Raw genomic sequence first — 43,208 nt, 5'->3', positions numbered from 1 at the left:
AGAAACCAAAGTTGAGTTAACCAGCCGTGGCGAGATCGTGATTAACGAGCGCAACGAAACCAATGTCAAAGGTGTATTTGCTGCAGGTGACTGTACCACAGTACCTTACAAGCAGATCATCATCGCGACTGGCGAAGGTGCAAAAGCCTCACTCTCTGCATTTGATTACATTATCCGTAACGGGTAATCACTGTATCCTCCAAAACAATTAAAATTTGGATAAAATAAACATAGGCTTATATCTACCCGAAGATATAAGCCTTTTTTTTAACTCAAGTTTTTTCACCAAACGTTACATTTAATTAACAATTTTCGAGCGTTATTTAAACGACTTTTCGATTATATTCGCTTTATCCCATCTTTTCTTTATGGGTAAAACAATTAGAAGGACAGATGAAAATGAATAAATTACTTATTGCTTTAGGTCTTGCTGCTACTGTTGCTTTAGTTGGTTGTAACAAAGACAAGGCTCCTGAAACAGGTGCAACAACTGGTGAACATGTAGAAGGTGCTGCTAATCAAGCAGGTCAGGATATTTCTAATACCACTTCTGAAGCAGCAAATAACACTGCAACAGCGATGGATAATACTGCTGATAACACTGCAGCAGCCGCGAATACTGCTGCTGACCGTGCCGAAAATGCTGCAGAGGATGCCAAAGATGCTGCAAAAGATGCGACTGCTGCAACTGCCGGTGCTGTAGAAGATGGCGCTGCTCACGTTAAAGAAAGAGCCCAACAATAAGCCTAACTATTGAACTAAAAAAGCTCCTGATCAGGGGGGCTTTTTTATTTTCCCCATCTTGCTTTTACCTGGTTATTTCTTATATGGTTAAAGTACCAATACTTTTAAGAGCATGTGTACATGTCATATTCCCATCATCACGAACAACATTATATTCATAGAACAGGGTGGCTTCGTGCAGCAGTATTGGGTGCAAATGATGGGATTATTTCAGTCACCAGTTTAATCATGGGAATGGCCGCAAGTGGAGCTTCAACTCAAACTTTATTGATTGCGTGTGTAGCAGGTCTGATTTCAGGAGCAAGCTCCATGGCCGCAGGTGAATATATTTCTGTCAAATCACAAGTAGATATTGAAAAAGCAGATTTACATATGGAAGCACGAGAGCTTGAGCGTAATCCGCATCATGAACTGAAAGAATTGACTCAAATTTATATCATGCGGGGTTTAGAACCTGAACTTGCTCATGAAGTTGCATTAAAGCTGACGGAAAATAATGCCTTAGAGGCACATGCCCGTGATGAGATTGGTATTCATGAAAATACTGCTGCCCATCCATTACAAGCAGCTGGTTCTTCTGCCCTTGCCTTTTCACTGGGCGCCCTTTTTCCCATGTTCTCGATTTTAATCAGTCCGGAACAATATGTAGCAACGACTGTCATGATTGTGGGAATTTTATCCCTAGCTGCACTGGGTGCCATGTCTAGTTATTTCGCTGGTACTTCACTACTCAAGGGCAGTTTACGGGTTACTCTATGGGGAATTCTCGCCATGGCTTTTGCCAGTGCAATTGGTTCCTTATTTAATGTTTCTACCTTTTAATGAATTTATTATTATTTTTACCAATATATAAAATCAGTTATTTTCAATTAAATTACTTATAATCTATGGGTTTTAATAATATTTATGGGTGAATAATCGATTAAAATATCATTATTCATTTATTCAAATTTATACTCCCATGTCTGTTATCGCTGCAAAATCCAATCGATCTAATCTGTCGATCTGGGTTGCTCTTTTTCTATTGTTGTTGGGCACCCTCGGTGCCTATCAAGTGGTTGGGCTGAATCAAGCCTTGTTGTTCCTGGTTGGCGGTGCTTTAGGCATGACGCTTTATCATGCTTCATTTGGTTTTACCTCCAGCTGGCGTGTTTTTATTAAAGAACGTCGTGGTCGTGGCTTGCGTGCCCAAATGATCATGCTGGGTCTTGCGGTACTGCTGTTTTTCCCGGCTTTAGGCGCAGGTGAGCTGTTTGGCAATCCTGTCAAAGGTAATGTCAACCCAGTTTCCATATCCGTGATGATTGGTGCTTTTATCTTTGGTATCGGCATGCAACTGGGCGGTGGCTGTGCTTCCGGTACGCTCTACACAGTAGGCGGCGGCAGCGCACGCATGATCATAACACTGATTTTCTTCTGCCTCGGGTCGTTAATTGCAACGACACATGTGGATTGGTGGTTTAACCTGCCTCATCTTGAACCTATTTCCATTGTTTCAAGTCTGGGCGTTATTCCTGCGTTAATCGTCAGTTTTATCTTGTTTGCTGCGATTGCCTTTGCAACCATCCATTTCGAGAAAAAGCGACATGGTTCACTTGAAACTGAACCTCAAGCGCAAACTCAAGGTTTAAAACGTTTCTTACGTGGTCCATGGCCGTTGGTCTGGGGCGGAATTATTTTAACCTTGCTCAACTTTGCAACCTTGGCTTTGGCCGGACGTCCTTGGGGTGTCACTTCTGCACTCGCAGTTTGGGCGGCTAAATCTGCGAGTTTGATGGGTGTAGATGTAGCATCTTGGGCTTATTGGCAACAACCGGGGAATGCCAAAGCATTATCTGAATCATTATGGTTCGATATAACGTCCATGATGAACTTCGGCATTATGCTGGGTGCATTATTGGCAGCAAGTCTGGCGGGTAAATTTGCGCCGAACCTGAACATTCCAAAACGCTCCCTCATCGCTGCTGTTATTGGCGGTTTACTATTAGGCTATGGCGCACGTTTGGCCTATGGTTGTAATATCGGCGCCTACTTCAGCGGTATTGCATCAGGCAGCTTGCACGGCTGGTTATGGCTGATTTTCGCCTTTATCGGTAACAGTATCGGGGTAAAACTTCGTCCAATTTTCTTCCCGGGTGAGCGCCCACAACCTGAAAAACTTACTGGATGTTAATTCTAAAATACCGAAATTAAAAAAGCCCATCACGTGATGGGCTTTTTTATACATTTTGTTTTTAGAATTTAGTTTAAAGCGGCTTTCAAATTACACCCATAGCCCATAATTTCCTGCGCCTGACGGTATGTAGTATAACGATTTAAAATAAAATCATAAAACTGATCTGCATTGGCAAAACTTTTTGCCAAGTTTTCAGCTTGCATATTGGGTAACTGGACTTGCCCGATTAAATTCAGGTTTTGATTGCCCAAATGATACATCTGGACAAAATAATTATTCATCATTTCACAATAAGCTTGTTTGACCGGCTTTAATGAAGTCCGGCTCACTGCATGGAGGTTTAAAGTCTTGAGTTGATTGGTATCAAGTACCGACTGATCTGAAAAGGCAATATTATTGGTTTTTTTAAATGCCTGATAATTCCTAGATAACTGTTGATTTAAAGTCTCAAAGCGTTGTTGCAAACTTGCCACATCCTGAACTTTATATTGTTGAGGATTAATTTGTGTTTTATGCTGCTCAGAGCTTGAACATGCTGAAAATAATAAACTTGAAATCAAAATCGTAAAAATTAACGGCTTCATCATCACTTGCCCAATAGTCACATCATACAACACCACATTATGCCTGAAATATCCAGTTAAATTGATTTTTCATTCATAGAGCACCAATACCGTTTCGGTAATGATTTCCTGTGATGCACCGAGTAGGTTTTTTAGATAAATATAACCATTAAAAATTTCCTCTAAGCGTAATTTTCCACTACTTGCAGCCTACGTTCCATAGTGTAATCTGCCGATTTAAAAAACAAGCATTCAATATAATTACGACAATAACAGTTCATGGTCAAATCAACCACTTTCTGCATGGTAAATGTGGTCCGTTTCACATCACTTGAACGTCGTCACACCGTAAAAACAATCAAAAATACAGATATTGGAATACAGAATTTTTATTATGGATATACAGTACCCATCTTCAATATAACGATGGCAAATTCCGGAACCCGTATTGCCCAGGCCGTTCTCTTTATTTTTACGGTTACTGTCACTTGAAGAACACGACACATCATACTTGGCAGTATCGGCTAAAATTTGCAGTTTTTCACGGATCCATTCAGACATAAGCAAGTAACATTTGATAATAAAAATAGATGATAAATTTTAATCCTATAGCAAGGGGTTTACCGATCTTGAATGCGACAGAGGATGAGGTTTTGTTTTTTAATTCAGGAACTAAAAATCCTTTTTATTTCACCAGAAAATAATGAATATGATTTGCTTAATCTTGAAGGCTTGGGCAAAGTAATATCGATGAAGAGGAGCCGAATATGACTTTATTAGAACAACTCGAAATTAGACATCCTATTTTTCTGGCCCCGATGGCTGGGGTTTCCACTCCAGAACTGGCGGCTGAAGTCTCTAATCAAGGGGGTCTGGGTTCACTTGGTTTGGGCGCAAATTCTGTTGAAGTGGCCCGACAACAAATCGTAGAAACTCAGGCACTGACCCATCATGCTTTTCAGGTGAACTTCTTTTGCCATCAAAGTTTAGAACTCGCCCATGATGCCGCCAAGCAATGGATTCAATATTTGACACCGCAATTTGAAAAGTATGATGCTGTTCCGCCAACAGAATTAAAATGTATTTATCCCAGCTTTCTAGATCATGACGACTATTTAAATCTGGTTTTGGAAACCCGACCTAAAGCTGTAAGTTTTCATTTTGGTATTCCACATCCCCATCAAATTCAGGCCTTAAAACAAGCTGGCATCATCACCATGGTTTCAGCAACCAACTTGACTGAAGCGCTTGAAATTGAAGCTGCCGGCATTGATGTCATTATTGCTCAAGGCATTGAAGCGGGTGGACATCGCGGGATTTTTAACGACACATTTGATAGTGCGGTTAAAACCTCTGATTTGGTTCAATTGCTAAAACAATATTGCAGTTCACCTATTGTGGCTGCTGGCGGCATTATGAATGGGCAGCAAGCCCAGTTATTAATGAAGCTAGGTGCAGAAGCCGTTCAGCTAGGCACTGCTTTCGTACAATGCAAAAGTTCCAATGCTAATACCGCGTATCGGAAAGCATTGTTTAGCAAACCGATTACCCAAATTAGCGCCAGTATTTCTGGCCGCCCTGCCCGTGGTCTGATTAATCACTGGCATACCCAAATCGATCATCCTGAACGACCTGCTGTTGCGGCCTATCCATATTGCTATGACTTGGGGAAACAACTCAATGCAGTGGCAACAGCGCAAGGTGATTATAGTTTTGGTGCATTCTGGGCAGGAACTAATGTTGCCCAGATTCGGGAAATAGAAGCTGCCGATTTAATTAACCAGCTGGTTCTAGAAATGAGCCAAACCTGATCATATCAGCACAAAAAACCTCCCCATTTGGAGAGGTTTTTCCAGGCATGATTTGTATGCAGAATACAACTTAACCAGTCGTACGATGCCATGCATCTTTGACTGCAAATTTGGCTTCTTCCCAATTTAAACGGGATTCACCTTTGCCCTGTTCCCATTTAGTACGCAGGTCAGGTTCAGCTTCATTAAAGTCATTGTAATGCGCACGGTTTTCATAACCGAGACGATAAGCCCCACGATAATCACGGTCATAGTCGAGATCATTATAAGTATTACGGGTCTCATGAAAATAAGGTCTGTCTTGATGCTGTTCTCTCCAGTAGTGATCTTCCTCTTCTGGATTGGCAGATTGTGCGATGTCATTACCTGCAATGCCACCCACGATCCCACCAATCAGCCCACCCACTACTGCCCCTGGTGGGCCACCGATCATACCCAGTGTCGCCCCTACAGCTGCGCCACCTAAAGTACCGGCACCAGTTGCAGCCAGATGATCCCCAGCTTCGGTCATATCTGGTACCCGGTGGCTTTCAGTCGCTGGCGAATTCAGGTCAGGACGCGCACTCGCATCAGTAGATGGACTCGATTTTAGTGAATCATTGTTAAATGCATCACTGCGTTCTGGAGACCGTTCTGTTGAAGCTGCAGGATTAATATCTGAAACTGGTCGATTGGTATTGGTCATTCTTCCTCTCCCTCGATCTTATTTCTTATTTAAACAAAATTGTTTGAACAAGACTGAAATCACATCTTGTTATGTAGACTTTCAGCATAGAGAAAGTTTAGGTAAATAATGTTCAAGTCCTGTCCAGTTTCAGTGAATAAAGTGCTGCGCTATGTATAAGAAGATATTTCATGTAAACGGCGTGTTGAGGAAGCATGATACAAGATAAAAAAAGGTACTGTTTTCATAACAGTACCTTGATTATTTTTTCCATCATTGTCGATTACATCAGGGTTGCAGCAGATTGACCTGTTCAATTTGCACATCACTCATAATTTCACCTTGAGCGAGTAACTGATTAAAATAGTCTTCCACTACATTAAACTGTTCAACCGTACTTTCAACCTTGTACATGTTCTGCCGGAACTCATTACTTGAACGTAAACCTTTGGTATACCAGGCAATATGTTTACGTGAAATTCGGCAACCCGAATATTCTCCATAGAAGTCATACAGTTCAGATAAATGCCCCAACAACACCTCTTTCACTTCTTGAATATTCGGTGCAGCCAAATGCGTACCGGTAGCTAAATAATGAGAAATTTCACGAAAAATCCAAGGTCTGCCCTGTGCAGCACGCCCGATCATGACCGCATCAGCACCAGTGTAGTCGAGTACATATTTAGCTTTTTCGGGACTGTCGATATCACCATTGGCAATCACCGGAATAGTCAACATCTGTTTGACTTCTTTAATCAAACTATAGCGCGCGGTATTTAAATACATGTCTTCACGGGTTCGACCATGTAAGGCCAATGCAGCGATACCCGCCTCTTCGGCACGTTGCGCCACCCGCATAATATTTTCATGACCATTTAAATATCCCAAACGGGTTTTTAAAGTTACCGGCACATCTACAGCAGCCACCACAGCATCTAAAATACGTGCGACCAGATCTTCATCTTTTAATAATGCGGAACCTGCCAATTTATTACAGACTTTTTTGGCGGGACAACCCATGTTGATGTCGACAATCTGTGCGCCATTGGCGACCTGATAACGCGCTGCTTCGGCAAGCTCGAACGGGTCGGAACCTGCAATCTGTGCAGATATAGGCGCAATTTCGCCATCAAAATTGGCTCGGTATAAACTTTTCTTACTCATGCGCAAGGTTTGGTCTGAGGTCATCATTTCACTGACGGCATGCCCTGCACCAAAATATTTACACAACGTCCGAAATGGACGATCCGTAACACCTGCCATAGGAGCAACAATTAAATTATTTGACAGCTGATATGGACCAATATACATATAAATTCATCACTTTTTCGACCGGCATAGTATACTGCATCTACTGTATTGGCTCATCTTTTTGGACTATGTTTTCATCCTTATGAAAAAGAATTTTTTTATTTCATCTCATGTTAAATCCTTAAGTATTCTGGCTTTATCTCTAAGTTTAGTGGCATGTGGAGATAACTCCTGGTGGTCAAAAAATAATGAACCGACCCTAGAAGAGGATCAGATCAAACGCCTGGTTCCACCACGAGTGAATGATCGTAGCGCATGGGCTAAAGATATTTTCGATATTAGTGACCAGCTCGGTATCCCCCAAACCAAAGAAAATATTTGCAGTATTGTGGCAGTGGTCGATCAAGAATCGAACTTTGTTGCCGACCCGCAAGTACCCGGTTTAGGCGTAAAAGCGGTTAAAGAAGTTCAAGACCGTTTGGATGAAAAATTTAAAGATAAATTAGGTGATGCGATTGGCGGAACCGTCGCCGGCTATTTCCAGGAAGTCTTAAAAAATCAGCCGAGTCCGGAAGATAACTATTTAAGCCAAATGCGTCGGGTTAAAACTGAACGTGAACTGGATGAGTTATATCGTGAAATTTTCGCCTACATGTCAAAACATTATCATGTCAGTGCATTAACTGGCGCGGCTAAACTGGTTGGACAAGACATTGGGGAAAAATTAAATCCAATTACTACATTAGGCTCGATGCAAGTTCATATTGGTTATGCCAAAGAACATAAACGTCAAGGGGGTAATATTGCAGAATTACGTACCGACTTATATAGCCAATATGGCGGTTTGTATTACGGCATTCACCGTTTAATGATGTATCCTGCCGATTACGATAAATCGATTTATCGTTTTGCAGATTATAACTCGGGCATGTATTCAAGTCGCAACGCTGCCTTCCAAAGCATGCTGAATGATTTAACCGCAGCTGAGCTAGACCTGGATGGTGACTTATTGCTTTACACAAAAGAAGGTTCAATCCGTTCTGCTGGCAGCCAGTCTGAACGTGAACTGATTAGTGTATTTGCAGCCAACAATATATTAGTCACACCACGACAAATTCGTTCTGACTTAAAAAAAGAAAAAAATAAAGGGTTCGAGGATACAGCCACTTATCGTGCTATAACCAAGCTCTACCAAGAGAAAACAGGCAAAGATCCTATTTATGCAATTATGCCTGAAGTGGTCATTTCTGGTCCCAAACTAAGCCGCGAATATAATACCAACTGGTTTGCAACACGCGTAAATGGAAGATATCAATCATGTATGCAACGGGCAAAAAGAATAAAAATTTAGCGCTCTTTGATTTTGATGGAACCCTGTGTAAAAAAGACAGTTTCACGGGGTTTATCTTCTATGCTTTATCTAAACGCCATATTGTCAAACAAGGCATTAAAATCCTCCCTTGGATTCAAGCCTATTATTTAAATGCCTACCCTGCGCATGCCATGCGTTCTAAATTGTTTCGTGCCATGTTTAGTCAGGCAAATGCTCCTGATTTACAGCACATTGCTCAGGAATACGCGGCCAGTTTAATTCCCCAGTTAAATCTTCCCTTGTTTAAACAACTTAAACAGCATCAAGCTTTAGGAGATGATGTAGTACTTGTTTCTGCATCTGTTGATGTCTATCTTCAACATGTCTGCAACTTATTAAAAATTGATTTGATTTGTACGCAGACTGAACAAGTAAATCATATCTATACTGGACAATATACGACTCCAGATTGTAGCTCAGAACAGAAAAAGCTACGAATTTTAGAAAAATATTCTTTAGATCACTACTCTGTAATTTATGCCTATGGCAATAGTAGGGAGGATAAGGAAATGCTTGCACTTGCTAATTATACTTATATGGTCGGAGTAGATAAAATCATGCCTAAATTACCAATAGACATTCAAATTGCAATTTAACTTTAGAGAAGTCTCATCAAACTTATTTTTTTACACACTCCATATAACTATCATAATTTACTAAAAGTAATTCAAAATCCAGCAATAAGCATAGAGATTGGCAGGTATATAAAATCAGGCATTTAGTTGAAATATTTTTGCTCGGTTAAAAGCAGTTTAGAGGTATTGCTATACGCTACGTTAAGCTAAACAAAAGTTATAAAGCTCAGTTGTCTTAGCCTATCTCTTTATCTTTTTTGTCTCTTTGAAATTGGCATAGCCACGAATTTTTTATTGATAAAAACTCTGTTCATTCAAAATAATATACCGTGACAATATTCACATATGTATGTCTATCGCTCTATAAGTAGCAAACATCAGGAAAAAATATTATGAATTTATCCGATCATTCAAAGTTGGTGAAAGGTATCTATATTCATTTTGGCAAAAATCCATTTGTGTTGTTATGCATGTTTTCTTGCTAAACGAACAAAATTGGACATAACAAGAGTTGGTAAATGTCCTGAGTAAAGCAAACTAGTTATTTACGTGAGTTTGATTACGATACTTCAAGCCCATATCTACAAATAAAAACCACCTCAAATGAGGTGGTTTTTAACTTTAAGAAAAATTATTTCTTGAATGGAAAAGCATATTTTGCAATACGTTTAATCACGCTGCCATATTGCTTGATCAGACTGGCATTGTTGTAGTTCAAGCCATATTTTTCACAAACTGCCTGTACTTTTGGTGCCATTTTACGATAGCGACGTGCCGGAACATCTGGATATAAATGATGTTCAATTTGGTGACTTAAATGACCGGTCAAAATATGGAATGCTTCTGAACCGGTTAAATTCGATGAACCGCGAATCTGACGCATATACCAGTGACCACGACTTTCATTTTCAAGTACTGTTTTCGGGAAGACTTCAACATCCTTAGTGAAGTGACCACAGAAAATAATACTAAATGTCCAGATATTACGCATGCCATTCGCCACCAAGTTACCTGCTAAAACAGGTAAAGCTGCCGGACCGGCAATTAATGGGAAGAACACGTAATCTTTAAACAGTTGTTTAGTGATTTTGCGCTGCATTGGACGCCATTCTTGTTTCGCTTGCTCTTTGGTTTTACGCCCTTTCAAGACTTTACCAATTTCAAGATTTTGAATTGCCACGCCCCATTGGAACAACAGACAAAATGGAATCGCATAAATCGGTTGTAACAAATAGCCGGGTTTCCAGCGCTGTTCAGGGAAAAGTCGGAGCAATCCATAACCGATATCATCATCCATACCTTTAATATTGGTATAGGTGTGATGTTTATAGTTATGGGTTTGACGCCAGTTATCCGCTGTACCGACAATATCCCATTCGTAAGATGGACCATGGAATTTTGGATCATTCATCCAGTCATATTGACCATGCATGACATTATGACCTAGCTCCATGTTTTCCATGATTTTGGCAAAGCCAAGTAAACCAGTACCTAAAACCCATGCTGGCGGGAACCAACCTGCAAACAGACAGGCACGCCCAGCAATAGAAGCATAACGAATGGTTGAATAAACACGACGAATATATTTCGCATCTTTTTCACCAATATCATCGAGCACTTCTTGTTTGATGGCATCTAACTCACGTGCCAATCCATCTAATTGAGATTGAGTGAGCTCACCATTTTTAGGATTTTTAAAATATTCTATTTTTACGGGCATATTCATGATATTTGACTCACTTATAAATCAATAACAAGATCAGACTGTGCTGAATTGACACAAATTTTTAATAAATTACCAGGTTCTGAATTTTGTCCGCCATTGACCAAATTCTTGGTTGAACCTTCAACTTTATTGCAGACACATTTATTACAGATCCCCATACGGCAACCATGGGTGGGTTTTATATTCTGCTGTTCAAGGCTAACTAAAATCGACTGGCCTTTTGGAATAGCGAGCACTTTTTTCGATTTCAATAAAGTCACATTAACAAAGCCGGTCTCAGAATTTTCGACAGGTGTCATGCTGAAAGCTTCACTTTTAAAACTTTGCACATGTGCAAATAACTGTTCAGCCTGTGCGACGAATCCAGATGGACCACATGCATACACCACGCTATTTTCAATGTTTTCCAGCAATGCTGCATGGGCTTGGTTTAAACGTTCGCCAGCATCGACTTCTTGGGTATAAAAAACCTGAAATGAGAAATTTGGATATTGCTCGGCAAGCTGCTCAAAACGTGTTTTAAAAGCCACATCTGCATATTGTTTCACCCAATACAGCAATTGAATTGGTGCTTGAGTCATGCGATCTGTTTTAGAAAGCGCTTTAAGCAAACTTAACATTGGGGTAACGCCACTACCTGCAGCAAGCAACAGCATCGTTTGAGCCTGTTCTGGTAACAGCATGTCGCCATAAGGCTGACCAAATTCAAGGATATCGCCGACTTTAGACTGTTCAACCAGCCAAGAGCTGACTTTACCCTGATCCACTTTCTTAACCGTCAACAAGACATGCTGAGAATCTAGCTGAGTCAAACTATAGCTACGTTCATAGCGGATGCCATCGACTTCTACAAAGATCGGATGATGCTGTCCTGCTTGCCCAAGCTCAAAATGACGATTGAACTGAATGGTGAGGCTTACCATATTTTGAGCAGAATTTTCTTTTTGAACAATTTTCCCCAATGCTTGGTTAAACGACCAAAGCGGGTTAAATTTTTGCAGCCAAAAGTTTGCTGCATGCTGATCAATAACAGTTTCAGCAAGTGAAGTTAAGGGAGATTTCGTTTTTTCTAACACATGCATAGTAAGCACCACGCGATTGAATTTTAATTATTATACACATGTATATATATTTGTATATATATCTGTATTGTTTCTATTCATTTCCCAAGCGAGCCAGCAACAGCTATAATGTTTTGGTGTCTCTAATCCTTTGAAAAATATGAATCAGTTTTCGATCAAAAAAAATGTTGATGCCACAATTGCCGCACAAAGTCTTGCTCATGAGCCAGTTGTAGTCCGCACGGTCGGTCGAAAAGCAACAATTACCAAAGAAGAACTGTTTCAGGCCGCGCTCAATCTCATTGGTCCTCAAAAAAGTATTTCATCCTTAAGTCTTCGCGAAGTTGCCCGCGAAGCAGGTATTGCCCCAAATAGTTTTTACAGACATTTCAGAGATATAGATGAGCTTGCAATTGAGTTGATTGATCGTGCAGGTATTGTGCTGCGTCAAATTTTGCATCAGGCACGTTTAAAAGCATCAAAACAAAACAGTATTATTCGCAGTTCAGTTGAAATTTTTATTGAGCAGCTCGATGCCGATGAAGGAAATTTAAGCTTATTACTTCGTGAAGCCTATACGGGTTCCGCTTCATATAAATCAGCAGTGGGACGCCAATTAAATTATTTTCAGCAAGAACTGCAAGAAGATTTAATTCGTCTGGAACGTCTCAATCACAGTAAATTGTTTCATCCTGACATTGTGGCAAAAGCGATTACCCAACTGGTGTTTAATATGGGTGCAACAGTGATTGACATGCCCATAACTGAACGCAAAGAAATTGCAGAACAAACAATGATTATGATTCGAATGATTTTAGAAGGCGCACGTCATCTGGATGAAGCACAAATTCGCTAAGTGTTGAATGTTTAAGGATTCAATCCTGACACATTGAATCCTTCGTCTATCTTCAAATACTTTTTTGCTGAGCAACAATCTTTTTGACCAGTTCAGCTGTTTTTTCGGGCTGTTCCAATGGGAACATATGTCCGCCTTGCATCACACTATAATTAATCTGATAGGTTTTTTTCATCCCTTGCGGAAAACCTTGCTTGTAAAATGGACTGTTGTGCGCACTAATTAAATGTACAGGTACAGCCGGTGCTTTCTTGGGCGTACGCCACCACCATGCAGGTACTGTTCTAAAAATTTCCGCTTCAACTATTTTAGGTACAGCCAAAGTCAAGCCGCCACGTTTAACATCCTGTTGTAAACCGCAGGCTAAAAAATCCTGAAAACAGTGTTCATCAAAATGCCTAAATAACGGGTTATACCGCATTGAAGTATAGGCTTGCTCATGATTTTCCCAGTGATCTTTACGTTTCAGGGTAATTCCTGCCGGGGTCAATTTATCGATTGCCTTGAGTTTTAATTTTTTTGCAATCTCAAACATGGGTGATCTTGAACCAATCACAAAAGGTGGATCCATAATCACCAGTTGTGAAAATAAATCCGGGCGCTTATAGGCACTCATAAGCGTGAGCAATGAACCAAATGAATGCCCTAGACCGATGACCTTTCTTCCATAAAACTTATGTTCAATATCATCAATAATTTGATCCACTAAATAACGCCAGTCATGGGTGATCGGATATTGAAGATCCATTCCAATCATCGGAATGGATTTCAAATCGAACTCATCCTCAAAGCAAGCGAAAAACTTTTGATAACTTGGCGCTGGAATTCCGTTGGCATGAGTAAAATGAATCGCGGTCTTTTTAAATGATGAATCCTTCACAACTCTGCTCTCCCTTGATTAAATCGATGAACATCATCTAGCTTAAGGAAAAGCCTGCTTGATTCAAATCACTAAATCATGGATAAGCTGACTTGTAAGTCAGTCTTTCTTTAGCAGGAAAAATTATTATAAAAATATTTTGCAACTCGCTTGTGATTATTTCTTGGAAAAAACTAACGCTTGATTGCCTAGAAAATTTGCACCACAAGTTGTCTTGTCTCCGGCAATCACACTTCCCGTCCTTTCACGACTGTAGATTGATCCCCCTGCAACGGCAGACACAATTGCTTGACATTGAGGACAATAATGCTTCATGCCATGCAAATGCACTGCAATTCCATTAATGATAAATGTATTTTCGCATTCTGAGACAACGCCGCCATGCGTGGCTGAAGAACCTATAGTCACTAAAAAATTAGCCATGATTATTCTAATTTTTTATAAAGTTTATGCACCATTTTAACATGAGATGAGGGTCTGTTGACAATTCGTCTATGTTTACAACTATGAGTATTTTTTAGGTGATACTAGGCATGAAATAAGAAATTTAGTCATTCTAAATGAGTAATTCATAACGACGTAGCATCAAAAAATACTCTAGTCCCGAAGGGTTGTGGCTAAAACGCAAGCCATTTATGAAATGTCAACAGACCCTGCTTCTAGGCTTTATGTCTTCCATTGTTCACACAAATAAGACCTATAGAATCTTAAGCAATTAAAAAGCACCCGAAGGTGCTTTTTAAACAGGTTTCGAAGTTATGGTTTAACCACAACCAGTACTTGAATGGCTTCTGGTGTTACCGATAAACTATCAAGCAAGCTAATGCCTTCTGATTGAAATTTTTGTAGGCGTACAATTTCATCTTCCCGAATACTCGGATTAAACTGCTTCAAGTAAGTTAAGCGTTCAATTTCATATTGCCATTTATTACCGTACACGTCTTTGGCTTGTTGTTTAAAGTTCGGCAATGCTGTTTTAGCAATATCAAGTGCCTGAGTATAGCGTTGCTCAATCACATCACGGCGGGCTTTCACCACCTGACGACAGCTATTGCTATCCAGATGATGCAAATACGGTTTTAAAATACTCGGATCAATCTTGGCAGATAAGTCCTGTCCCGTTTCGCTGAGCAATACACGAATTAACTGCTGTGGCAGGCTTGAAGGCAGATTCAATGCTTTCGGCGCAATGACATCCACTTTAAACCACACCTCTAACAATAAAGAACCTTGTTTCAAGGCATTCGATTTTAACAGTGCAACGTTGGTGCTACCAAATGACTGTGTATTAATCATTTCCATCACACTTTCAGTGAATGGATGTTCCAGCGTTAAGTATTGTGCATCTTCACGGATTAAAGCCTGATCACGATAGAAAGTTGCGGTCATACCTTCTTCATCAAGAGATAAACCTTGAACCTGCATTTGATCAGTTGGCTTAATGATCACCGTACCATTGCTTTGCTCATCAAAATCAATGTTTGTCGATGCCATGAAGCGTTTCATAAACATAGGTAAAGTGGTGTTGTCATCGTAGTCTTCAAGTGCTTGAACAATTTCTTGCGCCACAATTGGACGACATGAGTTGTATTCAAGCAAACGGTCACGACCTTCCTGCAATTCAGCTTCCAAAGCTTCACGCTGAACACTGACTTCTTCAAGCAAATCTTCAAACTGTTGACCCAAATCAGACAATAAACAGTCTTTTAATTTAGCAATGAAGTTTTCTTGCAGCGTTTGTGCAGTGGGTGAAATATTGCTGAAAATATTTAAACCTTCGTTATACCAACGGAACATACGCTCTTGCGCTGTGCCAGCCAAATAAGGCACATGAATCTGGATACGGTTTTCTTGACCAATACGGTCCAAACGACCAATACGTTGTTCTAAAACATCTGGATTTGCAGGTAAATCAAACAGGATGAGGTCAGAGGCAAACTGGAAGTTACGCCCTTCTGAACCAATTTCCGAACACAATAAAATTTGCGCACCATAAGAATCTTCCGCGAAATAAGCCGCAGCTTGGTCACGCTCCAAAAGACTCATACCTTCATGGAACATGGCTGTACGAATGCCCGCATGTAGACGAAGTACATTTTCCAAAGCTTCAACCACTGGACCAGTACGCGCGATGAGCAACACTTTTTTGTGTTTAAGCTCGGTACGTAGCATTTCCATCAGCCACATCACACGTGGATCATGTTCCATCCAAGCGCCATCAAGCTGTGTTTCTTCTGGCCACATTTGTTCACGCAACTTGCCGTCTTTCGACCAGTTTGCAGGTGCCGGTAAAGCAGCAGGCTGGCAGTCACGCCCAGGAAATCCTTGAATGGCTTCACGAGTATTACGGAATAAAATACGACCTGTACCATGACGGTCTAACAATTCATGAATGGCACGGAAACGCTGCTCTGGCTCATCCTGAATGCTATGACCCAATAAGCCTTCAATCGCAGCCAAATGTCCTGGTTCCAAAGGCATGTCTGACATCAGCACTTCAGCAATTTTTGCGGTGTGATGATATTGCTCTTCTTCATCCAAAAAACGCTCGAGTGAGCTAAAGCGCTGCGGATCGAGCAAGCGTAAACGGGCAAAATGGCTTTCTACACCCAGTTGCTCAGGTGTCGCTGTAAGCAACAACACACCCGGAGTTTTTTCAGCAAGTTCTTCAACCAGGTCGTAACGGTCGTTACCACCTTCTTCTTCGCTCCACATCAAGTGATGGGCTTCATCCACGACAAGAAGATCGAAACCGGCTTCTAATGCCTGTTCACGTAAATCTTCGTGATCGACCATTAAATCCACACTGGCAATAATGCATTGCTCGGTCAGGAAAGGATTTAAATCTGGATCATGTTCTTTAATAGACGCGGTACGGGTTAAATCAAATAAAGAGAACTGAAGATTGAAACGGCGACGCATCTCAATCATCCACTGATATTGCAGTGAGTCTGGAACTAAAATCAGAATACGTTCAGAACGACCGGTTTTAAGCTGCTGATGAATGATCAAGCCGGCTTCAATGGTTTTACCCAAGCCCACTTCATCGGCAAGTAAAACACGCGGTGCAAAACGCTGACCGACTTCATGTGCAATATAAAGCTGATGCGGAATCAGGCCAACACGCGCTCCAATCATGCCGCGTAATGGACTTGATTTCATATTGGCTTGCATCATCAAGGCTTCAATACGCAGGTCATACCATTCTTTATAATCCACTTGGCTGGCAAGCAAACGGTCAAGCGGTTTAGACAGCTGAATATGTGCGCCAACACGGGTCTCGTTTAAAGCTTTACGCTCTTCAGTTCCATCTTCCAGGGTACGAATCACGTTATAACGAACCACGCCATGACGGTCTTCAAAAGATTCAACCAGCCACTTGGTGCCTTCCTGATCCTGCAATTCATCTTTAATGTTAAAAACAATACGTGATAAAGGTGCATTGTTGCGTGCGTAAACACGTGTTTCATCACTCTTCGGGAATAAGATGCTAACCGATCGTTCATCTACATCAATGAGAACCCCTAATCCAAGCTCTGTTTCTGTATCTGATAACCAACGCTGACCAATAGCAAACTGATGCAATTTTTCCACCTTTATCTAAAAATGAGGACACTTATTTTTAAGCTCAAAACCTGATGAGTATTTGAGCAACAAAACAGGTCTTTAAGCAATATATTTTGACATAAAGCCCACTAAAAAGTGCGCAAAACCGATGACAATTAAAAAGTTTTCACCTTAAAAAGGAACTGGATAATAAAACTCCACACGTTCCTCTGTTTGAGGATGATAAAAACTCAAGTGTTCAGCATGCAAACACAGTCGAGGAATCAACTGTTGCTGCTCTGGTGTAGCATACAAGGTGTCACCCACAATCGGATGACCGAGATACTGCATATGCACACGAAGCTGATGTGAACGACCTGTAATGGGAGTAAGTTTGACACGCGTTACCGCCTGCCCTTGAATTTCAAAATGTTCGATGGCTTGCCAATGCGTGAGTGCAGGCTTGTTGTGATCTGGAGCGGTAATATGTAAAGGCGGATGTTCAGGATCGTAAATCACCGGGACATCAACCGTGCCTTCGCCTTCAAGATGTCCTGCAACGACGGCCTGATAGGTTTTTTCTGTTTGGCGTTCCTGAAACTGGCGGGAAATGGTTTTTTGTCCCCATTTGGTCAAGCCAAAAACCAGGATTCCTGAAGTATCACGATCCAGACGATGAATCAGTAAGGTTTTGGGTTCTATTTTTAATAATCTGTTGATCACACAATCTTGTAAATCTTCAGTTTTACCGGGAACGGTGAGTACACCTGCAGGTTTATGGATCACCATAAAATCTTCGTCACAATGGATCAGGTGTTCGGTTAGAAAATTACTCAATGTTCAATTCCAAGCGGATCGCGAAAACAAGCCGGCAATGATAGAAAGCTTGGCGCAGAATTACAATGCGCAATGCTGCAATTGGCGACGGATTTTCCGATTTTGCTCAAAAATTATTTCAATCTCGCGTTATCAACCTGCCGATTGCAAAATAAAGCTGACGAGTTCATGCAGTGAATTGTGTTTTAAGACATCTTCATACCTCACATTTGCACCATGCGCGCGCCATACACCGACCAAACTGACAATGGCCACAGAATCCAGACCGTATTGCTTCAAATCGACATAAGGATCAATTTCAAGTGCATCCATGTTCAGCTGCTCTGCAACGGCGAGCATGATCCCCTTGGTGGAGAGCACATAATTTGACGGCGCACTTACATCCCACAGCCGAGCCAAACTATAGCTAGTCATGTGATGCAAACCTTGTGCCGAGATATTTTCTATCCACTGGATATGCTGATCTTGATTCAGCAATAAAATTGCATCATCAACTACACAGATCTGTTCAGTCACACTTTGTAGATGCGGCAAGATCTGCTTGAGCATCGGGGTCACCTGCCCTGCAAATATCATTTGTAGATGGGTTGAGGCATATTCCCCAAGTTGCTGCATACCTTGAATCAGGTCATCACCATATAAATCCACAATTGGAATATCGAGGGCTTTGGCTTTGTTGCTAATCTGGATCAGATGCGTCATTAAGTCGCTGTCTTGTATGCCTGCCATCATCCTTAAATTTTGTAATCCGACAAGTACCAATACTGAATTTGCAGTAGCAAGTTGCCATTTGGCTTGAGATTGGGAAAATTGGATTTTTTTGGGCATGGGGTAAAACATTTAAAACATCATAAAATTATTTCATCAATAAGAATATCCTACTCCATAATGCCTTCAGCACATATTATTTTCTCGATTGGCTGACATTCCAAATATCTAATAAACGCCAAATATTTTGATCTACGTCTTTCCAGTCCTTCAATGACTCGTAAGGCATTGTCCACTCAACTCTCACATTCGGATACATAGGCGCTTCAATTGTCGTAATGACTATACGTTGGTTAAAATTATTCTTTATTATTTTCATTAAAAATTCTGTTTTTTGTGGATCTGATGCACGACCAAGACAATGATAAGAAATGCCCGAGTCAAAATTCATTGAATAACACTCTAAACCCACTTTTTTAAATGCCTTTTCATATTGCACAAATTGGTGTGGTATCAAATAATTAATCCACTCTCTTGGTGTTCGTTTATATTGAAAAGATAAGGGATCAGCTGTACTGAAGTTTTGGACATGTACTTTGACTTGGTTTTGATAATTTTTATCATAAAAGTTATTGATCTCTATGTTATTAGCATTATTCAAAAGTAGATTAAATTGCATAGGATTTTGAAAATCTGCCACATTTTCAACATGATCATGACTCTCCATGAACTGTTCACTTGGCTCAAAACTTATAGGGAACTGCCCCAAAAAAGGACTGCTTAAAACGGTATCTTCTGAAATACGATTTTTCTCTCCAACATAAGTTTTGATGATCAAATCAGGTGAAATGCCCCAAACAATCAAATCGCCTGTTTTAGAGTTATCCTGATAATACTGAATATCAACATTTTCACGATAAGTTTCTGTTGAATCAGTGCATGCACTTACTCCTAAAGCACTGAATAATGCTAAATTTCTTATTTTAATCATAAAATTTTCCAGATATCATTTTTTATATAGCTTTTACTTTAAAGCAGAAATTAACTTAGCATTACTCAAGTTATTTGGCTCATCTACTTTTCTCATTAATATAAAACAAACTCTATCTTGCTTACTCAAATGAGCAAAATTTACACCCTCTTTAAATTCTTGATCATAAAAACTATGTAATCCATATTCTTCAAAAGAAAAATAGTGAATGATAGGATAATGTCCTTTCGAGCCTCTAGATGGATCAGATGTCTTAAACTGATATTGACCACAGATTTTTTCTTGGGCTTGGTATCTGATAGGCGAAGTATTTTTCATTCCCAAATATAAAAAACATAGCAGAGGCAATACGAATAAGACTCCCCACATAAAAACTTGCTTGTCTGTGACCACAGTACAGACCAATGCAAGTACAACCAAAATAAATGATAGACTCGTGAATATTAAATATAATTCATGCACATTAACTTCCAAACGAATTAAAGTATTTTTTTATAATACGATACGTCAACTGTAGCAACTTACTCCAGCTGAGCATCCAATCTTATCTAATTATTAAAAAAGTTTAGGCTAAAATATTTTGTCCTAAAAACTTCTCAATCGCTTGTTGAGCAATTTCAGCATCCTGAAAAGCACGCACACCTGAAACCCCCATCGCACCAACTAAATGCCCTTCATGTAGAATCGGCTCACCACCTTCTAGCATACCGGCAAAACTATCCATGGTGAGAAAGCCCATTTGACCGCCTTTAATCAAGTCCTCAAATAACTTTGAAGGGCGACGGCTAATGGCAGAACATTTTGCTTTTTCTAAACACAAATTTGCCGTCATTGGCGATGCGCCATCCATACGCTTCATTGCGAGTAAATTACCTGTATCATCGACGACTGCAATGCTGACATTGAAATTATTCTGAATGGCATATTGATGGGCTTGATCTAATAAAAATTCTGCATCAGTCAAAGTTAAATAATGTTTGGTTTGCATCGGTCTTTTCCATTTTCAAAACTGTATGAAAAAGCCCGAACGAATTCGGGCTTGGTCTGATATAAATTAGAAATATTAAGCTTTCATTTCAGCAAAGGTTTCTTTAGCAGCTTGAATCGTGTAGGCAATATCTTCATCAGAATGCGCTGCTGAAATAAAGCCTGCTTCAAAAGCAGATGGTGCAAGGTTCACACCACGGTCTAACATGCCATGGAAAAATTTACGGAAAGCAGCAACATCACATTTCAACATTGAATCGAAACTGGTTATGTCTTCTTGATCTGTGAAGTACAAACCAAACATACCGCCCACTTGTTGAGTCTTGAACGGAATACCTGCTTCATCCGCAGCGGCTTGTAAACCAGCAAGCAATTTTTCTAATTGTGCGGTTAATTTTTCATAAAAACCTTCAACACGTAAATGTTTAAACATTTCAATACCAGCACGCATTGCAAGTGGATTACCTGACAATGTCCCTGCTTGATAAACTTTACCCAGTGGCGCGATGCATTCCATCACTTCACGTTTACCACCGAATGCACCGACAGGTAAGCCTGCACCGATAATTTTACCCAAGGTGGTTAAATCCGGTGTTACACCATAATGCGCTTGCGCACCGCCAAGACCGACACGGAAGCCAGTCATCACTTCATCAATGATAAACACTGAACCGTGTTCATCACACACATCACGGATCGCTTGCAGGAAACCATCAATCGGTTTTACAAGGTTCATGTTGCCTGCAACCGGTTCAACAATGACACCGGCAATTTCATGACCAAATTTAGCAAAGCATTCTTTCAGGGTAGTAATGTCATTGTATGGAAGCGTGAGCGTATGCTTGGCAAAATCAGCAGGCACCCCCGCAGAAGTCGCCTCACCTTCGCCGCTGGTCAACATACCTGAACCTGCTTTGACTAAAAGCGAGTCTGAGTGACCGTGGTAACAACCTTCAAATTTTACAATCTTGTCACGACCGGTATAACCACGTGCCAGACGAATCGCGGTCATGGTCGCTTCCGTACCTGAATTGGTCATACGAACCAGTTCAATCGACGGCATAATCTCGCAAATGATGTCAGCCAAAGTGGTTTCATGCACGGTTGGTGCACCAAAGCTCAAACCATCAACCGCCGCATCCTGAACGGCTTTAATAATTGCTGGATGTGCATGTCCTAAAATCATCGGCCCCCATGAACCGACGTAATCGACATAGCGTTTACCATCGACATCGAACAAATACGCGCCTTTGGCTTTTTCAATAAATACCGGTGTGCCACCCACCCCATTAAAAGCACGTACAGGTGAATTCACCCCACCCGGGATATGTTTGCTGGCTTGTTTGAACAATTGTTCTTGCTTTGGAGATAAGCTCATGAAGGCACTCGACTAAAAATTAAATCTATCAAAAATATTTTATGCTGTCGCTTGAAAAAGCGCAGACCATTCATCTAACCGTTCAGGGATGGCGTGCATGGGAAGTCCCAATATATCACTAATCACTGCGCAATAATCTGCACCTGATTCAATGACTTCATGGGAGTTTTCAACGGTTAAGCCGCCAATCGCACAGAGGGGTACGTTGAGTTTTTCTTTGGCAAGTTTTAAGGTTTCCAAGCCAATGTTACCTGCTTCAGGTTTGCTGTCGGTGGCATAAATCGCACCAAATGCCACATAATTTGCGCCATCTGCAATCGCCTGTTCAGCCAGCTCAATTGAGTTATTACAGCTACGACCAATCAACACACCTTGAGGCAAACGCGCAACAGCATCGACAATAGAACCATCACCCTGACCCAAATGCACACCTACGCCGTATTTAACCGCCATTTCAAGATCATCATTAATCACAAAAGGCACGCAATATTCCGCACACATGGCTTTCATATACTCGATTTCGTAAATCTGATCTTCTTTGGGAACTTTTTTACGACGGTATTGCAACACGGCAATGCCACCATTCGCCATCGCACCTTCCAACTTCGCCAATAAAAGCTCTAAAGGATCATCATTGGTAATTAAATATAAACCGCGCATAAAAAAGCTGCCAAAAATAGAACTGCCTTATTATATGCATATCAAGAATAAGATTCAGCCTATCCCAAGCAAATACAACTGGATTGCTAGCGGTAAATTTTCAAAAAGATGGAAAGATGGTAACAATTCTCATATTTTCAAGATGAAGGAAAAAAACATCTGCTTTTAGAGATCGATCCTGTATGCATTAAAACGATTTAATGAGTCGAAGCAATAACAATAAATCCATTATAAAAATAAAACTTAGAGCGATCATCCAGATTGTTAATTCTTTTGTTATATAACGCGCCTGAGAAAGCAAACAAAGAATGAGAGAGCCATTTTTATTTTCAATTTATGATTAAATTTAAATTATTCAATAAAAAAAGCCTAGAGAAAGGTCGCTCTAGGCTTGGAAAACTTTAAAATTACAGGGTTTACTCAACCCGAGAAATGAATTGAATAAGCACAGCACCATTAATAGAATATTCACTCTAGTTTTGCAAGCCTGAGGAGTTCAAGTTCTGTAATATTTTATCTTAAAGTAAAATTCGGGTTTTGATCCAGCTACTATTACCCCCAGAAAATGTAAATTTATTAACTTGGAATTTTATCCAGAGAACGATCTTTTAAACTTAAATTTCCACGGATCACGTCAGATAACATCCGCCAATCCGACACAAAACTACATAGTGGTTGCTTAAAACTGGCTGGCTTATTCTTTTCATACATGAAATGTCCCACCCATGCACAAGCATAGCCAGACAATAAACCATAAGCCAAATATTTAGGCTTTCTTTGACGAATTGCCTGAGTAAAAAAATACACACCGACGCTGCTTCCAAATACATGTAAACGGCGACTGGTAATATTGCGGTGTTCGGTCAAATAAAACCGATAAAATTCATGGTAGTTTTGAATCGGAAGTTGAAATTCCTGTTCTGAACCATGTTCTAAGTTTAGCTTTACAAGGCCATTCATTGTTATCATCCTGATTATTTTTATTTACGTTAACACATATTTTGTACAAATAAATACTGAGATTGCTCTTAGTTTTTGTTCATTTCAAAAACAATTACTTCAGAATCACCTCGTCAAGTCTTACATGAAAAATCATTTTCGTTACAATCGGGGACTTAAAATTAAGAATACAATTCTAGCGCTATAAAAGAACAGATTTCATAACGCATTTGTACCGCACAGATGACGCATTTCATTGCTGAAATAGCGTCAAGAATTAGGATGAAAAATCATGGTTGAAGTTGAATTAAAATTTCAAATCCCTGAAGCAAGACGTAATGCCTTACTCAAGGCGTTAGATGCTAAAAAATCGGAAATGATTCAACTTAAAGCAAAATATTATGACACTGAAGAGCGCCTGCTTTCCCAACATGGTGTTGCCCTACGCCAAAGACTGGAAGGCACACGCTGGATTCAAACCTTAAAAGCGGCAGGAAAAAGTCATTTACACCGCTTTGAGCATAATTATGACCTGGGGGAACTTGAACAGGCGCCACCGCTTGATTTAAGTATTTATGAGCATGAGGCTGAAGCGCAGCAAATCTTAAAAGATGCTTTAGGCGATTCCCACGAGCAACTCAAATTACAATTTGAGACGGATATCCAGCGCACCTTCCGCATAATTCAATTTGAAGAAAGCGATATTGAAGTCAGTCTAGATGTGGGCGAAGTACGGACGGAAACCGCGCAGAATGAAGTGCATGAAGTAGAATTTGAACTTAAGGCAGGTTCAGTACAATCACTTTTGGCCTTTAGTTTTGAATGGGTGAAAAAATACCAACTCTGGCTTGATGTGCGCAGTAAAGCTGAAATCGGCAATCTATTGGCGACCCAGCAAAAAGTCAGTCCAGCCAAATCCGCCAAGGAATTCACTTTAAGCAAAAAAGATCCGGCCAATAAAAATTTACGCATGTTGATTGCACAACAATTACAACATTTGCTGCCTAATATTGCTGCCATTTCCGCAGTAGTTTCTGAAAAAGAACATATTCAGCAGGCACAAATTGCTTTAGATCATTTGAATTTGACCCTATCGTTATTTAAAGACTGGAACGAGGCTGTTTCAGACAAATGGGCGATGCAACTGGGGGCTTTTAAACAGCAGTTTGATCATTTGCAGCATTTGGAACACATGCAGACGACTTTGGGTGCATTTTTACAAAATCCGAACACCGCATCAAATCTGACCAAAGATATTTTATATGCCAAAGAAAAGTTGTCTAACCTGGTTCGCTCAACTCAAAACGTACATCACTATTTAGAACTGTTGATGTTTAGTTTAGATTACGAGGAAAAGACTCAAACTCACGACTTGAAATGGTTTGCGCAAAATACCTTGCAAAATCAGTATAAAAATTTGCAAGACAGTTTGACCAGTGCAGAAATTACTGATTTTGAGAGTCTGGATAAATTAGCCAGCAAGATTCATGAATTGAAATTTAGTTTTCCTATTTTAACCTCTATTTATGATGTCAAAAATTTACAAAAATACAGCAAAGCCTTAAATGACGCGCAACTTGCTGCAAGTGAATATCAAATTTTAGCATCCTCAGCAGATTATATTCAGCAAACCGAACTTGAAGCCAGTGATTGGTTCGTTTTGGGCTGGCTAACAGCAAAACAGGAAGTTTATGCACAGAATTTACTTGAAGCGACAGAACAATTTCTTGTGAGTCGTAAATTCATTAAATAGTAAATAACATTAAAGTATATGACAGAATGTTTCAGGTATCGCTGTTTTGAAATATTCTGCAATATGCTTTATAAATTTTTAAGCAAAACTCTCCTACTCTTTTATGATGTCTGGCTTACAATTAATGTCAGAACCACTTTGATTGTAAAGTGGCAGGAGTTTTAACATGCTAGAAGTAGAATTAAAATTTCAGATTCCACCATCACATCAAAAACAAATTTATCAATTATTTTTGTCCAAAAACGCTCACCCGATTTCTTTATGTGCACAATACTATGATACGCCTGAATGTCATTTAGCCCAGCAGCACATCTCATTACGTCAACGCCTTGAAGGCACACACTGGATCCAAACCTTGAAAGCTCCGAGCGGTCATCATTTAGAACGCTTTGAATTAGAAATCGATTTAGGCGAGTTAGATCATTCCGCTTTAGATCTGAATATTTATAAAGACCATCCTCAAGCCAAAAAAATACTCCACCAGGTATTAGGCAAACAGGTCCAAAAATTAAGCAAGCAGTTTGAAACAAATGTAGAACGCCTAGTGTATGTAGTTCATTACAATCGTGCAGAAATTGAAGTCAGTTTAGACCGCGGTGAGATCTCTCATAAGGATCAAACCCTCGCAATTTATGAGATTGAATTTGAGCTTAAACAAGGATCTATCCAAGACCTAATCAAATTTATTCAACCTTGGGTTAAACAATATCATTTGTGGCTAGATGTACGAAGTAAAGCGCAGCGCGGCGATTTACTGGCACAGGATTTAAAGATTGCTCCGGCTCAATTTGCAACCCCCCTACAACTGGATAAAAAAGATTCAACTGATAGTGCATTAAAAAAAATCGTCAATAATACCTTGCAACATCTATTGCCGAATGTGACCGCTATCTCAGCTAGACAATACAACAGCGAGCATGTTCATCAAACTCGCGTCGCGATTCGCCGTTTAAGAAGTGCCTTACGGGTTTTTGGTGACTGGTCAACGGATGTCGATCCTGATTGGCAAGAACAGCTGACGACCCTGTTCCGTCAACTCGGTTCAACCCGAGACCGCGATGCTTTAAGCGAAGGGCTTTTACCTCAGCTTGAAGCAGCGGGAGCACCTTTTGTGCAACTTCCAACAATTCCTGAAGAAAAAAACCTTCCGCTTGATGAATCTTTACGTTCTTTAGAGGCGGTTAACTTAATGTTGGCTTTACTGCAATTTGTACATCAACCTTGCACAGACAAGACAAAGAAGAATTTAAAAAAAGATATCGCAAAAAAAATCCAGAAATTGCATCAACAAATTTGCAAAGATGCCGATCAATTTCTGGAGCTGGATATTGAATCACGACATCGCACTCGTAAACGGGTCAAACGCTTACGTTATTGTATCGAGTTTATTGCCTCGCTCTATCCGAGCAAAGATGTAAAAAATTACTTAAAAGATTTAAAACCGGCACAACAAAGCTTGGGACAATATAATGATTTAAATGTGGCAGAAGTCATGTTTCAAGACATTGTAAAGCGTAAGCAAAAAGCATGGTTTGTATTGGGCTGGATTGCAAATGAGAAAAAATATGTTCTGCAACAAGCCCAAGAGCATTTAGACACGTATTCTAAAACCGACCCTTTTTGGTAAGAGGAAAATAATTTTGGTAAATTTCATGCCCGGTTAGCGATATTTTCCAAAAATCTTCCAGGTTCCATTATCTGCCAATGGGTCGCTATAACTGTCATTGCGCTGTTTGCGGGGTTTATCTCGGGCATCGACCAATTCAAAGTGTGGCTCGGTACTAAGTACAATGCCATTTACATAAAATCGGGTCCGTGTGTATTCAGTCTGCCCATGCTGGAACACATAAGTACGCAAATCTATAAATTCGCGGTGTGCAACCAATGCGGCGGTATCATCACTGTCTAGCCACAGTCGCATGGCTTGAATTTGCTCTGGCTCAAATTGCCCGCATTTGTCGATCAGACTGGCAATACCCCGAAAGGTTTTCGACTCTTTGGCACGGGTTTTATTAATCCGGATGCGATCTACATGAAAATAAAACAATGGCAAATTCAAATGGCTAGGTAAATGTACTGCATCCAAGGTTTCATCTTCCATAAAGGGTTGAAACAGATCTTGTGCCCTTTCAATCAAGCCCGTCCATTGTCGGTAATATTCTTCGACTTCGGACCTGGAGCCATAATAAATCGGCAAACCTTCCACATTGGCCAGATTTGCAGGTGGCCAAATGTTTTGACGTAATAAGGCAATATCACTTTTTAGACTTTGTACTGCAATGGCATCTTGCATTGGATTATCCATTTTAATGCTTAGGCTATTTTTAGATTAATCCAAAGGTTTAGTTTCTGCAAGGCTTTGCCTATAATATGCCATTAGATCGTTTTTGCAGGAAAAGTTCATGGTTCAAAAGATTGAAGCAACAGATGTAACCGAAGAAGAAGCGTTAAATGCTGCTTTTTTTGAACGTGCTGATGAATTTATCAAACAAGCAAATGAATTTTGTCGTGTTGAAAAAGGTTCACAAGTGAAACCCGCTGAAATGCGCGGTCAAGTTAGTGCTGCAATGTTGTTTGGTACTGCCCGTTTTAATACCTGGGTTGCAGCCAATAACTTCAAAGATGGCAATGAAATGCGCGATGCCAAAGATCAGGTCATGTCTTATATTTTGCAGCAGTTTCAAATGATGCTGGAAGATAACTATGATGAATACTGTGAACAGTTCGAAAACTATTTACGTTTCCGTCACAATGAAGAGTTTCATGCCAACAAGCATAACCATGATCACAAGCACGATCATTGATTAAAATATGAAAAGCCCTGCGGGGCTTTTTTTATTTTCTGTAATTTATCATATTGACTTTAAACTGATTTTAGCCCCATATAAATTGAACAATAAATAAACTAAAACAAGGCATCCTATGCAGCAACTTCCCTTCCCGATGATTGACCCGCATATTCACCAATGGGATCCGTATAACACGCCACATGCGGCAGCGCTCGCTGTAAAGCTGTTTGGCAAGCATTCCAGATTGCTGGATAAGATGGTCCGGCTACTAAAGCCTAAAGATGTAATTGAAACAATTGGTTTGACCCAGCATCTGACCGCACCTTACCTGCCTGCAAATTACAAGAAAGATGTAGGACATTATGACGTTGAGCAGATAGTACATGTCGAAGCCAGCTGGCATGACCAGCAAGGCACAGGCGTCGTGGATGAAACCCGATTTATCGCCGAACTTCCTTTTGATCAGCATAATATCCGGCTAGGGGGGATTGTCGCCACGGCGGATCCACGACAGAAGAATTTTAAGCAACTGATTCAACTGCATCGGGAAGCTTCTCCAAAATTTCGCGGCATCCGTAAAATGGCTGCGGTACATCCAGATAAAGGCATTCATGCCTGGGCCAATGAACCGCATCTTTATTGCAACAAAGATTTCCTGAAAGGCTTTGAGGAACTGGCCAAGCAGGATTTAAGTTTTGATGCCTGGGTTTATTCTACCCAGATTTCTGATGTGAGTGCTCTAGCCAAAGCCTTTCCAGATACGCCTATCGTGCTGGATCATCTAGGCACACCTGCAGGCTTATTTGGCAAAGTGGGCAAAGCCACAGGCAAGACCGAACAAGAACGTGCCCAGATATTTTCAGACTGGAAAGAGCAGCTGGCTGAACTGTCCGAATGCAAAAATGTATCTACTAAAATGTCTGGCTTGTTTATGCCCGTTTTAGGCCATGATTTTCATCAGCAGAAACGGTTGGCAAGTAAACAGGAATTATTGGAACGGGCAGCTCCCCTGATTCAGCATGCCTTACACTATTTTGGTTCTGAACGTGTGATGTTTGCGTCCAACTTTCCGATGGACAGTGTCAGCAGCTCACTCAGCAATATCATTGATACCTTTAGCGATATTGTTCAGGCCTACAATGAAAACGCGTTAAAGCCGATCTTTTATGAGAATGCTAAAGCGTTTTATAAATTATAAGAATAAGAGTCTGGATCCTTAGAAAAGGAGGAAAATACATATGCTCTGGGAAGAAATGATCGCTAGTCCCTTGTCAGAAAAAAGCTTTTATATACTTGCTTGGTGATCTGTTTTAGTGGAATCGCATCCTACTATTACCAACATATTACTCACTTACCCTTTAATAAAGATATCGCTTTCGGAGCAATCTTAATATCAGGTGGTATTTTCCTATTTCTTTTTGCCACCTTCTGGTGGAGCTTACCCATCGCTGTGCTATCTGGCGTTTTAGGTGGAATCCTGTTTACCAGAAAAGTTACTTAAATTGGGGCTTTTATTTATATTGAAAAATAAAAACCCCCTCACTTGAAGGGATTTTTTTATTTACCCATACTATGATTGTTTAACTTGCTTACCATACTGATCAGCCATCACTTCAACCAGTTGATCCAGCTTTATGTATTTCTTGATCACTGCATCCACATCGGCTTTGGTCAATTTGGCGAGCGCCTGATCACGTTTTTCACGGAACAGTAAATCACGATCATGTTCTAATTGTGGGGTTAACATTTGATGAATATTGCGCTCATCTTCCAAAGTAGTAACCCGTTTTTTCAGAATATTTGCTTTCGCCGCTTCCAGTTCTTGCTCGGTCACACCTTTAGTCAGCAAGTCATTTAAGACTTTATGCACACTTTGGGAAACTTGAGCCGATTTGCCTGCTGTGTAATTGGCTTCAATGGTTAATGCACCGGAATCAATCCACTCATCCAGCTCAACATTACTGCCAAAACCATAAACCAGCGCATTTTTTTCACGTAACTCTTGCGCTAAACGTGAAGAGAGTTGTGAGTCGCCTAAAATATAGCTGAATACGATTAATGCGGTAGCATCAGTATGGCTTGCCCCAGCAGGGAAAGTCAAAATCGATTGATAATTACCGAACTCACGCTGTTCGGATAAAGCATGAATTTTTTGTGCCGGATAAGCTTGATAATCTGAGCTAAGACGTTGATATGGCAATTGTGCTTTCCAGTCGGAAAATTCCTTTTGCAGCAATATGAGCATGGGTTTGGCTTGATAATCCCCCGTAATCGCAATTTGTGCATGGTTGCTAACGAAGAAATCCTGATACAGTTTCTTTACTTGCTCAACCGTTGCTGCTTTAATTTGTTGCTTGGCCAGATCCGGCTCAAAATGGTAACGCAAATCACCTGGCTGATAGGTTTCGAGCAATCGGGTCATGGTGAGTGTCGCAACAGTTCCAGGCTCGGTATAAGGACGATCCAATACAGATAAAGTTTGTGATTTAATCAAATCAAATTGTGATTGTTCAAACTTCGGATTTTTCAAAACCTGCATCATAAATTTGAAATAGTCATCAAACTTTTCTTTTTTTGCCACAACCTGAATAGTAATGCTATTGTCTGATGCTGTTGCTGTGGCGCTACCCCCTGCTTCAATTGATTTATCAGCAATATCTTGCAAGCTATATTGATCTGATCCACGTAATAACAAATACGCCATCAAATCGAGTATTTCACCTTTATTGAATAATGATTTTTCAGTACCAAAATCGACAGAAATGGTAGCATAGGTTTTGTCATCACGTGTCGATGTAGGATATAACGCGTATTTAATACCATTCTGCAAAGTTCCGCGTTGAATTTTCTTTTCGGTATCGACTAGATACTGTTTTGAGGTTTTGACATATTCAGTCACCTCTTGTTTATAGACGCTACTATCTTTTAAAGGTTCTTCTTTGACCTTAGTTTGATCAAGCATTTTGGGTTGTTCAGATGCTTGTTTTTGCTCTAATGCTTTTTTCTGATCTTCTGGCGTTGGTTGGATATCCCCTGAAATACGATGTTCGGGAATTAAAAAATGGGTTAAGGTTTGATTGACCTCAGAGAGCTTTAATTTTTTCACATTCTCCAGATCAGTAAAATATTGTGGCCAATTTCCTCGATAAGAAACGTAATAATCACTTAAACGACCACCCAATGCTGCAGCATTACTCTTAATATTGTCTGCCTGATTCTGAATCAGGTTTTTGACCCGATTCAGCTCAGTTTCATTAAATGGCTTGCTTTTTTCTACCCCTGCTATCAATTCCGATTGGACTTTCTTCGCATCATGATTTGGGGCATAAACCGCGCCCATGAAAACCAAGTTAAAGTCTTGATCTAGCCATGTGGTGGATTGAACTCCAGTACTTATCCCTGTTTCGACGATATTTTGATAAAGATGACCGCTTGGCTGCATGGTATATAAATACGGCGCTAAGGCGAGTGCAGATTTGATCTTTTCATTCTTGCCATTCAGATAAATATTGAATTTGGCCAGATCACTGCCCTTTTGTACTAGAAAATTTCTGTTCTTAATTTTGGTTGAATCAAGGACTGGAACTTTAACTTGTGCAGGAACTTGTCGTGTTGCAATTGGACTGAAGCTTTTATCAATCTGCTTTAACACTTCCTCTTTATCAAATTTTCCTGAAATTATCATTACCGCATTATTCGGTGCATACCAGGTACGGTAAAATTTGTTCAGCTCATCCATTTTAATGGACTGTAATTCGTTTAAGTCGCCAATCGGTAAACGCCCCAGATACTGATTGCCATAAGCCGACTTCCACATTTGATCCATCATGACTGAAAAAGGCTGATCCATCCGAACTTCACGTTCGCGTTTCACAATTGAAATTTCAGCAGGTACAAACTTTTCTTGCAGAACCAGTTTATCCATTCGTTCCGCTTCAAGATGAATCACTTCATTAATTGCATTCTGTTCTGGGCGAATAATATTGGTATATTTAGTCGAATAATAATCGGTGCTTGCATTGGTCATTAAGGTGTATTGATCCAGACGGCGCTGAAACTCTTCGCCTTTAATATTCTGCGTCCCTTTAAATGCCAAATGTTCCAATAAATGCGCCAAACCACCTTTACCTTGCGGATCGTTTAATGAACCAGTGAGATAAACGGTATTCATAAATACTTTATTTTCTTTGTCATTTTGCGCAAGAACGACACGCAAACCATTATCTAACTTATATTCCTCAATCTTCTGCTGAGATTTTACTAAAACAGGTTCTGACCAAGCTGTTGCACTAATGCCGAAAAATAATAAAGAGATGGTAAGTTTTTTAAACCGCATTAACATAATTATTCCAATTTTATTCAACAATATGAATTTTTATAACCCACGACATCTTAGAAAATGCTTTTGATTTTTAGTAGTGGTTTTTTGAAAAAACAGCCGTTATTCCAACGACTGGGTAGCAAGTTGCTTATCAACTTTTATAAATACAGCTCTGCCTGCATATATAATTTTGCATAACCTGAAATTTCAATCCGTTCATTTTCAAGCACAACACAATGCAATTCCCCGCCACGTTTTGATGCCTGATACGCCAGAATTTCACTTTTAGCGAGCTTTTCAGCCCATAACGGCGCAATGGCAGTATGAATTGAGCCGGTAACCGGATCTTCATCAATACCATTGGCAGGTGCAAAATAACGCGAAACACAGTCATATTGTTCGGCTTGTGCAGTTAAGGCTAAATCCACACATGTCCCTTGCGCTGTAATGGCAGTTCGTATTCGCCCCAGTTGTTTCAGCAATTCCAGATTTGGCATTTCATCGATAACATCTTGCGGATTTTCATATTCCACAATATAGGCCTGGCTATTCAAATAGACATTTTTGAAGGGCTTGCTTAAAGCTTGATTTAAAATTTCAGGATATGTGTCAACTTTCTCTGCACGGCGAATAGGAAAATTCATTTTGATTTTGCCATCAGGCTCTTGAGCAACCACAAAGATCCCCAAATTTTTCACATGAAATTGAATGACTTTTGCTGATGTAAAATCTTTGAACAGCACAAAACTGCTGGCTAAAGTGGCGTGTCCACAAAAATCCACTTCTGTGGTCGGCGTAAACCAGCGGATTTCATAATTCTCTACATCAATGATTTTAACAAAGGCCGTTTCAGACAAATTATTTTCCAATGCAAGATTTTGCATCAAGGTTTCATCTAACCATTGCTCGGTCACAATCACCGCTGCAGGATTGCCCTTAAACAGCTCTTTGGTGAATGCATCTACCTGATACATTTTCATATCAATTTATCCCATTTTATTTATCGCCATTTTACCGGTTGAAAACTTGAATATATAAAAGAATTAAAAATAATTTTCATCGATTCTTTGTACAAACATACAGAACATACAGATAGTTATGACTTTATTGAAAATTAAGTTTTCTTATTGATTAGCAATCTTCTACTGGCAAAAAACCGGCATTAACGATAGCTTATTCATATCTCTCTCATTGATCGCCTATCTCATGACTTTTCAAATTCATATGATTGATGTCAAAAATCAATTACAAAACTATATTTGGTTATTAGAGCATACGCCAAGTAAGGAAGTTGTCGCGATTGATCCAACCGAAGCACATTTGGTAGACGCCTACTGTGCAGAAAACAATTTAACGCTGAGTCAAATCTGGCTGACCCATTGGCATAAAGATCATACAGGTGGCGTACCCGATCTTTTACTCCATCGCAATATTCCTGTCTATGGTCCACGTGATGAGTTGAGTAAAGTTCCTTTTATTAGCCATCCTCTGCAACATGACGCCCATATTACCTTCCATGACTTAGATATTGAAGTTATTGCCGTACCGGGTCATACACTCGGACATATCGTCTATTTTATTGATGCTATAGATGTTCTTTTTTGCGGTGACACGCTTTTTGCGATGGGCTGCGGCCGGGTCTTCGAAGGCACCTATGAGCAAATGTATCATTCGCTTAACCGCTTAGCTGCTTTACCTGCCCGAAGCAAAGTGTATTGCACGCACGAATACACCCTTTCAAATGCAAAATTTGCATTATACGCAGAACCGGACAATCTGGCGATTCAACAACGTTTCGAAAAAGTTAAAGCTCAACGTATGCTCGGTCAATGCACGCTACCCAGCACAATTGAATTGGAGTTAGACACCAATCCATTTTTAAGGGCTGAAAGCGTTAAGGAATTCCAACGTCTACGGGAGTTAAAAGATCATTTTTAATATGAGGCGAATATGTAAGTTTTATAAAATCTGATGTGTTTGCGCATACGCATCTATCTCTGCTTGAGTCGCCACACGGGTCATATTCATTTCATCAACACGAACCAAGAGCAAACCACCTAAAGCAGGTTGATAACGTCGGGCACTGCCAAAAGGCGTATAAGATACTTTTGATTGTTCCGCAAAGATCAGCCAATCTTCATGTCCCAACATGACAGCAACAGGAATCAAATCTTGTTGCTGCATATTTTTAATTTGCTTTAATACATATTGTTCAATAGTTTCTATGGTCATTTCAGTCTAATCATTTTCATCAATACTTTACTCAGAATGGAATCTCCCTGCACAGCGCAATATATTTTATCTTTTTTCATCCCGTGAAGCACTGTCATTTTTTGTAGCTATGAAATTGTATATAAAATACTCATAATTTTCCGACTCAATTTGGTATTTCTTAAGAATCTACAAAAGAACGCAAAGATAAAAACATTAAAGCTACATTGAAAATTGTGTATAAATATTTCCACTTTATATAACTATTAAATTTAGATTAAAATCAATTGTATATATTCATTAACTTAGCTATTTGGATAAATTTAATCTTCATTTTTCGCTATTCTTTATTCAAATATTGCTGTAAAAAAATACAAATTTCTTTATTTTATAAAAACAGCACAAAGCTACCCTTTAAAAAAAAAACTGCATCCCTATTATTAATTTATTAATACTGCAATATATCTAATATACACAAGGAGTTCTCTCGTGAAGAAAGTTGTTAAAGCAAAAAATTTGATTGCCTTTCGTATTTGGCTAGAAAAATTAGGCTATTCGGTGAAATCATTAACCGATAATCGCGGATTTACTTTTAGTTTTAAAAAAGAATATGGTTTAGTCACCTGTGATTTGGCCGGTAATTCACTGGCTATGCAACTCGGCGAAGAGTTTGAAGATCATTTAAAAGCTTAAAAATATATTGCATGTTTGAATCACGATAAAAATAATTTACTCAAATCATTCTTTAAAATATATTTTTAGAATATTCTTTAAAGCCTCCTTTTTTGGGGGTTTTATTTTATCTTTCACTTTTGTTCAGACAATAAAAAAGCAAGGTAATATACCTTGCTTTAATATCTAGATGGTGGGGACGGAGAGACTCGAACTCTCACACCTTGCGGCGCTGGAACCTAAATCCAGTGCGTCTACCAATTTCGCCACGTCCCCATCAGGGTACTAACATAATGTTAGATTTGTTAAAACTTGGCAGAGGATCAAGGACTCGAACCTTGACGAACGGTTTTGGAGACCGTCATGCTACCATTACACCAATCCTCTATAGCCTTATTACCAAACAAGTTTGATAATAATTGGTGGGGACGGAGAGACTCGAACTCTCACACCTTGCGGCGCTGGAACCTAAATCCAGTGCGTCTACCAATTTCGCCACGTCCCCAATGGCTGTGTATATTATAGAGATCGATTCCTGATGACAAGACCTTTTTATGAAAAATCCACTTGTTTGTTTAAATAAAAAACAAAAACGGTTTTTTTGTATTTTTATTGAACGTTTTCAGTGAGTAAGCACTGTTTTGCCGTATAAATATCGGTAAATCTTCGCTCTTTTTGCTTCGCCAACATCCCCGATAAAAGCTTTTTAAAAATTAACACATGCTCTGGAAGTTCAATATTTAACCTCTGGCAATGTAAATAAGCCCAATCCTGATAATTTTCTGCTGTTAAACGCTGCCCTGTAAGCCATTCATAAAAAATAATACCTAGAGCATAAATATCGCTCTGTACCGTTTTGCCTGCTGCATGAAAAAGTTCAGGTGCCATATAACGTGGAGTCGCAGTCAAACTTTGCAATTCTTGGGGTGAACTGATTTCTTGTACCTGCTCAAAATCAATCAAATACACACGTTGCTGGTATTGAACAAAATGCTCTTGCTTTAAATCGGCATGAATCCAGCCGAGTTGATGCAATTGATCAACCACATGCAGAACGTTTAATAACATTTCTTTAATCTCATTGAGCGGCATAGTAGAACAATCACTTAATAGCGAATCTGCATGGCTCAAAATTAAAGCAGGTCTTGTTCTCCCCGATTCCGATTGTGCATCAGTTTTTAAATGAGCGATTACTTGAAAGGGCAATAAAAAATCAGGCATGGTACTGGAAGAATTGGGTTGATCTGCATATTGTTGATAAAAAGCCAATTCATTTAGAAAACCAGCTTCATAACTTTGATTGACATTGCCTGCCTGTGTTTTTAGCCAGTAGTGTTGTCGCCGATATTCAAAGCTAAACAAGGAACGCCCAAAAGTTAAACTCTGGGGCTTGGTCTTTAGAATCAAATCAAAAGAATGAATATCTTCAGCATCAAACTGCAATAAATTCTGCTTCTTTTTGCGCGGGATCATCTTGATAATTTAAAAGTTCCAGACAATGGAGAATGGTTTTACCAACACGAGCATGTGTTTCAATAGAGGATATTTTAGGCCAAGTCGCGCGCTCACCCTCTCGTTGTAACAATTTAAACAAATATGGTCGCGGGTTCTGAAACATATAACTATAGTGTCGTAAGCTATAATCACCGACAATATTTACATCGCCATAATAACCTTGATCAATCACACCAAAACCATGATCGAGCAATCGTCGTACTGGTGGAATTTTTCCGACTCGCCCACGGGCAAAGTCCATAATCCCTTTACTAATTACTTTCCCCTGACGACGAATAATCCGTTCTGGCCAACTCAACAGATCTCGACGGTAGCGCTCTACATCACTTTGCATAAACGGCACAATATGAGGATTGACCTGACTGGCGATGGTATAATTTAAATTATACAGTCTCGCCATTTTTTCTTGAGGGAAATCACTGCGTACACTACCATCCACCCATCGTGTATTTGCCATATAAGGAGTTAATTGCCCATTTTGGCGCTTACTGGTGAGCTTAACTGGTGGAAATAAAATAGGAACTGCACAGGAGGCCAATACCGCACTCCAAACCAGCAAATCTGGCGAAGTATAAGCATTCATAATACGCGCTTCTTGTGAAGCATCATATGGGGCAACAGCCACATTAATATGCAAGCCAGAGATTTTAAAGGCTTCTTCAAAGGTCACATCCCCCAAATTCTCAACCAAGAATTTCTTTAAGTACATCACATCGGCAACCCCCCCATTCCCTTTTATAATGTCGCTAAATTTACGGAAATGAAAAGCCTCAGTAAAAAAGTTTTCGCCATTTAAAAGACCGGAAATATCTGACGGCTTTGAAGTTCCTAACATTGCTGTCATAATTGCACCCGCGCTCGAACCCGATATCACTTTGGGCATTAAATCTTGTTCAAGTAGCGCTTTACATACTCCTGTATGAAACAATCCCAACGTTGCACCACCTGAAAACATGATGGCAGGTTGCCCATATGCCTGTTTACAATGTTCGAAAAATTCAATTTTCTCGGCCCGACATAAACAGGAGCACCCTTCTGAAGCAAGGTAGGCAAGACTTTCACTGACTTCTTCCACATAATCTTCTATGATTTTTTTTGTCCCCACATATGTGGCAGTAAACAACATCGGATTTGCAATATTAGCAATATCGTAGCTCAAACCTTCACGTAATATATACATAAGATCGTGGGTACGTTTTTGAAAACGGTAGCGTTTTAACCGGCTTAATCGCTCGGAAATAATTTCGGCATCAAAATAAGGTGAACAGTTATCATATTTCCATTCTTGAGCACCGGTTTCTTCATCTATTTCTAATGCGATACTTTTCCATTCTTCATATGTTTCAGCTGTTTCAAGTTGGCGCTTTAATTTTTTTATGCGATACGCTTGATGTGGATTAATATCCTGTGTGAAATCTTTAAATAGCATATCTATCCCTCAAAAACTTTCATTTTTATTTGCAACTGATGATAGGTTATCACACATAACATTGACAGAATACTCGGTGAATTATCATTGCAAAAATGCCTATTCCATTAGCAAATCCTGACTAATTGATATACAGTTCTTCAATAAAACCACCCTTTTACTTTTACACGTATAAGCTGAACAATCATGGCAACAATTGATTTACCTGACCATATCTTACAAACACTCTCTACCGTACTCCAACAGCTACAGCAAAATTTACCAGAACTTAAACAGGAAACTGACTTTTCGGCATCTGCTTATAAATGGCAAGACCAACAATTAAAAGCCATTCAACAGCCTAAAAAGATGTATTTGAATGATTTAAAAGGGATTGAGAGACAAAAAGAAAAAGTCATTCAAAATACCCTGCAATTCCTTAAAGGCTTACCCGCTAACGATGTTTTACTTACAGGCTCACGTGGTACAGGTAAATCGTCGATTGTCCGTGCCCTACTGACTCAATATGAAGCTGAAGGTTTACGCTTAATTGAAATTGAACGTGATGATTTGTCAGATCTTCCCCTCATTCAAAAACTGATAGAAAACCGTCCGGAAAAGTTTATTGTCTATTGTGATGATTTAGCTTTCAACGCAGAAGATGAAAACTACCGTAGTCTAAAAAGTGTTTTAGATGGCTCATTACAATCGGGTTCAAGTAATTTTGTGATTTATGCGACCAGTAACCGTCGTCATTTATTGCCAGAATTCATGCATGAAAATACGCCTGTCACCCGGGTCGATGTGCCGCAATATACTGAGCTACATCCTCAGGAAGCGATTGAAGAGAAAATTTCGTTATCTGACCGTTTCGGGCTGTGGTTGTCATTTTATCCAATGGATCAAAATTTGTATTTGGAAATTGTTGAACATTATTTGGCAAAAGCCAATATACCTTTAGATGAATCCACACGTGCCGAAGCATTGCGCTGGTGTCAGGCGCGCGGACAACGCTCAGGGCGGGCTGCCTATCAGTTTTCTAAACACTGGATTGGTTCACAGCAATTAAAATCATTATAAGTTTTTGATGATGAAAGCCATGGCATGAAGAATACAGTGGCATTGGGTATGATAAAAACGCCTCAATTTATCTTAAAAATCTAGCTATTGAGTTCATTTAATCATTAAAAAAGCTCCGCAAAAGTGGAGCTTTTTTATATTGAACTTTATTTTTTATCGCCAATAATCGTTGACCAGAGCAAATCCGCAATTTCACTACCATTGAAGTAAACAGTCGCTTTAAGTGATTTAGGCTGATTTTGTTTCACTTCGATCACCTGATTATAGCTATCTGTAATTTCTAAAACTCCCTCACTCGGTAGATGTTCATAATGATTCAATCCGGTTTCTTCCATTTTGAAGGGACCGGTGGTATTAAAATCAAATTTGTAACGAAAATCTGCCAGATAAGGCTGCCCGATAATAGTTCCCTCACTTTTTAAAGTCCGGCTTCCATTACTATATTCATCGACCAAACTATAGACATAATTGAATACCTGAAGATATTCCTTACTATTTTCATTAAACCCCGCTCCAGATATAGGCGCAGTCGTATTTTCTGCTACACGCTGGAATTCAAGCTGATCAATTTTATAAGTTTCTGATGCACCAGATAAATTGTGTACTTTAGTATGAACAATGCTGCCAGAAATCAGATAGTCATCTTTAAGATTAAAATCTACATTAGAACCATAACGCACCTTGTTAAAAGTCAAAGTGGTGGTATCGCCATTGACCGTTTGTGTAATACTCGAACCCTTACGATAGGTTTTATCCAGAATAATGCAATTGTCCTTATTTTCTTTTAATTTAAGCATTTTTACAGCATTTGTTGTTGTTACTTCGGCACATAAAAGGTTCGGATACTTGATAGTATTTATACCCAGGTTATAAATTTTTACCAAGCGAGCAGTACGTCCATAAGGATATTCACCAAAAGACTCTCCGATCATATGGCCTAGTGCGACGTTGTAATCCGTATCATTACTAGTGCTGCCATTCATTTTATCGCGAATTTTATCTATCCAGAATAGGCTGATCCTTAAAAGGTACAAACTCATCTGAAAGCTCTGGAGAAATCGTATCATTCGGTACATTGGGAGGAGTGGTCACAGATGACGGGCTATCAGAACTACTGCCTCCCCCTCCACAAGCACTTAATAATCCAGATATAAAAGTAATTCCAAATAATGTGATTTTCTTTTTCATGAGATTCTATTCCCTAAACTTTATTTGCATTTTTATTTGAAGATGGATATTTACCGTATAAAAAATCGCAAGTGAAACTCCATCACCGCGTTTTAATCTGCTTTTTGCCTGACCTTATCTAGAGTTGATTAATTAATATTAATTAAGGCGAATTTTTTTTCTGTAATTTTATTGTATATTTCAAATAATATAGGGAAGTCAGCAATACGAATGTTTTGACCTTATACTCTGTTATTCTAGCTAGCCCCATTCAGGCATTTAGCATATATTGGATAAAATAACGTTTAGAATAATGTTTATATCATTTGTAACTTGAGCAGTAAAAACTTAATGACATGCTCTGAACTTGAAAAATATTGCATGATAATTTTCAGTTCTTTTCATGCAATTTAAAATGAATAGAGAGTTCTTTCATAAATCATTTTTGTTCAGCTCGGTGTTGGAAATTTCCGCAATTAAATTGCATCTTAAACCAAGTCTTTTGCCTCATCTCGATAACGCTCAGAAAGGATCAAGAAGGTTTTCAGGCGGCCAAATACAGGCTCAATGCATGTTCCTCTTTTATGGATTGCTTGAGTGTGGATTTTTAGTTCAGAATTCAGTTTAAAGCACCTTTTGGCTTTTAATGGCAGCAGACTATTGGGATACAACCTATACCCCCCTGATCGCCTTTATTTTCTCGGATAAAAGCTCTAAAAGAAATCCGGTTTAAATTTCATTTAAACAAATCGAAATCATATACGGCACCACGACGGATAGATAAAATCAGAATTTGCTTAGTCTTGTAATAAATTATGACCTTTACTTTAAAGGTATGGTCTTTTTGTGCCGCTCTAGCTTTTCTTCTGTTTTTTGAGACCTTTGTGTTGGAATTTCTATGGCATCTACGATCACACATTGCAGTCTATGCCTTCACCTTCAGATAAATGCTTCGGTAAATTAAACAACCTGGACTGAATCAGGCAGTCTTTAACATTGCTGTACAATTTTCTTAAGGCTGTAGGCTCTGAATATCGTATAACGTGTCACCAACGGTGAAATAACGTTCGGTTATTCCTACCTATAGCACAAACAGAGTAGAATCTGATCCTCCATGCTTAACTTGGGTGGTCTGCCTTAGGCAGAGACATGCATTTTCAATTGCTCAACCTTTAAATAGAAGGTTGACCAGAAAATGCCAGTGTATCGCTTGAACTGAGTTTCATATAGCTTTTTGAATCGATGTATTTCATCGGTAAATTATCCATAAATTCGACGAAATATACCGTATAAATATCCACCAAAATGATGTCAGTTTTTGATTTATGAAACAGATCTAATAATGATTGTGCAAAATCCAATTAACATTTGTAATAATGCTAGATTATTTGCTTTAAGCTTTTTCCCCGAAGATTTGAATCATTTTATTTGGACCATATAAACAGCTGTCGTTGTATGCATTGCAATTTTAACATATCAAAGTCCACCAAAATGCTTCAAACTCTACAAAACTTTTTGAGAGTCATGAATATTCTTCATTATTCAGAGGACTCACACATTTCAAGGAATCTCCCCCATGAGTGATCACGAACAAGATTCATTAGCGCCTAAGCCTGACGTCAAACCATTTTCACGCAGCTTCGACTTTTCACTCGACTTTGAAAAGATTAATTTCAGAAAGCGTCCAGAGTTATATCGCATTGGTCGTGGTGAAGAAGGTGTTTTATTGGTTGAACCCTATACATCTGAAATTTCACCATTTTGGCAATTTGAAGATGAAGCTCAAGCCACTGAAAGTAGCGCGAAGATTTTTGCATTATTTTTAGATTATTTAGAGAAAAATGATTTTGTTGGCGCAGACATGGCAAGAAAGTTTTTGCTGATGGGGTATACCCGTGCGCGTCGTTATGCACATCATAAAAAAGGGACCCACAAAACTGGGCGTAAAAATAAAGGTGTTAGCTCTAAAGTTGAATTAGAATTGAATAAGGCGGTTACAACTGAAAAACAGCCACATAACAGTGAAGATAAGGTAAAAGCTGCGGTTGCGAAAATTTTTAAGGATAAAAGTGATCAAGCAAAATTAAATCCAAAATATATTGAGCTTAAACAAAAATTCAATGAATTGATCCGTCAGGATTAATTGAGTGCTGTTATTAAAATATCAATAATAGTTAATATTGAAAGGGTAATTTCAAATGTAGAATTTGCCCTTTTTTATTATTGAAAATCATTTTCAGCATATAAAACTTCATGGTTTTATTCTTGAAATTTCGAATTCAATTTATAGGTTTATTAGGGATTTTCAGATAAAACTGCCCCTACCCCAAATGCCGAAGAGAAATGAGATAAAGTAAAATTAAATAACAAGAATTTTAAATTGACACTTCAACTTAAGCTTTTACTTGAAAATAAATGACCAAAAGTAGGGTCTGTTGACATTTCAAGTATAGAATTTACCCGATAAAGGTAGCCAAATAAATACACAAGCTAATGCAACTGCACCCTCATAGCTACACTTTAGCTTATCATATCGTGTTGCTATTCCTCTGAACTGCTTTAACCTA

Annotated in this window: 38 protein-coding genes, 3 tRNA genes and 3 pseudogenes; 16 read left to right on the top strand and 28 right to left on the bottom strand. The window is 39.4% G+C overall.

Features of this window, described 5'->3' with window-relative positions:
• From ACKI4H_RS16860 to ACKI4H_RS16845, 4 genes are all read left to right on the top strand, one after another.
• On the top strand, nucleotides 1-187 hold a 187-nt coding region (locus ACKI4H_RS16860; protein WP_407307772.1), incomplete at its 5' end, for an FAD-dependent oxidoreductase.
• 212 nt (nucleotides 188-399) lie between these two features.
• On the top strand, nucleotides 400-744 hold the full coding sequence (locus ACKI4H_RS16855; protein WP_407307770.1) for a hypothetical protein: 345 nt from the start codon (nucleotides 400-402) through the stop codon (nucleotides 742-744).
• A 120-nt stretch (nucleotides 745-864) separates the two neighbouring features.
• Nucleotides 865-1,566: a VIT family protein gene (locus ACKI4H_RS16850; RefSeq protein WP_407307768.1), complete on the top strand. Its 702-nt coding sequence runs from the start codon at nucleotides 865-867 to the stop codon at nucleotides 1,564-1,566.
• Between the two features lie 139 nt (nucleotides 1,567-1,705).
• Nucleotides 1,706-2,917 (top strand): YeeE/YedE family protein, encoded by a 1,212-nt coding sequence (locus ACKI4H_RS16845; RefSeq protein ID WP_407307766.1) that lies wholly within the window; start codon nucleotides 1,706-1,708, stop codon nucleotides 2,915-2,917.
• 68 nt (nucleotides 2,918-2,985) lie between these two features.
• On the opposite strand, the gene ACKI4H_RS16840 is transcribed toward ACKI4H_RS16845, so the two are convergent.
• Entirely contained in the window at nucleotides 2,986-3,504 is a 519-nt protein-coding gene (locus ACKI4H_RS16840) for a hypothetical protein (RefSeq protein ID WP_407307776.1), read from the bottom strand.
• 84 nt (nucleotides 3,505-3,588) lie between these two features.
• A pseudogene (locus tag ACKI4H_RS16835) lies at nucleotides 3,589-4,044 on the bottom strand (radical SAM protein); the annotation flags it as partial.
• A gap of 206 nt (nucleotides 4,045-4,250) precedes the next feature.
• Here ACKI4H_RS16835 and ACKI4H_RS16830 point away from each other — a divergent pair.
• A complete protein-coding gene (locus ACKI4H_RS16830) occupies nucleotides 4,251-5,294 on the top strand; it encodes an NAD(P)H-dependent flavin oxidoreductase (protein ID WP_407307763.1) in 1,044 nt (347 codons plus the stop codon).
• Between the two features lie 70 nt (nucleotides 5,295-5,364).
• Here the strand turns inward: ACKI4H_RS16830 and ACKI4H_RS16825 are convergent, their stop codons facing one another.
• Nucleotides 5,365-5,979 (bottom strand): hypothetical protein, encoded by a 615-nt coding sequence (locus ACKI4H_RS16825; RefSeq protein ID WP_407307761.1) that lies wholly within the window; start codon nucleotides 5,977-5,979, stop codon nucleotides 5,365-5,367.
• A 267-nt stretch (nucleotides 5,980-6,246) separates the two neighbouring features.
• Entirely contained in the window at nucleotides 6,247-7,269 is a 1,023-nt protein-coding gene (gene dusB / locus ACKI4H_RS16820) for a tRNA dihydrouridine synthase DusB (protein WP_407307759.1), read from the bottom strand.
• 82 nt (nucleotides 7,270-7,351) lie between these two features.
• Here dusB and ACKI4H_RS16815 point away from each other — a divergent pair, with 82 nt between their 5' ends.
• A complete protein-coding gene (locus ACKI4H_RS16815; protein WP_407307757.1) occupies nucleotides 7,352-8,560 on the top strand; it encodes a DUF1615 family protein in 1,209 nt (402 codons plus the stop codon).
• The gene (locus ACKI4H_RS16810; RefSeq protein WP_407307755.1) at nucleotides 8,527-9,177 is read left to right on the top strand and encodes an HAD-IB family phosphatase; all 651 of its coding nucleotides are present in this window, start codon (nucleotides 8,527-8,529) and stop codon (nucleotides 9,175-9,177) included. The genes ACKI4H_RS16815 and ACKI4H_RS16810 overlap by 34 nt, the downstream gene beginning before the upstream one ends.
• A gap of 610 nt (nucleotides 9,178-9,787) precedes the next feature.
• Here the strand turns inward: ACKI4H_RS16810 and ACKI4H_RS16805 are convergent.
• Nucleotides 9,788-10,882, bottom strand: coding sequence for a fatty acid desaturase family protein (locus ACKI4H_RS16805; protein WP_407307753.1), 1,095 nt, complete (start codon nucleotides 10,880-10,882; stop codon nucleotides 9,788-9,790).
• A 14-nt stretch (nucleotides 10,883-10,896) separates the two neighbouring features.
• The gene (locus ACKI4H_RS16800; protein WP_407307751.1) at nucleotides 10,897-11,964 is read right to left on the bottom strand and encodes a ferredoxin reductase; all 1,068 of its coding nucleotides are present in this window, start codon (nucleotides 11,962-11,964) and stop codon (nucleotides 10,897-10,899) included.
• Between the two features lie 139 nt (nucleotides 11,965-12,103).
• On the opposite strand from ACKI4H_RS16800, the gene fabR reads away from it, so the two are divergent.
• Nucleotides 12,104-12,799 carry an HTH-type transcriptional repressor FabR gene (gene fabR, locus ACKI4H_RS16795; protein WP_407307749.1) on the top strand — a complete coding sequence of 232 codons (696 nt, stop codon included), beginning with the start codon at nucleotides 12,104-12,106 and terminating at the stop codon, nucleotides 12,797-12,799.
• Between the two features lie 52 nt (nucleotides 12,800-12,851).
• Here the strand turns inward: fabR and ACKI4H_RS16790 are convergent, their stop codons facing one another.
• From ACKI4H_RS16790 to ACKI4H_RS16740, 11 genes are all read right to left on the bottom strand, one after another.
• On the bottom strand, nucleotides 12,852-13,679 hold the full coding sequence (locus ACKI4H_RS16790) for an alpha/beta fold hydrolase (RefSeq protein WP_407307747.1): 828 nt from the start codon (nucleotides 13,677-13,679) through the stop codon (nucleotides 12,852-12,854).
• 156 nt (nucleotides 13,680-13,835) lie between these two features.
• Nucleotides 13,836-14,102, bottom strand: coding sequence for a PAAR domain-containing protein (locus tag ACKI4H_RS16785; RefSeq protein ID WP_407307745.1), 267 nt, complete (start codon nucleotides 14,100-14,102; stop codon nucleotides 13,836-13,838).
• Between the two features lie 333 nt (nucleotides 14,103-14,435).
• Nucleotides 14,436-17,273 carry an RNA polymerase-associated protein RapA gene (rapA, locus tag ACKI4H_RS16780; RefSeq protein WP_407307743.1) on the bottom strand — a complete coding sequence of 946 codons (2,838 nt, stop codon included), beginning with the start codon at nucleotides 17,271-17,273 and terminating at the stop codon, nucleotides 14,436-14,438.
• 144 nt (nucleotides 17,274-17,417) lie between these two features.
• The gene (locus ACKI4H_RS16775) at nucleotides 17,418-18,062 is read right to left on the bottom strand and encodes an RluA family pseudouridine synthase (RefSeq protein WP_407307740.1); all 645 of its coding nucleotides are present in this window, start codon (nucleotides 18,060-18,062) and stop codon (nucleotides 17,418-17,420) included.
• A 132-nt stretch (nucleotides 18,063-18,194) separates the two neighbouring features.
• Nucleotides 18,195-18,902 (bottom strand): phosphopantetheine-binding protein, encoded by a 708-nt coding sequence (locus tag ACKI4H_RS16770; protein WP_407307738.1) that lies wholly within the window; start codon nucleotides 18,900-18,902, stop codon nucleotides 18,195-18,197.
• 64 nt (nucleotides 18,903-18,966) lie between these two features.
• Nucleotides 18,967-19,761 (bottom strand): hypothetical protein, encoded by a 795-nt coding sequence (locus tag ACKI4H_RS16765; RefSeq protein WP_407307736.1) that lies wholly within the window; start codon nucleotides 19,759-19,761, stop codon nucleotides 18,967-18,969.
• Nucleotides 19,762-19,794: 33 nt separating this feature from the next.
• Nucleotides 19,795-20,223 carry a hypothetical protein gene (locus ACKI4H_RS16760; protein WP_407307734.1) on the bottom strand — a complete coding sequence of 143 codons (429 nt, stop codon included), beginning with the start codon at nucleotides 20,221-20,223 and terminating at the stop codon, nucleotides 19,795-19,797.
• 103 nt (nucleotides 20,224-20,326) lie between these two features.
• Complete coding sequence (locus tag ACKI4H_RS16755) at nucleotides 20,327-20,749, bottom strand: GlcG/HbpS family heme-binding protein (RefSeq protein ID WP_407307732.1); 423 nt, start codon at nucleotides 20,747-20,749, stop codon at nucleotides 20,327-20,329.
• Nucleotides 20,750-20,824: 75 nt separating this feature from the next.
• On the bottom strand, nucleotides 20,825-22,126 hold the full coding sequence (gene hemL / locus ACKI4H_RS16750) for a glutamate-1-semialdehyde 2,1-aminomutase (RefSeq protein ID WP_284066885.1): 1,302 nt from the start codon (nucleotides 22,124-22,126) through the stop codon (nucleotides 20,825-20,827).
• Nucleotides 22,127-22,165: 39 nt separating this feature from the next.
• Nucleotides 22,166-22,786 (bottom strand): thiamine phosphate synthase, encoded by a 621-nt coding sequence (gene thiE, locus ACKI4H_RS16745; protein WP_407307730.1) that lies wholly within the window; start codon nucleotides 22,784-22,786, stop codon nucleotides 22,166-22,168.
• Between the two features lie 576 nt (nucleotides 22,787-23,362).
• Nucleotides 23,363-23,746 (bottom strand): Mpo1-like protein, encoded by a 384-nt coding sequence (locus ACKI4H_RS16740; RefSeq protein WP_407307728.1) that lies wholly within the window; start codon nucleotides 23,744-23,746, stop codon nucleotides 23,363-23,365.
• Between the two features lie 271 nt (nucleotides 23,747-24,017).
• Between ACKI4H_RS16740 and ACKI4H_RS16735 the strand changes: the two genes are divergently transcribed.
• On the top strand, nucleotides 24,018-25,478 hold the full coding sequence (locus ACKI4H_RS16735) for an inorganic triphosphatase (RefSeq protein ID WP_407307726.1): 1,461 nt from the start codon (nucleotides 24,018-24,020) through the stop codon (nucleotides 25,476-25,478).
• A gap of 166 nt (nucleotides 25,479-25,644) precedes the next feature.
• Nucleotides 25,645-27,105: a CHAD domain-containing protein gene (locus ACKI4H_RS16730; protein ID WP_407307724.1), complete on the top strand. Its 1,461-nt coding sequence runs from the start codon at nucleotides 25,645-25,647 to the stop codon at nucleotides 27,103-27,105.
• Between the two features lie 33 nt (nucleotides 27,106-27,138).
• On the opposite strand, the gene ACKI4H_RS16725 is transcribed toward ACKI4H_RS16730, so the two are convergent.
• Nucleotides 27,139-27,771 (bottom strand): hypothetical protein, encoded by a 633-nt coding sequence (locus tag ACKI4H_RS16725; RefSeq protein WP_407307774.1) that lies wholly within the window; start codon nucleotides 27,769-27,771, stop codon nucleotides 27,139-27,141.
• Nucleotides 27,772-27,880: 109 nt separating this feature from the next.
• On the opposite strand from ACKI4H_RS16725, the gene ACKI4H_RS16720 reads away from it, so the two are divergent.
• Both ACKI4H_RS16720 and ACKI4H_RS16715 read left to right on the top strand, forming a co-directional pair.
• Nucleotides 27,881-28,282 (top strand): DUF3144 domain-containing protein, encoded by a 402-nt coding sequence (locus ACKI4H_RS16720; protein ID WP_407307722.1) that lies wholly within the window; start codon nucleotides 27,881-27,883, stop codon nucleotides 28,280-28,282.
• Between the two features lie 118 nt (nucleotides 28,283-28,400).
• Nucleotides 28,401-29,465, top strand: a complete 1,065-nt coding sequence (locus tag ACKI4H_RS16715; protein WP_407307720.1) for an amidohydrolase family protein — start codon at nucleotides 28,401-28,403, stop codon at nucleotides 29,463-29,465.
• Nucleotides 29,466-29,837: 372 nt separating this feature from the next.
• Here ACKI4H_RS16715 and ACKI4H_RS16710 read toward each other — a convergent pair whose 3' ends face one another.
• The gene (locus tag ACKI4H_RS16710) at nucleotides 29,838-32,609 is read right to left on the bottom strand and encodes a M16 family metallopeptidase (RefSeq protein WP_407307718.1); all 2,772 of its coding nucleotides are present in this window, start codon (nucleotides 32,607-32,609) and stop codon (nucleotides 29,838-29,840) included.
• Between the two features lie 137 nt (nucleotides 32,610-32,746).
• A complete protein-coding gene (locus ACKI4H_RS16705) occupies nucleotides 32,747-33,568 on the bottom strand; it encodes a PhzF family phenazine biosynthesis protein (protein ID WP_407307716.1) in 822 nt (273 codons plus the stop codon).
• A 226-nt stretch (nucleotides 33,569-33,794) separates the two neighbouring features.
• Here ACKI4H_RS16705 and gloB point away from each other — a divergent pair, with 226 nt between their 5' ends.
• Nucleotides 33,795-34,526 (top strand): hydroxyacylglutathione hydrolase, encoded by a 732-nt coding sequence (gloB, locus tag ACKI4H_RS16700; RefSeq protein ID WP_407307715.1) that lies wholly within the window; start codon nucleotides 33,795-33,797, stop codon nucleotides 34,524-34,526.
• Between the two features lie 21 nt (nucleotides 34,527-34,547).
• Here gloB and ACKI4H_RS16695 read toward each other — a convergent pair whose 3' ends face one another.
• Nucleotides 34,548-34,820, bottom strand: coding sequence for a hypothetical protein (locus ACKI4H_RS16695; RefSeq protein ID WP_407307713.1), 273 nt, complete (start codon nucleotides 34,818-34,820; stop codon nucleotides 34,548-34,550).
• A gap of 468 nt (nucleotides 34,821-35,288) precedes the next feature.
• Between ACKI4H_RS16695 and ACKI4H_RS16690 the strand changes: the two genes are divergently transcribed.
• Nucleotides 35,289-35,492 (top strand): hypothetical protein, encoded by a 204-nt coding sequence (locus ACKI4H_RS16690; protein ID WP_004648669.1) that lies wholly within the window; start codon nucleotides 35,289-35,291, stop codon nucleotides 35,490-35,492.
• 170 nt (nucleotides 35,493-35,662) lie between these two features.
• Here the strand turns inward: ACKI4H_RS16690 and ACKI4H_RS16685 are convergent.
• From ACKI4H_RS16685 to ACKI4H_RS16665, 5 genes are all read right to left on the bottom strand, one after another.
• Nucleotides 35,663-35,747 (bottom strand) — tRNA-Leu (locus tag ACKI4H_RS16685).
• A 37-nt stretch (nucleotides 35,748-35,784) separates the two neighbouring features.
• Nucleotides 35,785-35,858: transfer RNA gene (locus ACKI4H_RS16680), tRNA-Trp, on the bottom strand.
• A 33-nt stretch (nucleotides 35,859-35,891) separates the two neighbouring features.
• Nucleotides 35,892-35,976 (bottom strand) — tRNA-Leu (locus ACKI4H_RS16675).
• Between the two features lie 104 nt (nucleotides 35,977-36,080).
• Nucleotides 36,081-36,914 carry a serine/threonine protein kinase gene (locus ACKI4H_RS16670; protein ID WP_407307710.1) on the bottom strand — a complete coding sequence of 278 codons (834 nt, stop codon included), beginning with the start codon at nucleotides 36,912-36,914 and terminating at the stop codon, nucleotides 36,081-36,083.
• Nucleotides 36,904-38,415 (bottom strand): DUF3336 domain-containing protein, encoded by a 1,512-nt coding sequence (locus ACKI4H_RS16665; RefSeq protein ID WP_407307708.1) that lies wholly within the window; start codon nucleotides 38,413-38,415, stop codon nucleotides 36,904-36,906. Before ACKI4H_RS16665 ends, ACKI4H_RS16670 begins: the two co-directional genes overlap by 11 nt.
• 186 nt (nucleotides 38,416-38,601) lie before the next feature.
• Between ACKI4H_RS16665 and ACKI4H_RS16660 the strand changes: the two genes are divergently transcribed.
• Nucleotides 38,602-39,474 (top strand): ATP-binding protein, encoded by an 873-nt coding sequence (locus tag ACKI4H_RS16660; protein ID WP_407307706.1) that lies wholly within the window; start codon nucleotides 38,602-38,604, stop codon nucleotides 39,472-39,474.
• Between the two features lie 146 nt (nucleotides 39,475-39,620).
• On the opposite strand, the pseudogene ACKI4H_RS16655 reads toward ACKI4H_RS16660, so the two are convergent.
• Nucleotides 39,621-40,662 (bottom strand): annotated as a pseudogene (locus ACKI4H_RS16655) (hypothetical protein).
• Between the two features lie 1,555 nt (nucleotides 40,663-42,217).
• Between ACKI4H_RS16655 and ACKI4H_RS16650 the strand changes: the two are divergent.
• A complete protein-coding gene (locus ACKI4H_RS16650; protein WP_407307704.1) occupies nucleotides 42,218-42,784 on the top strand; it encodes a DUF4385 domain-containing protein in 567 nt (188 codons plus the stop codon).
• Nucleotides 42,785-43,084: 300 nt separating this feature from the next.
• On the opposite strand, the pseudogene ACKI4H_RS16645 reads toward ACKI4H_RS16650, so the two are convergent.
• Nucleotides 43,085-43,208 (bottom strand): annotated as a pseudogene (locus ACKI4H_RS16645) (IS5/IS1182 family transposase); the annotation flags it as partial.

Source organism: Acinetobacter sp. (assembly GCF_045628685.1).
Taxonomy (GTDB): Bacteria; Pseudomonadota; Gammaproteobacteria; order Pseudomonadales; family Moraxellaceae; genus Acinetobacter.
Note: the sequence above shows the minus strand (reverse complement) of the source record. Positions and strands in the feature narration are given on the sequence as shown.

Coding starts and splice junctions, on each gene's coding strand:
- ACKI4H_RS16855 (WP_407307770.1), top strand. CDS start 400: ATGAATAAATTACTTATTGCTTTAGGTCTTGCTGCTACTGTTGCTTTA.
- ACKI4H_RS16850 (WP_407307768.1), top strand. CDS start 865: ATGTCATATTCCCATCATCACGAACAACATTATATTCATAGAACAGGG.
- ACKI4H_RS16845 (WP_407307766.1), top strand. CDS start 1,706: ATGTCTGTTATCGCTGCAAAATCCAATCGATCTAATCTGTCGATCTGG.
- ACKI4H_RS16840 (WP_407307776.1), bottom strand. CDS start 3,504: ATGAAGCCGTTAATTTTTACGATTTTGATTTCAAGTTTATTATTTTCA.
- ACKI4H_RS16830 (WP_407307763.1), top strand. CDS start 4,251: ATGACTTTATTAGAACAACTCGAAATTAGACATCCTATTTTTCTGGCC.
- ACKI4H_RS16825 (WP_407307761.1), bottom strand. CDS start 5,979: ATGACCAATACCAATCGACCAGTTTCAGATATTAATCCTGCAGCTTCA.
- dusB (WP_407307759.1), bottom strand. CDS start 7,269: ATGTATATTGGTCCATATCAGCTGTCAAATAATTTAATTGTTGCTCCT.
- ACKI4H_RS16815 (WP_407307757.1), top strand. CDS start 7,352: ATGAAAAAGAATTTTTTTATTTCATCTCATGTTAAATCCTTAAGTATT.
- ACKI4H_RS16810 (WP_407307755.1), top strand. CDS start 8,527: ATGTATGCAACGGGCAAAAAGAATAAAAATTTAGCGCTCTTTGATTTT.
- ACKI4H_RS16805 (WP_407307753.1), bottom strand. CDS start 10,882: ATGAATATGCCCGTAAAAATAGAATATTTTAAAAATCCTAAAAATGGT.
- ACKI4H_RS16800 (WP_407307751.1), bottom strand. CDS start 11,964: ATGCATGTGTTAGAAAAAACGAAATCTCCCTTAACTTCACTTGCTGAA.
- fabR (WP_407307749.1), top strand. CDS start 12,104: ATGAATCAGTTTTCGATCAAAAAAAATGTTGATGCCACAATTGCCGCA.
- ACKI4H_RS16785 (WP_407307745.1), bottom strand. CDS start 14,102: ATGGCTAATTTTTTAGTGACTATAGGTTCTTCAGCCACGCATGGCGGC.
- ACKI4H_RS16770 (WP_407307738.1), bottom strand. CDS start 18,902: ATGTTTTACCCCATGCCCAAAAAAATCCAATTTTCCCAATCTCAAGCC.
- ACKI4H_RS16765 (WP_407307736.1), bottom strand. CDS start 19,761: ATGATTAAAATAAGAAATTTAGCATTATTCAGTGCTTTAGGAGTAAGT.
- ACKI4H_RS16755 (WP_407307732.1), bottom strand. CDS start 20,749: ATGCAAACCAAACATTATTTAACTTTGACTGATGCAGAATTTTTATTA.
- hemL (WP_284066885.1), bottom strand. CDS start 22,126: ATGAGCTTATCTCCAAAGCAAGAACAATTGTTCAAACAAGCCAGCAAA.
- thiE (WP_407307730.1), bottom strand. CDS start 22,786: ATGCGCGGTTTATATTTAATTACCAATGATGATCCTTTAGAGCTTTTA.
- ACKI4H_RS16740 (WP_407307728.1), bottom strand. CDS start 23,746: ATGAATGGCCTTGTAAAGCTAAACTTAGAACATGGTTCAGAACAGGAA.
- ACKI4H_RS16735 (WP_407307726.1), top strand. CDS start 24,018: ATGGTTGAAGTTGAATTAAAATTTCAAATCCCTGAAGCAAGACGTAAT.
- ACKI4H_RS16730 (WP_407307724.1), top strand. CDS start 25,645: ATGCTAGAAGTAGAATTAAAATTTCAGATTCCACCATCACATCAAAAA.
- ACKI4H_RS16725 (WP_407307774.1), bottom strand. CDS start 27,771: ATGCAAGATGCCATTGCAGTACAAAGTCTAAAAAGTGATATTGCCTTA.
- ACKI4H_RS16720 (WP_407307722.1), top strand. CDS start 27,881: ATGGTTCAAAAGATTGAAGCAACAGATGTAACCGAAGAAGAAGCGTTA.
- ACKI4H_RS16715 (WP_407307720.1), top strand. CDS start 28,401: ATGCAGCAACTTCCCTTCCCGATGATTGACCCGCATATTCACCAATGG.
- ACKI4H_RS16710 (WP_407307718.1), bottom strand. CDS start 32,609: ATGTTAATGCGGTTTAAAAAACTTACCATCTCTTTATTATTTTTCGGC.
- ACKI4H_RS16705 (WP_407307716.1), bottom strand. CDS start 33,568: ATGAAAATGTATCAGGTAGATGCATTCACCAAAGAGCTGTTTAAGGGC.
- gloB (WP_407307715.1), top strand. CDS start 33,795: ATGACTTTTCAAATTCATATGATTGATGTCAAAAATCAATTACAAAAC.
- ACKI4H_RS16695 (WP_407307713.1), bottom strand. CDS start 34,820: ATGACCATAGAAACTATTGAACAATATGTATTAAAGCAAATTAAAAAT.
- ACKI4H_RS16665 (WP_407307708.1), bottom strand. CDS start 38,415: ATGCTATTTAAAGATTTCACACAGGATATTAATCCACATCAAGCGTAT.
- ACKI4H_RS16660 (WP_407307706.1), top strand. CDS start 38,602: ATGGCAACAATTGATTTACCTGACCATATCTTACAAACACTCTCTACC.
- ACKI4H_RS16650 (WP_407307704.1), top strand. CDS start 42,218: ATGAGTGATCACGAACAAGATTCATTAGCGCCTAAGCCTGACGTCAAA.